Annotated in this window: 32 protein-coding genes (1 of these 32 running past the window's edge); 10 read left to right on the forward strand and 22 right to left on the reverse strand. The window is 65.0% G+C overall.

Annotated features, from left to right (window positions below; all coding sequences use genetic code 11):
• The first annotated feature begins 931 nt into the window (after positions 1-931).
• Genes nrfD through C2L80_RS02955 form a run of 3 tightly spaced genes read left to right on the forward strand, consistent with a single transcriptional unit; the run spans position 932 to position 3417 of the window.
• Positions 932-1888 (forward strand): NrfD/PsrC family molybdoenzyme membrane anchor subunit, encoded by a 957-nt coding sequence (nrfD, locus tag C2L80_RS02945; RefSeq protein ID WP_087196665.1) that lies wholly within the window; start codon positions 932-934, stop codon positions 1886-1888.
• A gap of 19 nt (positions 1889-1907) precedes the next feature.
• The gene (locus tag C2L80_RS02950; protein WP_087196667.1) at positions 1908-2453 is read left to right on the forward strand and encodes a GntR family transcriptional regulator; all 546 of its coding nucleotides are present in this window, start codon (positions 1908-1910) and stop codon (positions 2451-2453) included.
• Entirely contained in the window at positions 2440-3417 is a 978-nt protein-coding gene (locus C2L80_RS02955; RefSeq protein WP_087196669.1) for a slipin family protein, read from the forward strand. Before C2L80_RS02950 ends, C2L80_RS02955 begins: the two co-directional genes overlap by 14 nt.
• A gap of 71 nt (positions 3418-3488) precedes the next feature.
• Here C2L80_RS02955 and tet(W) read toward each other — a convergent pair whose 3' ends face one another.
• The 14 genes from tet(W) to C2L80_RS03025 form a co-directional block, all read right to left on the reverse strand.
• Entirely contained in the window at positions 3489-5408 is a 1920-nt protein-coding gene (tet(W), locus tag C2L80_RS02960; protein ID WP_033523205.1) for a tetracycline resistance ribosomal protection protein Tet(W), read from the reverse strand.
• Positions 5409-6302: 894 nt separating this feature from the next.
• Entirely contained in the window at positions 6303-7733 is a 1431-nt protein-coding gene (locus C2L80_RS02970) for a DHA2 family efflux MFS transporter permease subunit (protein ID WP_087196672.1), read from the reverse strand.
• 112 nt (positions 7734-7845) lie between these two features.
• Complete coding sequence (locus C2L80_RS02975; protein WP_087196674.1) at positions 7846-8397, reverse strand: M48 family metallopeptidase; 552 nt, start codon at positions 8395-8397, stop codon at positions 7846-7848.
• A 308-nt stretch (positions 8398-8705) separates the two neighbouring features.
• Positions 8706-9572 (reverse strand): 16S rRNA (cytidine(1402)-2'-O)-methyltransferase, encoded by an 867-nt coding sequence (rsmI, locus tag C2L80_RS02980; protein WP_224759247.1) that lies wholly within the window; start codon positions 9570-9572, stop codon positions 8706-8708.
• Positions 9573-9581: 9 nt separating this feature from the next.
• Complete coding sequence (locus C2L80_RS13675; protein WP_129589875.1) at positions 9582-9707, reverse strand: LPXTG cell wall anchor domain-containing protein; 126 nt, start codon at positions 9705-9707, stop codon at positions 9582-9584.
• A gap of 1433 nt (positions 9708-11140) precedes the next feature.
• The gene (locus tag C2L80_RS02985; RefSeq protein WP_087196675.1) at positions 11141-11746 is read right to left on the reverse strand and encodes a putative ABC transporter permease; all 606 of its coding nucleotides are present in this window, start codon (positions 11744-11746) and stop codon (positions 11141-11143) included.
• A gap of 15 nt (positions 11747-11761) precedes the next feature.
• A complete protein-coding gene (locus tag C2L80_RS02990; RefSeq protein ID WP_087196676.1) occupies positions 11762-13165 on the reverse strand; it encodes a putative ABC transporter permease in 1404 nt (467 codons plus the stop codon).
• Positions 13166-13213: 48 nt separating this feature from the next.
• The gene (locus tag C2L80_RS02995; RefSeq protein ID WP_169998965.1) at positions 13214-17239 is read right to left on the reverse strand and encodes a S8 family serine peptidase; all 4026 of its coding nucleotides are present in this window, start codon (positions 17237-17239) and stop codon (positions 13214-13216) included.
• Between the two features lie 29 nt (positions 17240-17268).
• A complete protein-coding gene (locus C2L80_RS03000) occupies positions 17269-21000 on the reverse strand; it encodes a lectin like domain-containing protein (protein ID WP_103262608.1) in 3732 nt (1243 codons plus the stop codon).
• A gap of 35 nt (positions 21001-21035) precedes the next feature.
• Positions 21036-21332: a hypothetical protein gene (locus tag C2L80_RS03005; protein ID WP_103262609.1), complete on the reverse strand. Its 297-nt coding sequence runs from the start codon at positions 21330-21332 to the stop codon at positions 21036-21038.
• Between the two features lie 113 nt (positions 21333-21445).
• Positions 21446-23845, reverse strand: coding sequence for a C1 family peptidase (locus tag C2L80_RS03010; RefSeq protein WP_103262610.1), 2400 nt, complete (start codon positions 23843-23845; stop codon positions 21446-21448).
• A gap of 195 nt (positions 23846-24040) precedes the next feature.
• Positions 24041-27739, reverse strand: a complete 3699-nt coding sequence (locus C2L80_RS03015) for a S8 family serine peptidase (protein WP_103262611.1) — start codon at positions 27737-27739, stop codon at positions 24041-24043.
• 12 nt (positions 27740-27751) lie between these two features.
• Complete coding sequence (locus C2L80_RS03020) at positions 27752-31738, reverse strand: S8 family serine peptidase (protein ID WP_103262612.1); 3987 nt, start codon at positions 31736-31738, stop codon at positions 27752-27754.
• Positions 31739-31750: 12 nt separating this feature from the next.
• Positions 31751-35668 carry a S8 family serine peptidase gene (locus C2L80_RS03025; RefSeq protein ID WP_103262613.1) on the reverse strand — a complete coding sequence of 1306 codons (3918 nt, stop codon included), beginning with the start codon at positions 35666-35668 and terminating at the stop codon, positions 31751-31753.
• Between the two features lie 245 nt (positions 35669-35913).
• Here C2L80_RS03025 and C2L80_RS03030 point away from each other — a divergent pair, with 245 nt between their 5' ends.
• The 6 genes from C2L80_RS03030 (at position 35914) to C2L80_RS03055 (ending at position 42451) form a co-directional block, all read left to right on the forward strand.
• Positions 35914-36630, forward strand: coding sequence for a type IV toxin-antitoxin system AbiEi family antitoxin domain-containing protein (locus C2L80_RS03030; RefSeq protein WP_239938677.1), 717 nt, complete (start codon positions 35914-35916; stop codon positions 36628-36630).
• On the forward strand, positions 36630-37520 hold the full coding sequence (locus tag C2L80_RS03035) for a nucleotidyl transferase AbiEii/AbiGii toxin family protein (protein WP_087196687.1): 891 nt from the start codon (positions 36630-36632) through the stop codon (positions 37518-37520). The genes C2L80_RS03030 and C2L80_RS03035 overlap by 1 nt, the downstream gene beginning before the upstream one ends.
• Before the next feature lie 156 nt (positions 37521-37676).
• Positions 37677-38972 (forward strand): ATP-binding protein, encoded by a 1296-nt coding sequence (locus C2L80_RS03040; RefSeq protein WP_087196689.1) that lies wholly within the window; start codon positions 37677-37679, stop codon positions 38970-38972.
• A 119-nt stretch (positions 38973-39091) separates the two neighbouring features.
• On the forward strand, positions 39092-40384 hold the full coding sequence (locus C2L80_RS03045) for an ATP-binding protein (RefSeq protein ID WP_092199130.1): 1293 nt from the start codon (positions 39092-39094) through the stop codon (positions 40382-40384).
• A 341-nt stretch (positions 40385-40725) separates the two neighbouring features.
• The gene (locus tag C2L80_RS03050; protein ID WP_087196693.1) at positions 40726-42003 is read left to right on the forward strand and encodes an ATP-binding protein; all 1278 of its coding nucleotides are present in this window, start codon (positions 40726-40728) and stop codon (positions 42001-42003) included.
• Positions 42004-42022: 19 nt separating this feature from the next.
• A complete protein-coding gene (locus C2L80_RS03055; RefSeq protein WP_275668724.1) occupies positions 42023-42451 on the forward strand; it encodes a DUF4143 domain-containing protein in 429 nt (142 codons plus the stop codon).
• 172 nt (positions 42452-42623) lie between these two features.
• On the opposite strand, the gene C2L80_RS03060 is transcribed toward C2L80_RS03055, so the two are convergent.
• The 8 genes from C2L80_RS03060 to C2L80_RS03095 all read right to left on the reverse strand — a co-directional run bounded on the left by C2L80_RS03060 (position 42624) and on the right by C2L80_RS03095 (position 57379).
• Positions 42624-43421 carry a response regulator gene (locus C2L80_RS03060; protein ID WP_103262616.1) on the reverse strand — a complete coding sequence of 266 codons (798 nt, stop codon included), beginning with the start codon at positions 43419-43421 and terminating at the stop codon, positions 42624-42626.
• The gene (locus tag C2L80_RS03065) at positions 43418-43642 is read right to left on the reverse strand and encodes a hypothetical protein (RefSeq protein WP_129589877.1); all 225 of its coding nucleotides are present in this window, start codon (positions 43640-43642) and stop codon (positions 43418-43420) included. Before C2L80_RS03065 ends, C2L80_RS03060 begins: the two co-directional genes overlap by 4 nt.
• Positions 43643-43724: 82 nt before the next feature.
• Positions 43725-45089, reverse strand: a complete 1365-nt coding sequence (locus tag C2L80_RS03070) for a sensor histidine kinase (protein ID WP_103262618.1) — start codon at positions 45087-45089, stop codon at positions 43725-43727.
• A 71-nt stretch (positions 45090-45160) separates the two neighbouring features.
• On the reverse strand, positions 45161-46441 hold the full coding sequence (locus C2L80_RS03075) for an ATP-binding protein (RefSeq protein ID WP_087198751.1): 1281 nt from the start codon (positions 46439-46441) through the stop codon (positions 45161-45163).
• Positions 46442-47422: 981 nt separating this feature from the next.
• Positions 47423-47935 carry a LytR C-terminal domain-containing protein gene (locus C2L80_RS03080; RefSeq protein WP_087198752.1) on the reverse strand — a complete coding sequence of 171 codons (513 nt, stop codon included), beginning with the start codon at positions 47933-47935 and terminating at the stop codon, positions 47423-47425.
• A 431-nt stretch (positions 47936-48366) separates the two neighbouring features.
• Positions 48367-50619, reverse strand: coding sequence for a lectin like domain-containing protein (locus tag C2L80_RS03085; RefSeq protein WP_169998969.1), 2253 nt, complete (start codon positions 50617-50619; stop codon positions 48367-48369).
• 1272 nt (positions 50620-51891) lie between these two features.
• On the reverse strand, positions 51892-56763 hold the full coding sequence (locus tag C2L80_RS03090) for an acyl-CoA dehydratase activase-related protein (RefSeq protein WP_103262619.1): 4872 nt from the start codon (positions 56761-56763) through the stop codon (positions 51892-51894).
• A gap of 79 nt (positions 56764-56842) precedes the next feature.
• Positions 56843-57379 carry a TetR/AcrR family transcriptional regulator gene (locus C2L80_RS03095; protein ID WP_087195457.1) on the reverse strand — a complete coding sequence of 179 codons (537 nt, stop codon included), beginning with the start codon at positions 57377-57379 and terminating at the stop codon, positions 56843-56845.
• Between the two features lie 127 nt (positions 57380-57506).
• On the opposite strand from C2L80_RS03095, the gene C2L80_RS03100 reads away from it, so the two are divergent.
• Positions 57507-57671, forward strand: the start of a protein-coding gene (locus tag C2L80_RS03100) for a hypothetical protein (protein ID WP_129589879.1). Its footprint extends 201 nt past the window's final position; 165 of the gene's 366 nt are visible here — the first part of the coding sequence; it begins with the start codon at positions 57507-57509; its stop codon lies off the right edge, out of view.

A 57671-nucleotide genomic window follows, 5' to 3' on the forward strand; every position in this document is an offset into this window, starting at 1 on the left:
ACCGGGAGGGGAGGCTGAAGGCGTTCGACGAGGGAGGGCGCAAGGTGTACGATACGATAGCCGGCCGCAGGAGGCGGCTGGGGCTGGCCGCCTAGGCCGTCCGGAAAAACGTCCGCACCCCCAAATCCCAAAAAACGCAGTCTTTCGATAAGCCCAGCCAGAAAAAAGAGGGTAAAGCGCGAAGCCCATGAGAGCATCCCCCAACACGAACAACGGCACCGTAGCCCACGAAACCCATGCAGGCGTACCCAGATTGGCCAGATAGGCCATGCCCATAACAACCGTAAGGCCAACAGCCGCAACCGCACATGCCAAGGATAATATCCGTGAGCTCTTCTTGCCTCGCAGCACAACGATACATTCAACCAACAACAACACGCCATACGCAATGGACAGATACGCCTCTTGAGCGATACCAGCCCGCGGATTCACCAACGCATTCAAAAACAAGGCAGGGCGAGCCAAATGTCCCAAACATCCCACCAGCCCCAAGCCCAGCAGCGCCAAGCACACCAGCGGGAACAGCCACGGGCGCGCGCCGCGCGCATCGGCCCCGACCGCCCCTGCGGCTCCGACCCCATCAGGCCCGCCGAGGCCGCCCGCCTTGCCAGCGAGCGCGACGCCCGCATTCTCGCGCCCACCCACGGGAAACGCCGCGCTTGCAACGTAAGCCCCGGCAGACAGGCCGGCGAGCGTCGTGAAAACGAACAACGGAAACTCCGAAATCACGTTTCTCCCCCTTTCTCTGCGTATCTCGTCCCTGAATGGGAAGCGGCGCGGGCGGTTGCCTAGGATACGCCGAGCGAATTCCCCTTCTCATTCGTCGGTGTCATACTAATATGATTCACTAGTTCAGTCAAGAGGTATTCCACCTTGCCCGGTTTTGTAGGATAATGAAGCCGAGGAGAAAACCGCGGGCAAGCGAGGATGCGTGTACGGAGCCTTGGTCATAGCGTACCTGTTCTTGGGAGGCGTCGCAGCCGGCGGCTTTTTCGCCATGGCTGCATGGAGCCTCGCGTTTGAACGCTCGACGTGCACGAACGCCTGGACGCGCGCGAATGCGGGCGGCCTCGGCAGACGGACGGGCAACGCCGTCGCCGCCCCCGCGCGCACCGCCAACGGCGCCCTGCTGCGCCGCGCCCAGGCGTTCTCCTCCCTCCAAGCGCGCATGTACACGCTCTGCCTCGCGCTGCTCGCCCTGGCCGTCGCGTTGCTGCTGTGGGACCTTGGTCGCCCCGAGCGCGCGTTGCTCGTGCTTTTGCACCCGCACGCCACCGTCATCACGTTCGGCGCGTTCTGCCTCGTCACCGAGCTGGCGCTCGGCTCCCTGCTCGTGCTGGGCAGCCTCTTTCGCCTCCCCTTCGCGCAGGGCCGCCTGAAGCGCGCAGCCGAGGTCCTCTGCTGCGCGTTCTCCCTCGCCACGATGGCGTACACCGGCGTGTTCCTCGTAGGAAACCTCGCGGTGCCGCTGTGGAACACCTGGACGATCGCAGCCGTGTTCACCTGCTCGTCGCTGTCGGGCGGCGTGTCGCTGCTGCTGCTCGCGGACTACTTCATCAAAGACCAGACGCTGCTTCTGCGCGCAGTGCGCCCGCTGCAGAAGTGTCACCTCGTCTGCCTTGCCGCAGAAGCGGCGTCGATCGCCCTGTTCATGGGCGTCGCCTTTGGAAACCCCGCCGCGCAAAGCTCGCTCGACCTCTTGCTCTCCCCCGACATGCTGGCCACCGCGGTGGTGGGCGCGCTCGGCTGCGGGCTTGTCGCGCCCGCCCTTTTGGAAACGTATTCGCTCACGCGCAAGGAGTGCCGGACCATCCCCGTGTCCGACGTCCTGTGCCTGTTCGGCGGGCTGTGCCTGCGCTACTGCGTGATTGCATGCGGGGGAATCTGACGGCAACAGGAAAGGCACCATGCAGAATTTCAACGACATACCCGGCAGCGATAACGGCAGCGGTAACGGCTCCAGCAGCGGCGAAGGCATCCGGCACGACGGAAGCGAGCGCGGCGGCAACGGCAGCGCAGGCAGCGACGACGCCATCGTGTTCCGCGTGGACGAGACGTCCGACCTGCCCATCTGGGCGCAGCTGCGCAACCGCATCGCGTACCTCATCCGCACGGGGCGCTTCAAGGCGGGCGACCAGCTGCCCAGCGTGCGCAGCCTGGCCGCCGAGGCGAGGATCAACTACAACACCGTGGCGAAGGCGTACCGCGACCTGGAGCTTTCCGGCTTCATCGTGTCGGTGCGCGGACGCGGCATGTTCGTGCAGAAAAACGTGGCGGCAAGCAGCGCCGAGGAGGAGGCCATCGACGCGCTCGTGGAAAGCTGCATCAAGCAGTACCGGGCCAGGGGCATGGCCTATCGCGAGGTGCGCGAGCGCATGACCGGAATCGTGGACGAGCTCGAGCGCAAAGCGCGCGAAGCCGAGGAGGAGAAGAGGGATTATGCGACCGTTTAGCGGAAGAGACACAGGATACGGCACCGCGACAGGCGCGGGCGCGGCAGGCGGCGCGGGAGGCCGGCGCTTCACCGACGCGAACGACCCCTCCGCGCGCAGCCCGGAGATCGAGGCGCTCAACTCGCCGCGCACCCGGCACGTGGACGACAACGCCTCCAACGTGTTCTCGGCGTTCGTGTTCGTGCTGGCGTTCCTCGTCGCCACGGCGCTGGGGTTCCTCATCGCGGGCGACATGAACATCTGGGTGCTGTGCATCGGGTTCGCCGTGGCCGTGATCGCCATCTTCACCGTCCGCATCGCCGCGCAGTGGGAGCGCATCATCATCCTGCGCTTCGGCTCCTTCAACCGCGTGGCGGGGCCGGGCCTGTATTTCACCATCCCGTTCGTCGAGCACATCGCCCTGCGCGCCGACCAGCGCGTCATGCTCACCGGCTTCAACGCCGAGGAAACGCTCACGAGCGACCTCGTGCCCGTGAACGTGGACGCCGCCGTGTTCTGGATGGTGTGGGACGCCGAGAAGGCGTGCATGGAGGTGGAGAACTACTACGACGCCGTGAGCATGGCCGCTCAGACGGCGCTGCGCGACGCCATCGGCCGCAAGAGCATCTCGGACGTGACCGTGCACCGCGACAAGCTCGACCAAGAGCTGCGCGACAAGATCGAGGAGAAGGCCAGCACCTGGGGCGTGTCGGTGATCTCGGTGGAGATCCGCGATATCGTGATCCCCAAGGAGCTGCAGCGCGACATGGCCGCCGCCGCGAAGGCCGAGCGCGAGAAGGACGCGCGCATCGTGCTGGCCGAGGTGGAGAAGGACGTGGCAGCCATGCTGCTGGAGGCCACCGAGGTGTACCGCCGAGACGAGATGGCCTTCGAGCTGCGCTCGATGCACCTTTTGAGCGAGGGCGTGAAGGAGTCGAACGGCACGCTCGTGATCCCCAGCGCCTTGCTTTTTTGCTTCCATTAAATCTTCCTTACTATATTCCATTGTTACCCTCCATAACTTCTGATTGTTGCCGTCTTGACGATTATGTATCTTTACATTACCTTCTGAAACATATGGCGCACCTTGTCCAGGCGGCTGTTTGGACGGCGGGGCTGGATGACCGGCTGACCGACAGCGGCCTGATACCCTTTCAGTTCTGTAAGGCATACGCTCTGCCCGTTGGTGTAAAAGGCCAGATCAGTACGGTATGCCTGTATACAGCGGGCGGGAATCTCGCCAGTAAAGACAACTTCATCCTTTTTTACCTGGACCGTTTCGATGGTGGCACAGTATTTCGGTGCATCATGATAAGCCCTGGAAAGATATTCCCGGGGCGCATAGAGGGTGAAGGAGAGATAAGGTTCCAGCAGTTGCGTCCCTGATTCCTTCAATGCCTGTTCCAATACAATCGGGGCCAATGAGCGGAAGTCCGCCGGCGTGCTGACCGGACTGTAATAAAGCCCGTATTCAAAGCAAATCTTACAGTCCGTTACGTTCCAGCCGAACAAGCCCTGCTCCAGCCCGTAACGGATACCATCCCTGACAGCGTTTTGAAAACTCTGGTTCAAGTATCCCAGCGAAACCCGGCTCTCGTATTGTACACCGGAGCCAAGCGGGAGTGGTGTAACAGACAGTCCGATGGATGCCCAAAACGGGTTGGGCGGCACCTCGATATGGATGGTGTGGCTGGCTGCTTTGAGCGGCCGCTCCATATAAATGACGGTGGGTTCCTTTACCACTGTTTCAAGCTTGTATTTTTCCGACAGCAAAGCGGAAACAACCTCCAACTGCACCCGGCCCAAAAAAGAAAGAATGATCTCATGGGTGATGGAATCCACCTCGCAGCGCAAAAGCGGGTCAGTATCCGCAAGTTGCGTAAGAGCGTCCAGCAGCCGTTCTCTTTGCGCTGCCGTTTTCGGCGCAATCGACGTCCGCAGCATGGGGAGGGGGTCCTCACGCCACCTTTTACGAGGGAGCCGGGTTGGGTCCCCTAATACATCGTTTAACCTCACGCTGTCGCTGGGAAGGATAACAATTTCACCCGGATAAGCGGTGTCTGTCCGAACAATTTCCCCTTTGGATGGAATACGCATCTCTGTGATTTTCAGCTTTTCTCTCCCGGCCAGGGCCACCGTATCCCGCAGGCGCAGCGTTCCGCTGTATAGCCGTAGATAGACACGCCGCTGGCCGCAATCTGTATACTCCACCTTGAAAACGCTGCCGCATAGGGCGGCGCTCCCCTGTTCCCCAATCGGTTGGAACAGCCCTGTCACCGCATCCATCAACGGTTGAATGCCAAGGCCCTTTTTGGCGCTGCCATAATAGACCGGGAACAGGGAGGCGTCTTGAACCCGCCGCTGTTCCTCCCGCACAAGTTTTTCCCGGCTGATTGGTTCTCCTGCGATATACTTTTCCAATAATTTATCGTTATTTTCGATGACCGCATCCCATGCTTCTATGTCGGTATTTTCCTCCAGGACTATTTCCGGGGACAGCGACACCGTCTGCTTGATGATAATATCGGCGGAGAGCTTATCCCGAACAGACTGAACCACGCTCTGCAAATCAACGCCAGCCTGGTCGATCTTGTTGATAAAGATAACGGTGGGAATGTTCATTTTCCGCAGGGCATGGAACAGAATACGGGTCTGGGCCTGCACGCCATCTTTAGCGGAGATCACCAAGATGGCCCCATCTAAAACAGCCAAAGAGCGGTACACCTCCGCCAAAAAATCCATGTGGCCGGGCGTATCCACAATGTTGACTTTACATCTGTGCCACTGGAAGGAAGTGACTGCCGCTTGAATGGTAATCCCACGCTGCCGCTCCAAAAACATGGTGTCCGTCCTCGTTGTCCCTTTTTCGACGCTCCCCGGTTCTGAAATGGCTCCGCTGGCATATAGCAGGCTCTCCGTCAAGGTCGTCTTTCCAGCGTCTACATGGGCAAGAATTCCAATATTGATTATTTTCATGTGATTGTCCTCCCTTTACTGCCCCGAAGGGCATAAAAATCCCCAGCAGTAAAATACTTTTACCACTGGGGATGATAATTTGCGGACATACACATATACAGCATACACCTGTTTGTGAGTGCTGTTTTTGGGGATATGTCAAAATTGATAAGGCAAAAGTATTCTTAAATTGGGTACAAAAAACTAAGCTCCTACAAAAGGGACTATCATAATCCTTTGTTCCCACTATTTGATTATAGTTTTATTTAAGAATACCTTGCCGCATATTTTTTACTCCTTTTCTGGATTAAATCATTGTATCACATCAGTTTTAGGAAAGCAAGTACCTAAAAGAAATTTTTCTTCCCCTTATATGTAACAATCATACCGGCTTCCTAGCGTTCAGAATGTTTTCTGCTGTCTGCTGTGGTGTTTGGTTGGAATTGTCCAACCAAAAGCCGATCCGTGGTGTTGTCTGCATTTTACTAAATACAAATTCAATGTATACAGAAAGATATAAGGAGTGGGAGGGATTCCGCCGTAGTTGGCATTGTAGGAAAATCCAAAAGTTTAGATTTTCCCACAATGCTTATCTTTTGGTCTTTGGTTCGGAATAGTGTAGTGCTGGCGGTCTATCTCTTGTTTTCGGTTGCTTGCTTCCTTACCGTACATGAGCATACTCCGAGGGCTTCAAGCGCGAGAAGCCGGGGAAGGAATAGCGCGCGACGCGGGAGCCTCGGAGGACAGACAAGCCGCGATCGGGGCCGATGCGGCGAGAGGTGCGCACGGGCATGGCAGGGCGCTCGCGCAGGAATTCATAGAGGAGAGGGTGGACGCGAGCGCAAAGCGTCGCGACGCGAGGTCCGCGCGCAAGCGCGTGCGCGAGAACGCGCCGCAGCGCGAAAGACGCCGCCCCTACCCCTTCGACGCGCTCGCCGCTCGCGGCAGAAACACCATGCCGACGACGAAGCCGATCGCAATGAGGGCGGCTTGGACCGCGAAACTCACGCCGAAGCCGAACGCATCGATGCCGAGGGCGTTGCCGGAAGCGCTCGCCATAACGGCGATGAGCGCCGACGAGGCGATGGAGCCGAATATCTGGCGAAGCGACGTGATGATGGCCGTGCCCTGGGCGATGTCCGCGGTGGACAGCGTGGTGCACGCATGGGCGGTCAGCGGCATCATGAGGCACGCCACGCCCACCGTGCGCACGCCGTACAGGACCGTCACCACCCACTCAGGCGTGTCGGCGTCGAGCAGACAGAACGCAAGCGTCCCCGTCACCAGCACCGTGCAGCCGACCGCGATGAGCGGGCGCGGCCCGTGGCGGTCGAGCATCCGTCCGGTCACGGGATTGAGCAACCCCAAAAGCACGGCTCCCGGCAGGATGGTGAGGCCGGACACGGCGGCGCTCGCGCCCTGCACGTCCTGCACGAACAGCGGCACCATGATGGATCCGGCCATGAACGCCATGTTCGCCATCAGCACGAGCATCGTGGACACCGTGAACGTGCGACTGCGAAAGCACGCCAGCTTGAGCAGCGGGTTCTCGATGCGCAGCTGGCGCCGCGCGAACACCGCGAGCGCCGCAGCCCCCGCCGCGAACGCAAAGATGGCCGACAGCGCAAGCCCGCCTCCCGACTCGGCCAGCGTCACGCCCGCCATGATGGCGCAGGATCCCAGCGTGTACAGCAGCCCGGACGGAACATCGAAGCGCTCGGGCGCGCTCGGGCGCTTCACCACATCGGCGAGCAGGGGGAACGCAAGCGCGATCACCACCACGGTAACGGAACCCAGCACCACGAACACCGACCGCCATCCCCAGAAGTCGATGAGAAAGCCGGAGATGGTGGGTCCGATGGCCGGCGCGAAGCCGATGATGAGGCCCACAAGGCCCATCGCGCGTCCGTACTCGCTTTTGGGGTACACCGACAGCGCCACCACCTGGATGAGCGGCAGCGCAATGCCCGCACCGCCCGCTTGCAGCAGACGGGCGGCCAGCAAAAGCGGATAGTTCGGCGCGAACAGCGCGGCCGCGCATCCTAAGACGAAGCACAGCATCGATGCGATGAACAGGGTCTTCGAGTTCACGCGATGGACGAGAAACGCGGTCATGGCCGAGATGAGGCCGAGTGTGAAAATGTAGGACGTGGTGAGCAACTGGCCAAGCGAAGCGCCCACGCCGTATTCGTGCATGATGGTGGGCAGCGCCGAGATCATCATGCTTTGCGAGATGCACGCGGCGGTAGTGCCGGACATCATGATGGCGAGCACGACGAAGCGCTGCCGCTTCGGCAGGCCGTCGGGTTTCTGCTCTGTCTCGCCCTTGCGCTCCATGCCCTCCATAGTAGCACCATGATCGTCCCGTGCGCGGTTTTGCGGCAAACGAGCATGTTACGGCTGGCGAACGCGCAAGCGAAGGGACGAGGGAGGGGGCAAGGAGGCGTGCGGAAAACGTCTACCGCAGCTTCGCGCGGCGGTCGCGCCAGTCGGGCATGAAGGTGTCCATGAGGCGTTGGAAGCGGGGGCCGTGGCCGCGTTCGAGCAGGTGGCACAGCTCGTGGACCACCACGTATTCCAAGCACTCCGGCGGGTAGAGCGCGAGGCGCACGTTGATGCAGATGCGGCCCGTGGCCGGCTGGCAGCTGCCCCAGCGGCTCGTCATATTGCGGTAGGCCACCTTGCCCGCCTTCACGCCCATGATGGGCTCCCACGCCTCGATGAGCGCGGGCACGCACGCCTCCACCACCGCGCGCCATTCCCTCACCTCGTCAGGCGCAGCCGCTGCGGCCCGACCGCGCGGGGAGGCCGCCAGCGCGCGGCGCGTGCGCTCGATCCACGCGCGGCGGTCGCGCACGAACGCCGCGACGACCTCGCGGCTCGCATGGGGCGGCGCGGACACGGCCACGCTGCCGTCCGCGTCCCTCACCCGCAGGTTGAGGTTCTTCACGCGCTTGCGCGTGAGCGTGACGGGAATGCTGTCCACCTCGAACTCCTCGGGCGGGGCCACCGCCGCTCCGCGCCCGCGCCGGGCACCGCCGCTCCGCGAACCGTAGCGCGAGCTGCCGGCCTCGCCGTTGCGACCCCGGCTTGCGATGCCGCCGCGACCCCCGACGCGACCAGCACCGCCGTTGCCACCGCCCGCAGCGCCACCACCACAGCTTTGGCTTGAACCCCCGACGCGACCCGCGGCGGCACTATTGCCAGCACCTCCGTGTCGCAAACCGCCGCCGCTCACGCTGCCGCCCGGGCCGCTGCTGCGACCCCGCCTTACGCCGCCGCTGCCGTCCGAGCCGCCAGCGCCCATTCGCGGCAGCCTCACGGCCTCTCCCCCATCGCCAGGTCGTACGCCTCGTTGCGGGCAAGGCCGAACTCATCCATCAACCGACGCGCCACTTCCTTGGTGCGCAAACCCTCGGCCCGCAGTTCTGCGGCACGCACGGCAGCCCCGGCGGCGGCAGCGGCCCCGGCGGCGGCGACTTCGGCCTCGCTCGGGCCGTCGATCACGATGACGATCTCGCCCTTCACGCCGCCCGCCGCCTCGCGCGCGGCCAGTTCGTCGCGCAACTGCGGCAAAGGCGCGCGTAGCACCTCCTCGTGCAGCTTCGTGAGCTCACGGCACACGGCCGCCTCGCGCAGCGGGAACGCCTCGGCGATACACGCGAGCGCCGCCGCCACGCGGTTCGGGCTCTCGTAGAACACGAGCGCGGCATCGAGCGCGCGCAATCCCTCCAAAAGCGCGCGGCGCTCGGCTTCCTTGCGTGGGAAGAAGCCGCCGAAATAAAAGCGCGAGTTGCAGCAACCGCTCGCCACGTAGGCCGTCGCGGCCGCCGTCGGCCCCGGCAGCACTTCCACGGGCGCGTCGGCGTCGCGACAGGCACGCACGAGACGCAGCCCCGGATCGGACACGCCGGGCATGCCCGCGTCGGAGCAGTAGGCCACCACCTCGCCGGCCTTCACACGCGCGACGATGGCCGCTGCGCGCTCGCCGATCAAGCCCTCGTCCAACCTCTCAAGCCGCTTCTCTATTCCGCATGCCGCCAAAAGCCGCCCCGTCACGCGCGTGTCCTCGGCGCACACGACATCCGCCGCGCGCAGCGCTTCCAAGGCGCGCGCGGTCATGTCGCCCAGATTCCCCAGCGGCGTGGGGCAGATGATGAGCCTCCCGGCATCGCTTTCGTCCACGGCCAAGCCTTACCGCCGACGCATCAGCACGAACGCCACCACCAGCACGATAAGCGCCACCACCACGATGCCGCCCACGATGAACGGAAGAGGATTGTCCCCCGTGTTCGCCAACGCGCTTTGAGCAAGCTCCATAGCCGCTCCTTCCCTCGAGTCTCCGTTTTGCGTTTCGTCACATTGTCCGTCATCCGAGCCTCGCTGGCAAACGCCTTGTAGCAGCAGCCCGCTCGCGCCCGCAAACGCGTTTTCAGCGATGACGGGGCGCAGCCGTCTGGATGGCGGTGCGAGCCCTTTGGATGGCGACACGCAGTCGTTTGCCGCCCACGCACGCGCCTCGGATGGCAAAAAATCACCGAAGTCGGAAGATTTCGCACCTTGTCCGGCCTCGGTCTGGATGCGGCACTTCCAGCGATCAGGGCTTTCTTGAAAAGCCGCGGGAGAGATGCGCCTAGATTTTCCGATTTCGGTAAATTCCTGCCATTCGAACGCAAACGGGGGGGCTACCACTTGGGCGACATCCTGCGCGCCGACGCCCACTGCCCACCGCGCGCGGAAAGGGTCGGCTCGTGGCGAGTTTTGACGGAAAGCCGCAGTCACCTTGTGGCCGCTTTGCCGGATGGGGATCGTGTTGCTTCTCCGAGCAGGAGAGATGCGGAGGCTCGGGAAGCGTCGATGTCAAAAGGGCCGCGATTCGCCGTCCCTCGAGGCAACTTTCCGCAAAACCCGTCAAAGCAACGAGGCTGCGGCGTCCGGCGTTCGCAAGCGCGACGTTTTGACAGGCGCGCGCTCGCAGGGAAGAAGCGCGGTGGAGCGCGTAACGGAAGCCGTGGCAGGGGCGGGGATAATGTTTCGTCCCTTTAAATCTTTGGGAGTCGTTGATTTTCCAGGAATGAGACATCATCCCATCCCCTGCCACGCGGCGTCTTCCCGTTGCCGCAGTCCCCCCGGACGACCGCTCGGGTATGGGGGGGGAGCGGGCGCACGGGGCGGCGAGGCTTGGTCGGCGCGGACGCGACCGTCTCGCAGGGCTGCCACTGTCGGAGCGACACGCCGACTGCCGTTGGGGTGGCGAGCCGAGCGTTGTCGGGGCAGCATGCCGGTCACTGTCGGAGCAGTCACTGCCAGGGCGGCGTGCCAGCCGCGGTCGGAGCGACGCGCCGACCGCAAAACGGTAAGGAAATGGAGAAAAAATGGCGATATTGTACCGAACGCGGGCGAGAGAGGTGCTTCGGAGGCCCTTGCCGGGTTGTTTCGGTAAACCTTGGCTAGTTTTTCGATCATATTTTACCGTATTGGCCCTTTTCAAGCTCCCGGTCAGCCCCAGCCGGAGCATTTCGGTAAAATATCAGGAAGAAAGTCGGGATCTCTTACCGCAAGGAATCGCACTCGCCACTCGCCCGTCACCGATCCCCGCAGCGGGGGCGCGGGAATGCCGAGAGCGCAGGGACGGTGGAGGCGAAGGAGCGGCGACGAGACGCGCGAAACGCACGCAGCCTCAGACAACATCGGGGTGTTCGCCGAAGGCTGCTGAATAGCGGCTCACGCGAAACGCACGCAGTCCCGGCGCGCTACGAGAACTTCACCGCGCACAGCGCCACGAAGCCCACGACCACCACCAGCGCCAACACGTTCATCACACGCAGCGGCACCTTCGCCAAAAGCTTCTGGCACAGCGGGTACACCACCCACGTGTACAGCATGGCCACGGCGGCCAGCGCCACGTCGTTCACAAGCCATGCCTGTCCCAACACGTTGAACGGAAGCTCGGAGTTATCCCACAGCGGGTACTCGCCCAAAGCGTCCGGGCGGTTCAGCATGAAGCCCATGCCCAACTCCATGACCAAGCACACCGCAACGGCGATCAGGAAGAACTGCGCGCCCGCGCCCGCCAGCGTGCGCCGCTTGGCAACAAGGCGCTCCCGCAGCGGCACGAGCGCGACGACGCACACCACCACGCCCACGCCGTACGCGAGAAACGGATACAGCGGGTCATCCCATACGAGCGAATCGTCGTCCACGATGCCGAAGCACACGTCCATGAACAGGCAGTAGGCGATCTCCATCCAGTGGCCCACCACGCTGAACACGCAGAAGTACACAGCGAGGTTGCGCCAGAACGCGAACGCGTCGGGCGCATAGCCGTGCAGCTCATCCTCACGCGTGAGCAAAGGCATGGCAGCCACCTGCGCCTATGCCACGCAAGACAAGTCGAAGGAGGGCGGCGCAAACGCTCCCCGCTCCGAAAGGTCCGCGAGCGCGCCCGCGACCCGCCCCGCGAAGCCCGCACCCACAACCGCGTCCCGCCCCGCGAGGCTGGAGCTCGCACCCTCGCCCGCGAACGCGCCCTGCCCTGCAAACTCCGCGCTCGAAAGCGCAACCTCATCCCGCCCCGCAAGGCCCGCACCCGCACTCGCGCCTTCCGCAGGGGCCGCTGCCGTCGAGCCCTCTGCAACACACACGCCACCTGCGGATTCGGCGACAGCTGACCCGCCCCCCTCGGCGGCAGCCGACCCATCCTCCGCGCCGCCCATCATCTCGCCGACATCGATCTCGATCGTCGTATCCGCGCCGTCGGAGGTCACCGACACGCCCGGTAGCGCCACGTTGATGAAATACAGGAACACGAGGATGGCGAACCCCACGCACACGCCCGCGAACGCCGTGTTCACCACATCCTTGGACAGTTTGCGCAGCCCCGACTCAGCCGCGGGGTAGATGACCCACGTCATAAGCGTGGCCGCGATGCCGAACGCGACGGCGTTCTGCAGGCACACCTGCCCCATGAAGTTGCCGAACATGTCACGGTAGTCCCACAGCGCGTAATCCATGTTGAGCGCAAGGCCCATCGCCAGCTCGATGAGCGTGCACACGAGCGCGTTCACCACGAAGCTGATGAGCAGCGGCACCACGCGGCTGCCGATGTGCTTCTCCAGGAAGTTCTTGATGGGATAGAGCAAAAGCACGCACGCCACCGCGCCCACGCCGTACACGGGGAACGGATAGAGCCAGTCCGACCAGATCTGCGAGTTCGGGTCGTAGATGCCGGGCAGGAGGCCGAAGCGGATGAGCGTGCAGTACGCGGCCTCCATCCAGTGCCCCACCACGCTGAACACGCAGAAGTACATGATGAGGTTGCGCCAGAACGCCCACGTGCGCGGCTGGTAGTAGCTGATCTCGCGTGCAAGCTCCTCGCGCTTCACCTCAGCCGTGAACGGCTCGGTGAGGACGGCTTTCACGCGGCGCGACGTGAGGAAGTACAGGAACAGGATGATGTCGAACCACGAGTCGAGCAGCTGATCGAGGGGACTGAAATCACCCTGCCCCAAGTTATAGCCCACGCCGATGACGATATTGAACAGGCTGAACGCCATGATGAGCGAGCGAGCCGCCCGTTTGCGCTGCCAGATGAGCCAGAAGCTCATGGCCTCGAAGATGAGGTTGAGGTAGTCGAGCACATCCACGAAGTCGAGCGTGTAATGCTCCTTGATGAGAAACACCGACAAGGCCAGCGTGAGCAGGATGTTGATGGAGAATATCACCTGCAGAAAACGCATGAAGCCCAGCTTCTTGGGGTTGCTGAAATCCCGTGCCATACCTTTTGATCGCCCTTTCCTCTACCGTCATCTTCCTATCGCTCGGCCCTACCGGCGCGGCGACGTGCACCTGCGACGGCGCGCAACCGCACCGGCAACCGTCGCGCACGCCGCCGCGGCCAACGCGCAAAGCGCCGCCGCACACGCCGCAGCCGGATCGCCCGTGCGCGCAAGCGCCCTTGCCTCGCCCGATGCCCCGTCGGCTGCACCCGGATCATCCCCCGACGGAGGCGCAGGATCGGGTTCAGGCGCAGGATCGGGTTCAGGCGCGGGCTCGGGTTCGGGCGCAACCTCTTCCGCCGCATCGCCCGGCTGCGGCGCCGTCGCCACCGCCGTGGCAGAGAACACGCGGTACGGCTCGTTCTGCGTGGCCGCCAGCACGTACAGGTTGCCGTCGTAGGCAAGCGCCGAGGGCTCCAGCAGCCACTGCTGCGATGCGCGCTTCCCATAGGTGGACAGCCCGCCGTCTGCGGAAAGCGTGTAGGTGTCCGCCCGCCCGTCGTCGCTCTCGGGGCCGGCCAGCATGAACCCGTCTGCCGTCGCGGCAGACGCCCAAGCCAGCGCACCCGTCTCCCCCACCTGCTCCGAAATGTCAACCGGCGTGCAGGCAAGCTTGCCGTCGTCCTGCATGGCAAGCATATCGACGCCCTCCGCGCCGCGCCATTGCCCGCCCAAATTCACGCCGCCCGCCACGACGAACGTCCCGTTTCCGTATGCAACCTGCGGATACGCGCGCCCTGTCGACAGCGTGCCGCACGCCTCCAGCCGCTTGCCGGCAAAGTCCACGCGGTAGGCGTCCGCGCTGCTGTAGTCGCCCTCTTCCTCGGGCACGCACACTCCACCGAACAGGTACACCTGCTCGCCATCGCTTGCCAGCGTGCCGTGCAGGGGATGCTCCTCGTCGCCCGCAAACGAGAACCCCATCGGCTCCCACTCACCCTGCGCTGTGTAGCGCGCGAAACCCACCGTGTCGCCGTCGGATATCTGTAGCACCAGCGCGCCGTCCAGCGTGGCGCCCGATATGTCCACCACCGCGTCCTGCACGCCCAAGGCGCGCGCGACCTCGCCGGGCACCGGCACCTGCTCCCACGCCCGCACATCGGGACGGTAGCGCAGGAAGTGATCGTCCGCTCCGCTGTCCATCTGCTCCAAAGCGCGCGGCAGACAGTATACATCACCAGCGAAGCCCACCAGCTGCCACGCGCCCCAGTTGGAAAGCTCATCCGGCACGGGCAGGTTCGTCTGGTCGAAGTAGGCGGCATCGATGCGCTGGCCCAAGTCGGCCCGGTAGCAGGAATGCTTGCCGCCCGCCTCCGCGCGCACCACCACCTGCCCGCCCTTAAAGTCCGCAGGCTTCTCAACCGTCAGGCGCACGTTCGCGGGGTCGGCCCCCACCGGCTCGCATGCGGTCACCCGCGCCTCGGCATCGCCGAGCGTCACCTGCGTGCCCGCATCCATGAACCAGCCCTCCACCGCAACCGCACCGTCGCCGTCTTCCACCTTCGCAATCACCGGGCCGGGAGTTTCCGCGCCGTCCACCGATGCGTAGCCGCCCGTGGAGCACAAATCCTCGTAGCGCGCATCGGGCACCGCCGTGCCCTGCGTCAGCGCCGTTAGCTTCTCTGCCGCTTTCGCCGGCTCATCTGCCTCCGCCAGCCCCTTGCCGGCGATCACCGCCGCCGCACCCGCCACGGCCGGCGTGGCCATCGACGTGCCCTGATTGTAGGCGTAAGGCATCAAATCGCTGCCCAGGCCGATGCTGTCAAGGTAGATGGTGCCAGGCACCGCGCCCGCCGATGCGTCGGGCCCTTGGTTCACCAGCGCGAGCCCGATGCTGAATTGCTGCCAGTCGGTGTTCTTCGGGAGGGCGAAGAAGCAGCCCTCCCAGCCGCTGCCGCCGGCGCCGAACTGCTCGCGCGCGGCCAGCTGTCCATAGTTCCCGTCGGTCGTTTTCACCGCCAAGACGACGAGCGCGGGCGACATGCCGGTAGAAGTGCCGTCAACGCCCCTGCTCGTATAGCGGAGGCTGAGGTACTGCGGCTTCTCCTGCACGGCGGAAAGGTCGATGGGCTCGCTTTTGATCTGCACGAACGGCTGCTCAGGGTCGAGCTCGGCAGGGTCGTAGCCCACCGCGAGCGCCGCGTCGCCGTCGAAGCGGGCGGCCCCTTCCGCAACGGACACCCGCGCGTCGGCGAACCGCAGGTACTCCCCGCCAGCGACCGCCCCTTCCGCACGGGCATCCACACCACCGGCATCTACATCGCCGCCGTTCACACCGCTATCTCCCGTGCCGACGCTCGCACCGCCGCCACTCGCACCGCTAGCATCCGCATCGCCCGCGCTCACGTCGCCGGCATCCTCATCACTGGCATCCTCATCACTGGCATCCTCATCACTGGCATCCTCGCCACTGGCATCCTCGCCACCGCTCGCACCACTGGTACCAGCGCCGCCGGCATCCTCACCGCCGGCATCCTCACCGCCGGCATCCGCGTCGCTGCTCGCACCGCTGCCTCCCGCGCCGACGCTCACACCGTCCACCGCATGGGAGGCATCGTCGAAGCTCTCGTACAGCACGGCGTCGGCATCACCCTCGGCCAGATAGTTCTGGCGCGCGGGATCGGTGGCCCAGGTGGACAGGATGGTGGAGCCGGGTGCCACCACGTCGGTGGTGGTGAGGCCGCTCTCCGAGAACACCGCCAGCTCGCCCGCGGGGTTTGCCGCGTTCACGACCACCGCGTAGGGGTTGTCCGCCAGCGTGGTAGTGGTAGCGCCGGCGGCATCGTTGTCGTAGGCGGAGTTGCCCGCGCAGAAGAAGCTGGCGACGCCCTTGCGCCCCACTTCGGTGACGGCGATATCCACCGAGCGCCACTGCCCCTGCCCCAGAAGCCACGAGTTGTTGGACACGCGCACGTCCACGCCCGCGGCGCACGCGCGGCTCAGGTAATCGAAGCACAAGATCATCCCCGAGAGCGTGTTGTTATGGCGCACCGACATGATGCGCGCGTTCGGCGCGAGGCCGCTCACGCCCTGCCCGTCCCACTTCGCGGCGATGGTGCCGGCCACGTGCGTGCCGTGGTAGCTGGTCATGCCGGTGTACGATGTGATGCCCGCTTCCTCATCGCCTCCAACCGCGAAGCCGTGCTTGTCGCCGCCGATCTTTTGCTGCAACTCCGGCGACGCCTCCCACATCACGGGCGCGAGATCGGGGTTGGCCGCGTCCACGCCTGTATCGACCACGGCCACGATGACCTCTTCCAAGTCACCCGCCGCATCGCTGCTGTTCCAGTTGGCGTAGTCCATATCGCGAGCCTCGCTTGCGGGGATGCCCGCCATGCCCCCGTCGTTATCGAAGCCCCACAGGAAGCGGGAGAGGTCGGCTGCCACGCCGTCGGCATCTTGCGCGCCCGCCGCCCCCGCATCGTCGGCATCTTGGTCGAACGCGCCCGCCGCCCCCGCACCGCTGCTACCTTGGTCGGGCGCGCCCGCTGCCGCCGCGTCGCTCGCGAGCGCCCCCTGCGCGGCCTCTTCGGCCTCGCCATCCGTCCGCACCAACGCGTTCGGTTCGGCGAACGCCACGCGCGGATCAGCCTCCAACTCGGCTATCAGCTCCGCTGCCGTCTTGCCCTCGTCGCGCACCAGCACGAGACGCCCTGCCGGATACGCGGAATCATCCGGCCCGTTCGCCTCGTCCGGCCCATTCGCCGCAGACGCGGGCGCGACGGCCAACGCCTCGGCCCCCAGCGCCTCCTCTGCCGCAGACCCATCGACATCCATCAGGGTCTCGGCGTTCGCCAGCACGTCGCCGCCACGGCTGTTTTCCTCGAAGGGCCGCGTGGCGGGCGTGCCGCCATCCATCACGTACGCGATGGCCTCATGCTCTACATAGGCACCGGGCTCCAGCTGCAGCGGCTCCACCGCGCCACCACCGTCCGCAGCGCTCACCGGCATGCTGGCAGCCGCGCCATCCACCTCGTCCGCAGCGCCCGTCGGCTCATCCGCGAACGCCGTACCGCCCGGCACCAGCGAGCACGCCAAAAGCGCCGCCAGCGCGATCTTCCCGAATCGGCCCATCGCTCCTCCTGTCATCGCTTCCTCCGACGTCATCGCAGCGGAAAGCGCCGCCGACCCGCCGCAACCGTCAGCACGACCGCAGCCAGCAAGCCCGTCAGCCCCATGGCCAGCAGGGCGGCTCCCAACGCGTCGCCCGTGGACGCGAGCGGTTTCGGGTCGCCCATCGCGCCGTCCACGCCACCCGCATCGCCCGTGCCGCCGGACGCATCCCGCGGCACGGTGAGCGCCTTCACGCACACGTTCGTCACGTACGAGCGCGAGGAGCCGCCGTCGGACGCAGCCTGCGCTTCTTCTCCAAGCGCCGCAGCCGCGCCAGTCGCGCCGGATCCCGCCGCCTCGCCGCCGGACGTCGTGCCGCGCGCGAGGTCGCGCCCGTAGCCCGCAGGGTCTTCCCACGTCACGCCGTCGGACGACACCCAGCTCACCTCGCGCGTGCCGTCCTCGCCGCGCCCCATGTATTCGGGTTCGGCCCCTGCCAGCTCGGGGTCGGGCGTGAACGTCTCCACGGCCAGCGGATATGCATAGCTTTCGTTCTGAAGCCGCACCACCACCGAGAATGTCTCGCCCGCAGACAGCGCCACCGGCTCGTCAAGCTCCGCGGTCACCCAGCCGGGAAGCTCCTGCACGCCCGAACACGCAGCCACCAGCTCGCCGCCGCGCGGGTCGGAGCCGTCTGCCGCCACACCGCGGCGCACCTCCACCGCATACGCGGTGCCGACGCCCGTCGTGCAGAACTGCACGCGGTCAAGCTGCTCGTCGCGCTCGGACGTGAACACGTTCGCCGCCCAGCCCGCGTTGCCGCCCACCGACAGCGAATCCGTCCAGCCCGCCTCGTCGTACTGGTAGACAGCCTCGTCCGCACGCTTCGTCTCGCCGAACAGAGCCGCCTGCACGTCAAGCGTCGCATCCTCGTACGAGATCCAGAAGTACCCCGCCTCGCCTTGGTCGGTGCCCCACGAGTTCTTGACAAGCCACGCGCCGTCGCTCTCGGGGCGCATCGCCTCGTTGAAGTGGGCGCGCGGGAAATCATCATCCCAGCCCACGACGGCCACGTAATGGTCGGCTGTGTAGCCCGTCTGGCCCGGTGCCGTGTAGTAGCACGAGTTCTCCCAGCTGAAGTTCAGCCCCTGTTGGCTGCAGAACTCGGCCACCACCGGCCCCTCCTCGGCGATGACGCGCTTCGCCGCTGCGCGCAGCGCGTCGCCCTCAAGCGTCTCCCAATAGCCGCCGCTCGCAAGACCCAGCGCCGCCGTACCCGTCAGGCGCACGTCGCTTGCGAAGCGCAGCGCCTCGTCCATCGGCTCGTAGGCCGCATCCGTCTGCCCCTCGCGCGCGATCACGGCGCCCTTGCCAGCCGCAAGGCTGTTCGCTATGGTGAAGGGCGAGGTGCCGCCGCCATAGGGGTTATCGGGCATGAACGCGTTCAGGCCACCGGCCTCGCGCTCCTCGTCGCCCATCGTGGCGAAGTACACGGCATGGAAGGGCGAAAGCCCCGCTTCCACCAACTCATCCGATGCCGCGCCGTCGTAGACGAGCGAGGTTTCCAAAGATGCCATCGAGGCGAACGGCCCGCACAGGTCGGTGGCACCCTGATCGCGCACCGGCGTGGCAAGCCCCTCCTCGCGCGGGTCGAGCGACGAGCGCAGGGCCGGGTCGTCCGGCTCCTCGGGGTCGGGACCGGGTTCGGGCTCCGCCCCGTCCGTCGTGAACGCCTTGATCATCACGTTGCCCACGCCGTCTTCCGCGTTCACCTGAGGATAGCCGCCAAACCGCGAGGGAGAGATGCGCTCCTGCACCTCGGCAGCGGAAAGCGTTGTCACATCGCTCCACGTGGCGCCCCCATCGTCGCTGTAGAAGCTCTCGCCCGCGTTCGCCACGGCCCGCTGCGCCTTTACGTAGCCTCCCTGGGCCTCGTCGGGGTCGTTGGCATCGTAGGCCGCCACCTCAAGCGGCAGGTACGCGCCCTCGCGCCCTTCGATGCGCTCCACCACCGAGAACCGCTGCTCCGCGCCAAGGGCCACCGGCTCGTCCAGCACGATGGTGTGGTAGCCGCCGTACTCCACCTCTTCGGTCTGGCGCGTCGCCGGCGTGCCGTCGGTGGGGCCGGTCGCGTCGCTGTCGAGCAGGTACACCTCCACCTGCACGGTGGAGCCAGGGTTCGCCGTGGTCGCAGACACAGCCTCCAGCACCTCGTCGTCCTCGGCCGTGAACACATTGGCCGCCGCAACGGCCTCCCCGAACGCGCCCGGCTCGATCTTGCCCACGCTCGCAGCGCTCAGGTAATCATACTGGTAGTTCGAATCGTAGCTGAACGAGCCGTCCGCATCGGGCAGATCGACCAAGAAGGACGTGGGCTCGCAAATGCTCATGTCGTAGTACGACAGGTAGAAACAGCCGTCCAAGCCCCAGTCGGCGCTCCAGCTGTTCTTGATGATCCACGCACCAGCGGCGGGCGGCTGCTTGGCAGGATCGCTGGAAAATGTCTCCGGAGAGATCGTGCCGTCCCAGCCCACGATGGCGACGGCGTGGTTGGCCGTCGTGCGCTCGTCCACTTCGGGCGTGACCGGATCATCCTCGGTGATGTAGGCGCGCACGTACTGCGCCCACGTCGCATAGTTGAAATACTCGCTTTCTTTGCGGCCGGGATCGTCCGGATCGGTGATCGGGCGCGACTGATCGGCATGGTAGCTCACGGACACCGCGCCGTTATCCATGAGCGCGCGCTTGATGGCCGCCGTGGCATCAGGATCGTAGGTATAGTTCTCCGTGGAAGGATTCTCCGGATCGGAGAACACGGCGGGGCTGGGAAGCGAGATCACGTCCTGCACATGCACGGACGCGACGGTGCGGTCGCTTTCGGGCAGCGACCAGTTGCCGGAGGTGTCATAGGGATCCCAAATCCCATCCACATCCGTGTACGGGATATCGGCCTCGTCGGCCGCGCCGAACCACGCGGACAGCACGGCGGTGGAAATGCCGTAGTCGCCGCCGGCGTTGAAGGTGAGCTGGGTGTCGGTTGAGGTCGCGCCCTCCGTGCGTTTGGCGAACGCGCCCTCTCCCGCCTGATCCGCGTCCGTCTCGGCCCCCACCGCCGTGCGGCCGAACCACGCCAGCTGGCGCTCGGAGAAATCGGGGGTCGAGCCGTTGGCGAGGCCGCCCTGCACCAGCGTATTGCTCTCAAGCGAGGCCAGCGTGCCGAACGTCCAGCACGAACCCCACGGGTTCTGGAACTTCACCGGTGTGGAAACGCCCGTCTCGCGCAGGTCGAAGCGCGCGGGCAAATCGCTCTCGTCCTCGTAGGCCGCGCGGACGCCCGCCGCCGCATCCGGGTAGTTGTAGCGCGACAGGGCGGCAACGCTCGGCGCGGAGAACGCACCGGGCCGCACGTCGGCAACCGCCCAATCGCCCCCGCCCGCATCCGTAGAGCCGTCCTCCGCAAGCACCTCCCGGCCGTCGGCGACGCCCACAAGCGAGCCGTCGGCAACACCCGACGCCGCGCCGTCCTCCGCAAGCGAGCCATCGGCAGAGGCCGCACCACCCGGGTTGCCCTCTGTCGTCGAGTTGTCGTCCGACGCCAAGCCACCACCCGACGGCGACCCGTTGTCCGACACCGCCCCACCCGCCGCCATCGAGCCATCGGCGGCACCCACCACCTCATCCGACGCACCGGCCGACTGCTCAGGCTGCGCGAACGCCGCCGCGGGCACCAGCCCGCACGCCAAAACCGCGCTGAGCGCCAGCGCGAACAGCCGCTTCGCCATAGATGCCCCTTCCTGCCGCACGACGCAACGCCTCCTTAGCGGTACAAAACCGTCACCAGCTGGCTCATGACGGTGTCGCCCGACCCGCAGGGGTTCACTTTCACATCCACGATCTCGCGCCCGTTTTGCTGCAGGAAGCCGATGACGCCCTCCATGGTGAGCGACAGGTTCTTGTACGAGGTCAGCCCCGACGATCCCTGGAAGCAGCCCACATGCAGAGCGCCGTCCTTCTCGGCCACCGACTCCACAGTGACGCCCATCTCGTCAAGCGCCTTCGCCACGCGCTCCTGCAGTTTCTCCTCGTCGGACTTCCCCGAACCGAACAAACCCATGATGGTTCTCCTTTCGCACTCCCTCCGCCGCAACGCGGAAGGACCTGTATCGAATCAAGCGGCCGGAAGGCACCCCTCCGGCCGCCACCTGCACCTACATACGCGCCCGCGCGCTACTCCTTGCCGATGAACCGACGCATCGCCACCGCCGCACCAGCGGCAAGCGCCGACAGGCCGCCAACGCACGCAACCGCGATACCGAGCGTCGCGTCATCGCCGGTCCGCACCAAGGCGCCGTCGCCCTTCCCATCGGATCCGGCGTCGGGCTTCTCCTCGGAGCCGCCGCCCGAGCCGCCCGAGCCGCCCGCCTCCTTCAAGCCGTCAGCCTTCGCGGCATCGAATGCCTCGCGCGCGGCGGCAAGATCCGCAGCGGCGCGCTCGATGTCGCCCGTAAGCGGACGCTCTGCGCCCACGGCTGTCTCGGCAGAGGCGATGGCCGCTTCGAACGCGTCATGGGCGGCCTGCGTCACCCACGGCGTGCCCTTCGCCACATCGGAGCCGTCCGCGCTCACGACGGTTTGCGCCAGATCGTTGCGCGCATCCTTGATGGCGTCCTCAAGCTGTCCGATGTCCTGCTCGGTGGCAGGATCGTCGCCGCCTTCTTCAACCGGATAGCCGTACGCCTTGATGGGCGGGTTGTCCGCCTCGTAGCCCGACTCTTGGAGCACTGCGGAAACCTCAGAGAAGTCCATCCACTCGGAGTTCTCCCCGCCGTCGGCGAACCCATAGAGGAAACTCTCGCCCTCGTTCACCACACCCTCGGAATAATAGCTGGGAAGCACCACCTGAGCGGCCTCTTCGGATCCTTGGACTTGCTCCAAGGTATCTTTGCCAACCCCGATATCCCAGCTAATGTAGGTCTTGCCGTCGTCCAAGCACCGCTGCGTCACCACCACCGAGAAGCGATCGCCCGCATCAAGGGTGAACGCCTGATCATCGGTCAATTCCACCGTATGGAAACCGCCCCAGTCGAACGTCCGCTCCACCGCAACCAGCTTCTGGCCCTCGGTGGGCAGGGTCGCGCCCTCGTCAAGCAGGTACGCCTCGAAGGTCACCTGCGTGTTGGGGCACGTCGTCTCGCAGGTGAGCTTGCGAATCTCTTCCGTCTCGCCAGCCTCGAAGACGTTCGCCATGCTGCTTGGATACGAAGAACCCGAACTGAAAACGCTTGATGAGGGCATATAGTCGTACTGGTGCGCAAGGTAGTACTCGGCCTCGCTTTGCACGGACTCCACGGAGAAGTCGAACGCCTCGGGGTTGCTGATGGTCTTGTCCCAGTACGAGAGGTAGAAGTAGCCGTCTCCGTGGCCGTCGCCGTTCTCGTCGGTGCCCCAGCCTTCGGGGTGCCCGTTGGGGAACTCCCCGTGCGAACCCCAGCTGTTCTTGACGATCCACGCGCCGTCGGCGTGCGGCCGTGTGGCGGGGTCGACCTTGCCCGTTTTCGGGTCGGGGTTGCCGAAGTTCTCCTTGGCGTAATTGTCGTCCCAGCCGACGATGGTCACGGCGTGGGTGATGGGAACCTTGTCATGGGTGTAGTGCGCCCACGATTTGTCCTCGTTGTTGCCGGGATTCATATAGCCCGCCTCGGTGACCTGCTCGGGCTTCGATTTATCTGCGCAGAACGAGATGGCCACGCCGCGCCCCTCGTACAGCTGCTGCTTGATGGCATCGTTGGCGCGCTCGGCGTTCTCGTAGCTCTTCGCGGCGCTCTCGTGCTCCCCCGCAGCCATTTCGTCGCCCGCCGTGGCATTGTAGTCACCCGGCGAGGGCAGCTGCACGGATTCCTCGAACTCCACCATCTGCTGGAAGCGATACTCCTCGTCCACCGACCAGTCGTCGTCGGCGCTGTAGTGGTAGGGGTATTCGTTGCCCTGGTCGTCTTTCTTCGTTTCGATCTTCCCTGCTTTGCCCCGATAGGGCACCTCCGATTCCGGAACGGGGCCGATGCCCGACGAGAACAGGGAGGTTCCAAACACCGATGTTCCGCCGCTGTCCAAGCGCGCGCTGCCTTCTTTGAGGCTTACCATGCCCTCGCCGCCTTGGCCGGAATCGTCGTCGGGCAGAAGCGGCGTGTAGGTGAACCACGCCAGATGGCGCTCCGAGAGGTCCTTGGCCTCGTCGGGCAAGGCGATGCGCTTCTGCGCGGCCTCGGAAAGGATGCTCGTCTCGGAGGCCGCCACAACGCCGAACGACCAGCAGGTGCCCCACGGGTTCTGGAACTTCACCGGCGTGACGACGTTGCCGAATTTATCATTATTGCGCAGGTCGAACGTTTCAGGCAGAACATCCGCCGAAAGCGCGTTCGCCGCCGGTGCGGGCGAGGCCCAACCGAACACATCCTCGCCAATGCTGGTGGAATCGGCCGAAGGCAGAAACTGCTCTATGCCTCCCCCTGCGACCTCCTCCGCAGATGCCGCAGAGGGCGCGCCCATGAGCCCGGCCGCAAGCATCGCCGACACGGCCACCTGGGCCGCATGCCGGCCAAAGGGCCGTGGGCGCTTTTCATCTTCCATGCTGCACCTCCAGTTCCTCTTCACGCCTTGCGCGCTGCGCGCCGCACCCCCCATAGCCTTCGCGGACAAACCGCTCAAGGGAATCGGAGCGCGCATCTGGCCGCATGCGATCTCAAGGGGCGCGTTCTATGCGCTTCGCGCGCTGCCGCACCTGCATGCGGGCTTACGGCGACCGCATCGCCGCAAGCCCGCTCCCTACTCTCCGCGCGCGCTGCGGCGCCGAACCGCCGCAGCTGTCAGTGCCAACGTCGCCAGCGCGCCCGCGCCCACGGCAGCCAGCACCGCCGTCGGCGCGCCCAGCGCATCGCCGGTGGAGGCCAGCGGCCGCAGCGTCTCGCCCGAGCCCTCGGCGTCCGTGGGCGCGGGGTCGGGTGCCGGACCGGGTTCAGGCGTCGGCTCAGGCTCGGGGCCTGGCTCCGGATCGGGGCCGGGCTCCGGTTCGGGCGCCACGTAGTCGCCCGGCTGCTCCACCGTCTCCACCGCCGTGGCGCTGAAGATGCGGTTCGGCGCGTTCTCCGTAGCCGCCAGCACATAGAAGTTCCCCCGGTAGGCCGTGGCCGCCGGAGCCAGCAGCACCTGATGGGATGCACGCTTTTCGTACGCCGTCGGCGTGACCGACCGCCCGATGCCCAGTTCATAGGTATCGGCCGTGCCGTCGGCGCTCTCGGCGCCCGCCAGCAAGAAGCCGCCCGCCACCGCACCCGCGGCGTACGACGTTCCCCCGGTGCTTTCCACGAGGGACGAGAAGTCCACCGCCGTGCCCGCAAGGAGGCCATCCTCGCCCGCCGTCAGCACTTCGGCATCCGACACGCCACTGAACATGCCCGCCGAGGACACGCCGGCCGACACCACGAACGCACCGTCGCCGTACGCCACCTGCGGGCGCACGCGCGCCCTGGCTAGCTGGCCCGCCATCTCGAACGGTTCCTCGTCGGCAGATTCCCGCTCGAGGTTCATCCGGCACACCGTCACGTTGTCGGCCCCGCCCACAACGCCGCCGAACAGATACAGATCTTCGCCGTCGCTCGCCATCGTGCAGAGGATCGGCCCTTCCGCATTCCCCGCATAGCCGCAGTCCAAAGGCTCCCACGTCCCATCGGCGGCAAGGCGAACGAGCGCCACCCTGTCGGTTCGGTCGGTCAACAGCAGCACCAGCGCACCGTCCAGCGTGGCACCCGTCGCGTCCACGACATCGACCAGCCCCGCCTTGGAGATGAGGTCGGAGGGAAACGCCACACGCTCCCACGCCTGACCGTTAGGGTCATAGCGCAACAGGCCCTCGATAGCGGTCGTCTCGTACACCGTATCGCGACGCGGCAGGCAGTACACCGAGCCGTTGTAGCCCACGAGCTGCCACGCGCCCCACTCGTCCAATTCCTCGGGGACGGGCAGCCCCGTCCGGTCGTAGTAGGCCACGTCCGCGCGCTCGCCCAGGTCGGCCAGCTGTTCGCTGCGCTTGCCGTTCGCCTCCGCGCGCACGACCACCTGCCCGCCCGCGAAGCCCGCAGGCTTCCGCACGGTCAGCTCGGCCTTGCCGTCGCCCAGATCGCGCCGCCCGGTCACCTCGGCGGGCGCGCCGTCCAGCGAGACGACCGTGCCCTCCGGCATGAAGTAGCCCTGCACCTTCACCGTGTCGCCTTCATCGGCCACCGCCGTGATGGCCGGCCCGAGGTCGTCCTCGAGCGCGTTGTCCACCGACACGCTGCCGCCCGTGGAGCACAGCCCCCCGTAGGCTTCGCCCGGCTCGGCGGCGGCGCGCAGCAGGGCCGCCAGCCTCTCCGCCGACTTCGCGGGGTCGCCGCCCTCGGCGTCGGCCAGCCCCGCGCCCGCCAGCACAGCCGCTGCGCCCGTCGCCACCGGCGCAGCCATCGATGTGCCCTGCATGTAGGCATAGGGCACCACATTGCTGCCAAGGCCGATGCTATCCACAGAGATGGTGCCCGGCGTGTAGCCCGCCTGCACAAACACGCCGTCCGAGAAAAAGACCTTCTGCAGATAGCAATACACCTGCAGCGAGAAATGCTCCCAATCCGTGTTCTCGGGCAGCGCGGCATAGAAGCCCGCCCACGAATCGCCACCAGCCCCAAACGACGAAAGCGGCGTCAATTGAGCGATGGAAACGCCCCCACCGACAACAGGCACGATCAAAGCCGCGCCAGGAAACACGCTGTCCGCAGCTCCTTCGAGAGGCGCACCCGAAAGGCGCACGCTCACATACTTCGGCTTCTCGGTCAAGCCGGAAAGATCCACCGTCTGACCCGCAAGCATGGCGAAGGGAACCCCCGATGCCGCCACCTCGGCGGAGTACTCCACCTGAAGCGCGCGGTCGCCGTCGAAACTCCGCTCCCCCGCCTCGCCCACATGCGCTTCCGCATTGGCGCTCGTAAAAACAAGGCCGGGGAAGCCGTCGCCCAGGGCCTCGTCCGCGCGGCTTTTCCCATCGAAGCTCTCGTAGATCACCGCATCGGGATCCGCTTCGCCCAGGTACCCCGCCACAGCCGTGCCCCACGTGGAGAGGATGCCGGAACCCGGCGCCATCACGTCGGTGGTGGTTTCGCCATACTGGGTGAACAGCGAGGGCGCGCCCGTGGGGTCGACAGAACCCACCGTCACCACGTAGGGGTTCTCCACCAACGTGCTGTTCGTGGAGCCCGCCGCATCGGTGTCGTACGCGCAGTTGCCCACGGCCACCACGCTCGTAACGCCCGCTTGGCCCAGCTCCGCCATCGCGCAGTTCACCGCGCGCGACTGATTCTGGCTCCACCCCCAGGAGTTGTTCGCCACCCGCACGTTCACGCCGGCCTCGCGCGCTTGCCGCACGAAATCGAGGGCCGCCAGTGCATCGACGTTCGTGCTGCCGGTGGTGACGGACATGATGCGCACGTTCGGGGCGAGGCCGCTCACGCCCTGCCCGTCCCATGCCGCGCCGATGATGCCAGCCACGTGCGTGCCGTGATAGTTGGTGATGCCCGTGGTGGAGGTGAGGCCGGGTGCGGTGGCATGGTTGGAGACGAACCCGTGCTCGTCGGCGCCGGGAATAGCCTCCAGCCGCGCCCGCACATCGGCAGGCTCGTCATTCCACGACCACATCACCGAGGCCAAATCGGGGTTAGTCGCATCCACGCCCGTGTCCACGACGGCCACCACCACGTCCTCCAAGTTCAACTGCGAGGCATCTTGAGTCGCCCATGCCGCGAAATCCACATCGACAGCCCCTGCGGCATCGATGCCGCCCATGCGGCCATCGTTGTCGAACGCCCACAGAAATTCATTCAAATCGGGGGTTTCCCCGTCCGTCTCACCTGCGGCGGGCGCGCTCACCGTATCCGCAGCAGGTGCGTCGGCGGGTTCTGCGGAAAGGAAAGCGGAAGAAGCGAGAGCGTCCAAAGCATCTGAAGAAACGGCAGAACCGGAAGGATCCGAAACCTCCTCGATGCTCACCACGGCGTTCGGCTCGGCGAATGCCACACGCGGATCGGCTTCAAGCTCGGCGATCAGCTCAGCTGTGGTCTTGCCCTCGTCGCGCACCAGCACAAGGCGGCCCGCAGATGGCTCCTCCGCAGATGTCCCCGTGCCCAGCGCCTCCTCCGCCGCAGCGGCACCCACCTCCATCAAGTCCTCGGCTCCCGCCAGCGCATCATCGCCGGAAGCGTTCGCCGCGAGAAGCTGCGCGCCACCCGAAGCATCATCCAGCACGTACGCAACGGCCTCATGCTCCACATACGTGCCGGGCTCCAGCTGAAGCGGCTCCGCTGCGGACGGCGCACCGTCCGCAGCCGCCGCACCATCCACCTCGTCCGCGAGCGCGAACCCTGCGGGCAGCGGCACCAAAGAGCATGCCAACGTCGCGGCCAAAACGCCGGAAAGCCATCTCGCCCCACGCCTCTTCTCCATGCAAATCTCCTTCTACCGCTCGCGCACGCTGCGCCGACGCAGTGCCGCAGCCGCCAGCGCCAGCGTCGCCAGCGCGCCCACGCCAACGGCGGCCAGCGCCGCAGTCGGCGCACCCAGCACATCGCCGGTGGAGGCCAGCGGTTGCAACGCTTCGCCGGAGCCCTCGGCGTCCGTGGGCGCAGGGTTGGGCATCGGACCGGGTTCAGGCTCCGGCTCGGGGTCGGGCTTCGGCTCGGGGGCAACGTAATCGCCCGGCTGCTCCACCGTCTCCACCGCCGTGGCGCTGAACGCGCGGTACGGCTCGTTCTGCACGCCCGCCAGCACGTAGAGCTGGCCGCGATAGGCCGTAGCCGCCGGGGCAAGCAGCTTCTGCCACGAAGCGCGCTTGCCGTACTGCTCGGGGTCGGAAAAGCCGTCGTCCGCCAACAGGTAGGTGTCGGTTGCACCGTCGTCGCTTTCGGGGCCGACGAGCGCAAAACCGTCCGCGAGCGCGCCTGACGCCCAAGCCAGCTGCCCCGTCTCGGTCACGAGTGCCGTCGTGTCCACCGACATGCCCACAAGCCACCCGGCGGGAAGCGGCTCGTTCGCATCCTCATCCCAACCGCCGCTTTGCGGCATCACCAAATCGATACCCGAAACACCGCCCGCCTGATAACTCGCGGAAATGCCACCCGAAACCACGAACGAGCCGTTGCCGTACGAAACCTGAGGGCGAATGCGCCCCACAGAAAGCTCGCCGCATGTTTCAAGCGCCTGTGCATCGAAATTCACGCGATACACAGCCTTGCCGTCTGTCGTCTTGCCGTTCGCGAAACCCAAGCCCCCGAACACATACGCGGACTCGCCGTCGCTCGCCAGCGTTCCGAACGCCGGCGTGGCGGGCCCAAGCGAGAACATGCAGCCGGTGGGCTCCCACGTTCCGCTCGCCGTGTAGCGGACGAACGTGATGGAACCCGGTGCATCGGCCAGCTGCAACACCAGCGCGCCATCCACCGTGGCACCCGACACGTCGATGATGCCTTGCAAGCCTGCCGCCTGCGCAAGATCCGTCGGCAGCGGCACGCGCTCCCACTCCTGCGCATCGGGACGATAGCGCAGGATGAAGTCGTGTGCGTTCGGCTCCACGTCGAAGTTGGTCGTGCGCGGCAGACAGTAGATGTCGCCGTTGAAGCCCACCAGCTGCCACGAGCCCCAATCGTCAAGCTCCTCGGGGACGGGCAGGTTCGTCTGGTCGTAATAAGTCGCGTCCACACGCTCGCCCAAGTCGGCGCGGTGGCTGGCCAGTTTGCCGCTCGCCTCCACGCGCACGACCGTCTGGCCGCCCGCGAAGTCCTCGGGCTTCTGCACCGTCAGGCGCGCCTTGCCGTCGCCGAGGTTGCGCCATTCGGCCACCTCGGCGCCCACGTCGCCCAGCGTGACAGCCGTCGCGCCCTCGGGCATGAAGTAGCCCTCCACCTCCACAGTGTCGCCCGCATCGCGCACCGCCGTGATGGCCGGTCCGGGGTTCTCCGCGCCGTCCACCGTAGCGTAGCCACTCGTGGAGCACAGGCCCTCGTAGCGCTCGTCGTACACGGCCGCACCCTTCACGAGCGCCGCCAGCTTTTCAGCCGACTTCGCCTTGTCGCCTTGGACGTTCGCTTCGCCCATGCCGGCCAGCACCGCCGCCGCGCCGGCCACTGCGGGAGACGCCATCGACGTGCCCTGCTGGTACCCATAGGGCACCAAATCGCTGCCCAAGCCGATGCTGTCAATCGTCAGCGTTGCAGGAACGGGGCTGCCCGTCTGATGAGCGCCGCCCTGCATAGACATCTCGATCACCTTATAGTCGATCTGTATCTGGAACTGCTCCCAGTCAACATCTTCGGGAAGTTTCGCCGTAAAGCCAGACCACGAATCGCCACCGATGCCGAACGAAGAGCCCGCCACGGGAGTAAGTTTCGCCGCACGAGGCTCACTCATTTCGGGGTCGTTAGTCTGCTTCACCAAAACGATAGCTTGACCGAGCACAAACGAGTCCGTTGCGTCGGAGGTCGCCGTGGTGCGGATGCTGAGATAGCGAGGCTTCTCGGCCGCACCGGAAAGATCGATGGGATCGCTCGCCACCACGTTGAACGAGTCGTTGTCGGAAATAGGATCGTAGCTCAATTCAAGCGCAGCGTTTCCGTCGAAGCGCTTGCCGTCCTCGCGCACCTCGATCGAAGAAGCTCCGGCTTTCGAGGAGAACGAAAGGTAGGTGCCGCGCACGGCATGAGCATCGTCGCCATCGGAATTCGCCACCCCCGTCTGCCCTTCCCCAAGGGGAGCGCTCGCATGGCTTTCATCGTCGAAACTCTCATACAGCACGGCTTCTTCGTCTTCCTCGCCAAGGTAGTTCGGGCCATTGGCCCCACCCGCCTCGTCGGTGGCCCACGTGGATAGGATGGTGGAGCCGGGGGCCATCACGTCGGTGGTCGTCTCGCCGTATTGGGTGAATGTGGCGGGCTCGCCCGTGGGATCAAACGCGTCCACCACCACGACATAGGGGTTGTCGGCCAGCGTGGTGGCCGTGGTGGCCGCCGCATCGTTGTCGAACGCGGAGTTGCCGGACGCGAATACGCTCGTGACTCCCTGTTGCCCAATCTCGGTCACCGCGAGGTCGACGGAGCGCCACATGCCCTGCCCGAAGCCCCACGAGTTGTTGGACACCCGCACGTCCACGCCCGCGTCGCACGCGCGGCTCACGTAATCGAAGCACTGCAGCACGCCGGCGAGCGTATCGCCGTGGCGCACCGCCATGATGCACGCGTTCGGTGCGAGGCCGCTCACGCCCTGCCCGTCCCACGCCGCGCCGACGGTGCCCGCCACGTGCGTGCCGTGGTAGCTAGTTATGCCGGTGGTGGAGGTGATGCCCGCCGCCGGGTCGGCATCTGCGGCGAAGCCGTGCTTGTCGCCGCCGATCTTTTGCTGCAACTCCGACGACGCCTCCCACATGACCGGCGCGAGATCGGGGTTCGAGGCGTCCACGCCCGAGTCGATGACGGCCACAACCACCTCTTCAAGGCTGCCCGCCGCCTTGTCGGCCCATGCGCCGTAGCCCATATCCACCGCATCGCTCTCCGAGATGCCGCCCATGCGGCCATCGTTGCTAAAGCCCCACACGAAGTCGTCGAGGTCGGACGCCGGACCGTTATCATCTTCGCCCCACACGAACTCGGTGGGTGTGTCATCGTTCGGCTCGGTCGCGTCGGAGCCGGAGGCGTCGTCGCCGTTTGCGCCCGCGCCCTCTGCGCCGTTCGATCCGTCGGCACCCTTGAGCGCGTCGCCCACGCTCTCGGCACCGCCCTGCGACACGCTGCCGTCCGCGCCCTCGGTCGCGCCGTTCGTGGCCGATTCGGTCGCACCGGTCGTATCAGCCGCATCCGACTCGCCAGCTGCATCCGGCTCGCCATCCGCATCAGCCTCGGCCACCCACTCCCCGACGAGCGCTTCGTCCGAAAGCGCGGCCTGCGCCGCCTCTTCGTCGGCATCGATCGTCTCCACCACGGCGTTCGGCTCGGCGAACACCACGCGCGGATCGGCTTCGAGCTCGGCGATAAGCTGCTCGGTCGTCTTGGCCTCGTCGCGCACGAGCACGAGGCGGCCGGCCGCAACCTCGGCCTCCCCATCTGCCGAGAGCGAGCGCGCGAAGGCCGCGGCCTCGGACGCGTCGGCGTCGCCGCCAAGCGCCTCGGCGGCCGCGCCCGCCACGATATCCATCAGTTCCTGAGCGCCGTCGAGCACCCCGTCGTCGGACGAGAACGCCCGCGCCCCGCCGTCCATCACGTACGCAACGGCCTCATGCTCCACATAGGTGCCGGGTTCCAACTGAAGCGGCTCCGCTGCGGACGGCGCACCGCCCGCAGCCGCCGCGCCATCTGCCTCGTCTGCGAACGCGAACCCTGCGGGCAACGGCGTCAAAGAACACGCCAATGTCGCGGCCAAAACGCCGGAAAGCCATTTTCTCCCGTGTCTCTTCTCCATGAGAGCCCCCTTCTACCGCTCGTTCACGCTGCGCCGACGCAGCACCGCAGCCGCCAGCGCCAGCGTCGCCAGCGCGCCCACGCCAACGGCGGCCAGCGCCGCAGTCGGCGCACCCAGCACATCGCCGGTGGAGGCCAGCGGCTGCAGCGTCGCGCCCGATCCGTCGGCGTCTGTGGGCGCGGGATCGGGCTCGGGCAGCGGGGTCGGCGTCGGCTCGGGCTCGGGGCCGGGCTCCGGACCGGGCGCCACGTAATCGCCCGGCTGCGCCACCGTTTCCACCGCCGTGGCGCTGAAGATGCGGTACGGTGCGTTTTCCGTAGCGGCCAGCACGTAGAAGTTCCCGTTGTAAGCCGTGGCCACCGGCGTGAGCAGCTTCTGGTGCGACGCGCGCTTGCCGTAGTCCGCCACGCTGCCATCTGCGGCGTCCAGCGTGAAGGTGTCGGTGGCGCCGGATACGCCCTCGATGCCTGCCAGCATGAAACCGTCCGCCACCGCGCCCGATGCCAACTGCTGCGAGCTACCCTCCGGGAACACGCCCGCTCCGTCTACTTTCTCACTCACAGCGGTGCCGTCCTGCGCCATCGTCACGCGATCGACGCCCGATATACCACCGCCTTGATTCAGGGAACCGACACCCGACGACACCAGAAACGCCCCGTTGCCATACGATACTTGCGGAGCGCTGCGCGGCCTGCTCAACTGGCCGACGGCCTCAAACAAGCCGCCATTCGGATCCACGCGATAGATACTATTCTCCGCTTTCGTTTCCAGATTATAGCCGCCGAACAAATACACGTTCTTTCCGTCGCTGCCCAAGGTGGCCAGCATAAGAGCCCCGTCGGCCTCGTCTTGCACGCCCGCACAACGTTCCCATGAACCGTTGGAATCCATCGTCAACCACACCACGCCGTCGCTCGCCGATTCGGTGCTTGCTTTCATGGTGAGGCGCAGCAGCAGCTTCCCGTCAACCGTGGTTCCGGTGGCATCCACCAACGCGCTGCCGCCCTCCGGCATGCTGGGTTCTATTAACTCCGAAGGAAGCGCCACCTCGCTCCAGAGCTGCCGGTCGGGGTCGTAGGCCCAGATGCAGCTGAGCGGCACCGACGGGTCGCTCGCCATCTCAAACACCGTCGAACGCGGCAGGCAGTACACCAAGCCGTTGTAGCCCACCAGCTGCCAGGCGCCCCGCTCGTCCAGCCCCTCGGGAACGGGCAACCCCGTCTGGTCGTAATAGACCGTGTCTGTGCGCTCGCCGAAATCGGCCAGCTGCTTGCTGTGCTTGCCGTTCGCCTCCGCGCGCACGACCACCTGCCCGCCTGCGAAGCCCGCGGGCTTTTGCACGGTCAGCTCGGCCTTGCCGTCGCCCAGTTCGAGCCGCCCGGTCACCTCGGCGGGCGCGCCGTCCAGCGAGACGGCCGTGCCCTCCGGCATGAAGTAGCCCTGCACCTTGACCTCGTCGCCCGCGTCGGCCACCGCCGTGATGGCCGGGCCGAGGTCGTCTTCGACCAGCGCGTTGTCCACCGACACGCTGCCGCCCGTGGAGCACAGCCCCTCGTAAGCCGCATTCGGCTCGGCGGCGGCGCGCAGCAGGGCCGCCAGCTTCTCCGCCGACTTCGCGGGGTCATCCTCCACCTCTGCCAGCCCCGCGCCCGCCAGCACGGCCGCCGCGCCTGCTGCCGCCGGCGTGGCCATCGACGTGCCGTCGAGATAGGTATAGGGCACCGTATCGCTGCCGAGGCCGATGCTGTCTATCACCAGCGTGCCCGGCACCAAAGTAGGCGCCTCGGGACCGCCCGGCTGCCCGTATTGCAATCCATCCACATAGGAGAACTTCGAGAGCATGCATAATATCTGTATCTGGAAGTGCTCCCAATCAATAGAGTCGAACTCGGGCGCTTTGGAAAGATCAAGGGAGAACCCGCCCCACGAGCCGCCGCCCAAACCAAATGCTTGGGGGATCAGTGAGGCCGCCGGTATCCAGTCGCCATTTTTCATTTTCACCTGAACAAGCGCGCCCGCAACGGCAGCTTCGTCAGCTTTTGGCATGTAGCGGATGCTCATATGCGTGGGAGGTTGCTCCACCCCCGAAAGATCGATCACGCTGCTTTCCAGTATCGCCACGCCAGTGGGCATTGTCACTTCCAACGCGGCATCGCCATCGAAGCGGCGCTGATCGCCCACCTCCTCTATCGAGCAATCAGAACTTCCTCTCGGATGAAAGGTAAACGCCTTCGCTTCCGCCTCATCCACTCCTGCGGCCGCATGGCTGCTCCCGTCGAAGCTCTGGTACAGCACCGCTTCGGCATCCCCTTCGGCCAAATACTGCTGCATGGCCGTGCCATAGGTTGACAAGATGCCGCCACCTGGCGCCATCACATCGGCGGTGGTTTCCCCATATTGGGAAAACGGCGACATCTCGCCCGTGACATCAAGGGAAGACACCGCCACCACATACGGATTGTCCGCCAGAAGCGTAGGCGTGGCGGGTGCCTCATCGTTGTTGCGCGCTGAATTTCCCACGCCGAACACGCTCGTTATGCCCCGCTTTCCTATCGCGGTGATTGCAAGGTCGATGGAGCGCCACTGAGGCTGGCCCATCGTCCACGAATTGTTCACCACCTCCACCGGCACGCCCGCATACCGCGCCGCAGCCAAGTAATCGAGGCAGCGCAAAATGCCGGACAGCGTGTCGTCGTGTCGCACGGACAGGATGCTCGCATTCGGCGCGATGCCGGAAGTGCCCATGCCGTTCCACTCCGCGCCGATGATGCCGGCCACGTGCGTGCCGTGATAATTGGCGATGCCCGTGGTGGAAGTGGTGCCGGGCGCGCCAGCAGAGAAACCGTGCTCATCGGCACCGGGAATGTCCTGCAGCTGGGCCTTCGTCGCATCGGAGCAGTCATTCCACGACCACATGACCGGGGCCAAATCGGGGTTGGAGGCGTCCACGCCGTTGTCCAGGACGGCCACCACCACCTCATCAAGGCTCGTGGCGGCTTCGGGGTTGTTCCAATCCCCGTAATCCACATCGGCGGCTTCCTCTGCGGAAACGCCGGCCATGCGCCCGTCGTTATCGGCGTACCACTGGAACTCGGTAAGGTCGGGAATGGAAGCGGCTGACGCATCGCCGTTCGCGGCGGGCGCGGGCTCGGTCGCATCAGTCTCGCCGGCCGCATCGGAATCGTCGCCCGCGCCTGCGGCACCGCCCTGCGACGCGCCGTCCTCCGCACCCTCGGACGTGGCGGTCATGTCAGTCTCGCCAGCCACGCTGGCCGCGCCAGTCTCGTCGACCTCGCCGGCCGCACCAGCCGCGTCGGGCCCACCGGGTCCGTCGGCCGCACCAGCTTCACCGGATCCACCATCCGCGTCGGCCGTCGCGGCCTCGGCCACCCACTCCCCGACGAGCGCTTCGTCCGAAAGCGCGATCTGCGCCGCCTCTTCGTCGGCGTCGATCGTCTCCACCACGGCGTTCGGCTCGGCGAACACCACGCGCGGGTCGGCCTCCAGCTCGGCGATGAGCTGCTCGGTCGTCTTGCCCTCGTCGCGCACGAGCACGAGGCGGCCAGCTGGAGCCTCGGCCTCCCCGTTCGCCGAGAGCGAGCGCGCGAAGGCCGCGGCCTCGGACGCGTCGGCATCGCCGCCAAGCGCCTCGGCGGCCGCGCCCGCCGCGATATCCATCAGATCCTGGGCGCCGTCGAGCGCCCCGCCGCCAGACGAGAGCGTCCGCGCCCCGCCGTCCATCACGTACGCGATGGCCTCGTGCTCCACGTAGGTGCCGGGCTCAAGCGCCAGCTGCCCTGCCTCGGCACCGGCCGCATTGCCCGATCCAGCGCCCGCAGCCGGCTCGTCGGCCCATGCCGCGCCCACCGGCACCGGCACAAGCGAGCACGCCAACAGCGCCCCGAGCGCTATGTTTCCCAATCGTTTCATTATCTCCTCCGACATCGCGCGCATGCAAAAAATCGGACTTATGATAAAGAAGGCTGTGCAACAAAACGGCAACAAAACAACGAGGATTCCCGCGAACGGCCCACCATCCTCACACAACGAACGGCAGCAACCGAGCCGAACCGAACCGTCCATCTGCGACCCAGAGACAACGCGTTCTGCCGCCCGCGATCCTCAGCCAAACAAAGCCAAACAAAACCCTCCAAATAGGTTACATGTTGCAATAGTTGTATTATTTGCTACTATTGCAACATATGAAAAGACGAAGCAACATATCCGCTCTGGAAGAACTCGCAGCGTCCGAAGCCGGCGTGTTCACCGCCGCGCAAGCGCGACTACGCGGAATCCCACGTTACGCGCTGGCCTATGCTGAAAAAACGGGGAAGACCGAGCGCATCGCCCACGGCGCATACCGGCTCTCCTCCTCCATCGACGACGGCCTCGACGGGCTGCGCGCGGCGTACAAACTCACCGCTCCCGAAACATGGACCCACGAGCGTATTCGCTCCTTCGACGGATTCGCCGCCACCGGCGCTACGGCGGCGCACATTCATGGGATAGGCAACTTTCATCCCGACCCATACGAGATCGCCGCGCCCCGCCGGTTCAACAGCCGCATGGAAGGCGTACGATTCCCTATCAGGCTCCTTTCGGAGGCCGACATCGTTTGGAAATCGGGAATCCCCGTCACGCGCGTGGAAGCGACGATTGCCAGCCTCGTCGACTCCGACGAAGACGCCTCCCTCGTTGCCGATGCCTTCGTGGAAGCAATCAGGAAGTACGGTACTGTCGACATGGACATACGCGAGCTTCGCAAACAGCTTGGAGCGGACCGTTACGACAAGCTACTCCGCGCGGCGGGGATCGCGCCATTCGGCGAGGCCGAGCTCGTCGAGACGGACGGCATGGGACACGTCGCACTCATCGAGAAGAAGGAGGGCTGATGGCAGGGTATTCTTCGCCGAGGGCATTGGAGATGGCCGTCAAGGAAGCGGCGAAGCGCTCGGCTCTGGACACGAACCGAGCCATCGCGGGATTCTATTTCCACAGGCTGCTTTGCAGGGTGTTCTCCAATCCGTGCTCACCGTTCGTCCTCAAAGGGGGCCTCGGCGCGCTCGCCCGCACGACAGATGCGCGATATACGCGCGACATCGACCTTGCGACAAACTCGCTTGACATAGATGCCGCCGTGGACGAGTTGAGGGCTCTCGCCTCGAAAGATCTCGGCGATTTCGTTTCGTTCGGATACATCGGCTGCAACCCCATCAAAGCCGAAGACGAGTATCGCGAAGGCCGCACCATAACCTTCGATGTATTCCTCGGAGCAAAACGAGTTCAAACCGTTTCGATCGATCTCGTGGCCGACGAGATCGACTGCGGTAAGCCCGATCGGATTTCGCCCGCAGATCGCATCGAGCTTGCCGGAATCGAATCGTACGATTATCCGGTGTATCCTGCCGAACGAGCCGTGGCAGACAAAGCTTGCGGTATCGTGGAACGCCATAGCGGCAGACCCTCCTCCCGCGTGAAAGACCTCGTGGACATTGTCGTGTACGCCCGAAACGTCGCATTTGGCTTCGATACCCTGAGCGCCGCTTTGAAAACGGAATTCTCAGTACGCAAACTGGCATCGAGCCGAACATTCAGTACGCCACCAGAATGGGGCGATGCTCAGGCTCGCCAATACAGGAGATTGGCCGAACAGACGGGAACGCCCAACCATTTCCATGATATTCGCAACGCCGAAACGCTAGCCAAAAAGCTGATCGAACCGTGTTTATCGGATCGAACGGATTTGAGTGTTTGGAGCACGAAAACGTTGACTTGGGAGTGATTCACCCAAGCAAGACTAACGGAACACGAACACGAGAGAGCGGTGAACCTTGGATCAACCCTGGATTCAATTTGCCTCTAAAATCGGATTCATTTATACTCTGAAACCGGATTCAATTTGCCTCTAAAATCGGATCGCTTTACGAAAGGCCCGTTCATGAAGCAGGGAGCGCTCAAGCCGGAAGGATATCTGCCGAGGGTGTGCGACAGCGTGCTGTCCGAACTGCTGGACACGTTCGCGGCCGTCGAGGTGGCGGGCACCATGTGGTGCGGAAAGACGTGGACGTCCCTCTCGTTCGGGGAGAGCGTGACCCGGGTGGGGCGCGCCAACGTCAGGCAGGCGGTCGAGGCCGACCCTGCGGTCGCGCTTGTCGGCGCCAGGCCCCATGTGGTTGACGAATGGCAGGACGTGCCTCCCATCTGGGATGCCGTGCGCGATGCCGTTGACAGCTCGGAGGGCGGGGCCGGGAGCTTCATCCTCACGGGATCCTCGTCGCCCAGCAAGCACCTCGTGAGCCACAGCGGCGCGGGGCGGATAGCGAAGCTCCGCATGCGCACGATGTCGCTTGCCGAAACAGGAGAGTCTTCCGCGTCGGTTTCCCTTGCGGGGCTGTTCGACGGGCGGTTCGAGCCGGCGCTCGTGCAGCAGCGCCTCGCCCCGCTTGCGGAAACCATATGCCGAGGCGGCTGGCCCGCCTTGCGCAACGCGGACTTCAACAAGGCTTCGCGCTACCTCGACTCGTATTTCGACGCCGTTTTCGAGACCAGCGTTCCGCGACGGGGCCTTGACGGGGGCGAGTCGCGCAGGGTCGCGCAGTCGCTCGCACGCAACCTGGGGACGTCCGCGAAGCTGGCGACCATCGGCGCGGATGCTTTCTCCGACGAGCTGTCGAAGGCCACTATCGAGAAAAGGGCCGCGGAGCATATCGCCGCGCTCGAGGCGCTCTACGTGGTCGAGAGCGTCGCGGGGTGGGACGCGCCCATCCGGTCGAAGAGCCGGTTGCGCACCAAGCCGAAGCGCTACTTCGCCGATCCGTCGCTGGCGGCGAGCCTGCTGCACGTTGATCCGCAGAGGCTGGTGTCGGACGGGCAGCTTTTCGGCATGCTGTTCGAGGCGCTTTGCATGCACGATCTGGCGGTGTACGCCTCGGCCCTGCCGCACGCTCCCGCAGACCCGCTGCGCTATTACCGCGATTCCGACGGGCTGGAAGTGGACGCCATCATCGAGCTGCGCGACGGAAGATGGGCCGGCTTCGAGGTGAAGCTGGGCGACAGCAAGGTTGAGGAAGGCGCGGCGGCGCTCAACCGCCTGCGGGCGAAGGTGGCCGCGAATCCCGCCGCCCGCAACCCTCGGCCCGAGTTCATGGCGGTGATCGTGGGCGCGGGCGAATTCGCTCGCTACGATGCGGCGTCCGACGTGTACGTCATTCCGCTCACCGCGCTGGGAGCCTAAGCGACGAGGTCTTCGCAGGGTGTAAAACACCGAACAGGAAGAGTGTATTTTCCCGAACGGAAAGGGTGTAAAATACCGAACGAAGCGATTTCGAACCATCATGCGCGACAGGAGGCCACATGCCCGCCGAAACCTTGACCCCGAAGAACTATCGCCCCCGCCTGATCGAGGGACGCCTCGACACCCTCATGAAGGCGTTCGGCTGCGTTGAGATCACCGGGGCGAGATGGTGCGGCAAAACCTGGACGGCGCTTTCCCGCTCCGCGAGCGTCACCAAACTCGACGAGCCGGCCGAACGCGAGGCGGCGACCGTCGACCCCAAGCTCGCCCTGCTTGGGGAAAGGCCCCACCTCGTGGACGAATGGCAGGAGGTGCCGACCGTCTGGGACGCCGCGCGGCGCTACGTCGACGACTCGGGGAACGCCCGCGGGTCGCTCCTCCTGACCGGATCGACCAGCCTCCCTGCGGACAAACGCAAAGACGTGCGCCATTCGGGAACCGGGCGCATCGCCCGCTTGACCATGCGTCCCATGGCCCTCTGCGAATCGGGAGACTCCACGGCCGAAGTGTCCCTCCGCTCTCTGCTCGAAGGGGAAGAGCTTGCTCCCGCACGATGCTCCACAGACGTCGAGGACATCGCCCGCCTTTGCTGCCGAGGAGGATGGCCCGCCAACATAGGGATGCCCGACGAAGTCGCCTTGGAGACGGCGGGCCAGTACGTGCGGTCGGCGCTCGACGTCAACGTCACAGAGCAGCGGCGCTCGCCCGAAATCGCCGAAGCGCTCATGCGCGCGCTCGCCGTCAACGAGGGTCAAGCGGCCACATACAAGACGCTTGCGAAAGATATGGCGGGCGAGGGCCGAGGGGTCGACGACGACACCATCGCGTCGTACCTCGATCTGTTCGGGCGCATCCACCTGATCGAGCAATTGCACGGGTGGGAGCCTCCCATGAGGTCGAAATCCCGCGTGCGCGTCAAGCCGAAGCGCTCGTTCGTCGACCCTTCCCTCGCCGCCGCGCTCCTGCACGCCACGCCCTCACGTCTTCTGCGCGACACGCAAACGCTCGGTCTGCTGTTTGAAAGCCTCGTCCTGCGCGACCTGCGGGTGTTCCTCTCAACCTATCCGGGGCTTGGCAACGGCGTGTGCTACTACCGAGACGACAAGGGGCTGGAGGTGGACGCGATCATCGAGTACGAGGGCAGGTGGGCCGGCATCGAGGTCAAGCTCAGCGATGCAAAGATCGATGAAGGGGCTCGAAGCCTCAACCGTCTGCGTGACAGGATGTCCGCGAACGGGGCCGCCCGAAACGCCGAACCGGTATTCCTCGCCGTCGTCGTCGGCAAAGGAAGCCTTGCTTACACGCGCGACGACGGGGTGATGGTGATCCCCGCGACGCTGCTCGGAGCTTAAGGGCGGCGAGCCGGACGCCCCCAAGGGCAAGCTGCGACGTAACCCTGCCGAGGTCGCCTTGGGGAGGGCTGCTGAAGTGGCCAGCGCGAGCCGATTTTCGCCCTTTTCGGAAAATGTCGTGCGGATCGCGATCGCGCCAATCGCGGCCCTCGCGTCGAATCACCCCCACCCTGCCTATGACTAAGTGCCCGGTTTTGCACCTCGGATGGCAATCAACCTGCTCAGCCAGTTGTTTGCTTTTTGATCAGTAGATCATTTGCTTTTTGATCAGTTTCCTGTTTGCTTTTTGCTCAATGGATACTATAATGCCTGATAAATAATGCGCAAAAAGGAGACGCACTATGCACTATCTCCCTCGATTAATAGATGCAAAACTCGCCCAATACATCCGAGCGTTCGGTGCGGTTTCGCTTCGCGGCCCCAAATGGTGCGGCAAAACCACCACATGCCTGCAGCAGGCAGGAAGCGCCTACTACCTTACCGAGCGCAACACGCAAGAACTCGCCCGCATAAACCCCGAAAACTTATTTTCCGGCAATCCTCCCATTCTGCTTGACGAGTGGCAGCGCGTTCCGGAGCTTTGGGATGCCGTGCGCAGCGACGTAGACCGCGTCCAAGAAAAGGGGCGGTTTCTGCTCACGGGATCGACAACGCCGAAGCATGTGCATCACAGCGGCACCGGGCGTATCGCGCGCCTGAAAATGAAAAGCATGACCCTCAGCGAATCGGGAGAATCCTCTGCCCAAATAAGCCTTAGTTCGCTTTTCTCCGAATCGGACATATCGGGCGCGCAGGAAGAGCCGTCCCTCGAAAGCCTCATCAATCTCATATGCCGCGGCGGATGGCCCGCATCCATCGGAAGCCCTCTTGAAGCCACTCTTCTGGTTCCCCGCGAATACGTGGCCGCAGTGTGTGACCCCGATGCGGCAGATATGGAAGGCGAAGATGCGATAAGGTTCAATGCCCAGAAAATGCGCGCCCTTTTGCATGCGTTCGGCCGCACGACCGCGCAGCTGGTGAACAAGTCGACGCTCTTAAAGGATTTCAGCAGAGGCGGCGAGCATGCAGACGGCAAAGCCGAAACCATCCGTTCGCGCAACACGCTGGATGCCTATATAGATTACCTAGAGCGCTCCTACGTCATAGAAGAGCAGCCCGCGTGGAATCCTGCACTGCGCTCCCCCTTGCGCCTGCGCATTTCTCCCAAATGGCACTTGATAGACCCGTCGCTTGCGGTGGCCGCGATGGGAGCCACCCCCGAAATGCTGAAAAAGGATGTCAAAACGCTCGGCTTTTTGTTTGAATCCCTTTGCTACCGGGATTTGTCCGTGTATGCGGCCTGCATGGACGCGCAGGTATATCACTATCGGGACAATTCCGACCTTGAGGTTGATGCCATCGTGGAGCGGACGGATCAATCGTGGGGTGCGTTCGAGGTGAAACTGGGAGCCGCCCAAGTTGACGATGCCGCCGCAACGCTCAATCGTCTTGAGCGGAAAATGGCGCTGGCCGGTCAGACCGCGCCATCGTGCAAATGCGTGATTGTGGGGCAGGGACGCTTCGCCTATCGCCGCCCCGATGGCGTGGCCGTTGTCCCCATAACCATGCTGGGAGCTTAAGATCGCTCCGACGGTTTCAATTCGCGCCGATCCGTCCCTCGCCGCAGCCCAGCTGGGCAGGGGACCCGAAGCGCTCGTGCGCGACTGGCAGGCTTTCGGCACGATGTTCGAGAACCTGTGCATCCGCGACCTTCTCGTGTACGCCCAAGCCCTCCCCGACATCGGATTCGAGCCGATCAGGTACTATCGCGACGATTCCGGCCTAGAGGCAGACGCGATCATCGAGCTGGCAGATGGAAGATGGGCGGCTTTCGAAGTCAAGGTCGGCGAGGAGGGCGTGCCCGCCGCGGCCTCGAACCTCAAGCGGCTCCGCGGGAAGCTTCGCGGCAACCCGAAGGCGCGCGTGAGGGAGCCCGAGTTCATGGCCGTCATCACCGGCCTTTCCCACTATGCCCGCGAAGTAGGCGAGGGCATCTACTCCATTCCCATCCGCGCCCTCGCGCCCTGAGGGCATGCCGAGCAAGGAGCCGAGCCGCTTGCATCCGGCCGCCCGCAGCGTCTGTGAGCCGCGCTGCCCGCATCCCGCGCCCCGCCCGAGGCCCGCACCCAGCCGCCCAAGACGCCGCCCCATCTCCCGAGACGCCGCCCACACCGGCCTCTCGGGCGGCAAATCTCAAACCTCAGCCCATGCGCGAGAACGGGCCCGTGGAGTACTCGGCCCACGAATAGGCGGGCAGGTAGTCGCCGCGATACGAGTTCACCGCGACAGGATCGCCTTCGAGGAAGCGATAGCTGTCGCTGTCGACGAGCGCCGGGTCGATAGCCAGGCTGTTGCGCGAGCGCACAAGCACCGCCTCCGCGCCCGCGGCAGTGAGCGCGGCGCGCAGATCGGCCACGACGTTTTGGAAGTAGCTGCGCTTCGAGGCGTTGTAAGACGCATCCTCCCACAGCACCGCGCACGCCTCGCGCGTGGTCACGCCGCAACCGCGCCTATCCACCAAAAGCGCGAACAACTCTTTGGACTTCGAGCGCTTGAACGACAGCGGCACGCCGTCCACCTCGGCCTCGAACCCTCCGAACGTCCGCACGCGCACGATTCCCGGTTGTCGCACGCGCTCGCGGCGCTCGTCGTAGATGAAGGTGAGCTCGCGGCGCACGTCCTCAAGGCGCGCCGGCTTCAGCAGATAGCCCGTCGCGCGCACGGCGAACGCGTCCACGGCGTACTGCTCGTAGCTGGTCACGAACACGATGCGCGTGTCGGGATTCTCGTCCTTGAGCGCTTTCGCCAGCTCAAGGCCGCTCATACCGGGCATCTCGATGTCGAGGAACGCCGCGTCCACGCGATGCTCGCGCGCAAAGGCGAGCGCCGTGCGCGGCAGCGAGAACTCCTGCACCTCGTCCGCCCCACCGGCCTCCCGAACAAGGCGCGCGGTACCACGCAACGCCAGCGGCTCGTCATCCACCACGATGATGTTCATTCGCCACCCCTTCCGCAACCGGAACCGCGCGCACCACCGTCGGATGCGACCTCCGCACTACCGCCAGCCACAGCCTCCATGCCGTCGCCGAGCGCGCCGACCGTCCCCGAGGCGTCCCCGGCCGCACCGCCAGATTCAGCCCCCTCGCTTCCGGCCGCGTCGCCAGCCGCCACACCCGCGCATCCGGCCGCCGCACTCGCGTCGCCGACCGCCACTTCCACACCGTCACCATCAGGCGCGCCGACCGTCCCCGCAACGCTCCCAGCCGCACCGCCAGCCATGCCGCCAGTCGTAGCGCCCGTCTCACCAGGGGCACCCACTGCCCCCCCCCGCACCGCCTTCCGCGCTCCCAACCGCACCGCCGTCCGCGCCCTCCCCCTTCGGGATGCGCAGCGTCGCGCGCGTACCCGCGCCCGGCGTGCTGTCCACCACCAGCGTGCCGCCGCACAGCGCCTTCACGCGCGCGCTCACGTTCGCGATGCCCACGTGCAGCCGACCGTCGAGCCGCGCCGCATCCGGCTCGAAGCCCACGCCGTCGTCGGCGACCGTCACCACGAACGCGTCCGGCTCCTCCGCAGAGGCCACGCGCACCCGGCCTCCCTCCTCGCGCTTCGTCACGCCGTGGCGCACCGCGTTCTCCGCAAGCGCTTGCAGCGACAAAGGCGGCAGCGAGAACGCCGTAGCCCGCACGTCGAACTCCACGCGCAGCCGGTTCCCGAACCGCTTCTGCTCAAGCGCCAAATACGTGCGCGCATGCCGCAGCTCGCGCTCGAACGGAATGGGCACGCGACTGGTGAGCGAGGCCATGTTCTCGCGCAGATACGCCGAGAAGTCCGTGACCATGCGCGCCGCCTCGGCTGGATCGCTCAGACACATCTCGCGGATGGCCGTGAGCGTGTTGTACAGGAAGTGCGGCTGTATCTGGCTGAGCATGATGTCGGCGCGCGCCTCGGCCAGCTCCTGCTCACGCCGCGCCAGAAGCGCCTTGCGCTCGGATTGGATGCTGATGAAGATGATGAGCAGCGCCAACGTGATGGCCGCGTTCAGAAGCGCCACGCCGAACAACGCCACCTGCACCGCGTTGGCCACCATCGGCAGCAGGAGGTAGCTTGCGAAGCCCAGGCGCTCCGCTGCGGTCAAACAACCGAAATGGCGCAGAATGATAACGGCGTTGAACAGGTGCAGCGCAATGACGGACGCTTGCGATATCCAAAACAGATCGCCGCGCTCATAACCCGCCTCAGGGGTCACGACGAACAGCATCCCGTTCCACAGCGAGGCGACGCAGCAGATCGAATACGCCACGAACAGCGCTCCCAAAAGCGGCGGGGCCACGCGACGCACCGTCGGCGCAAGCTGCGTGCGACGCTCCAAGTACGACACGATGTAGCCCGTGAAGAACAGGTAGATGGGCATCACGGCCACGTAGTAGGCGAAGGAGCCCGCCATCACGAGCGCGTACTGGCCTTGATCCAGCGGCGGCGCGGGCGCCCAAGACGTGATATCCCCCAAAGCCATGACGGCGTTCGCCAGGCAGATGCCCGCGAAGCAGCGGCTCACCTCGTCTCGGCGCCCGCGCGCGGCAATGAGCGCGTGGACACCCATCATCGCGCACAAAAGCGCGCTGTACCCGTCAAGCGCTATGTTGAAGAGATCGAACGAATCCATGGCCGTATTCTATCCCTTTTGTGCGCGGCCAGCCGCAAAGAAGATCGGGCAATGCGTCCGCGACGAAAGCGTCAATCCCGAAGGCACCCAAGGGGAACGACGTACACCCCATCGTCACGCCGGTAGGCGTACTCCGTCGCCGTGAGCACCATGAGAAAACTCGGCGGCTTCATCTTGTCGGTATCGATATCGTCAGCCAAAGCGCGCAGATGCCGAGCGGCATCCTCTATAGATTCCTGGCTGGCAAGTTTAACCTCAACGGCCGCCCAGCGCCCATCCCTCAAATGCACTACGGCATCCACCTCGCGGCCTCTACCGTCCCGGTAATGGTACACGCGGCCTTTGAGCTTTTCCGAGAACACCCTCAAATCGCGAACGCACATCGATTCGAAGAGGAGCCCGAACGTGCGGAGGTCGCCCAGAAGGTCGCGAGGACCCACCCCCAGCGCGGCGCACGCAATCGACGGATCCACGTAATGGCGCGTGTTGGAAGTGCGCACGGCAGTCTTGGAGCGCAAATTGGGATTCCAAGCCGAAAGCTCTTCCACGACGTACAACCGCTCGAGAGCGGTCACGTACAACGCTATCGTCTCCTCGTCGAACGCCGTTCCCTCGTTCGCCTCCATGTCCCTCTTCATCTGGCTCAACGAGGTTTCCGAGGAGACGGCTCGCGCATACGAGCGCATGAACCGTTTGATCCTCTCGGGATTTTTGCTTTTCCTGAACACCCGGTTGATATCTTCACCCACAAGACCGTCGTAGAACACGTACGCCTGCTCCAACGCCTCATCCCCATCGAGGCTCACGACCCTCGGCCAACCCCCACGGCACACAAGGTAGGCATAGTCTTGCAGCGACAGCTCGCACCGCGCAGGGGCGACCTGCCCACCCTCGAACAAATCCGATAGGGAAACCGCACCCGTCCCGTCCTTCGATTCGAACAGGCTCATCGGACGCATCACCAAAGAGGCTATTCGCCCGATGCCGCTATGCTCGTAGGGCCTCCCGCCTTCATCATCGAGGGGAGTGGCCGATCCGGTGAGGATGAACTGCCCGTTTTCTCCCCTTCGGTCGACCTCGAAACGCACTTGATCCCAAATGAAGGGAATGTCCTGCCATTCGTCGATGAGGCGGGGAACATCACCTTCCAAAAAGAGGTCGGGAGCGTTTTTCGCTAGCGCGATATCCTGATCCCTCGTTGCGAGGTTCTGCAGATAGACCGCGCTCTTCGCAACTTGGATGGCCGTGGTGGATTTACCGCACCACTTGGGTCCCTGTATCAAAACAGCGCCGGTGCTCCTCAGTTTGAAGTCAAGCACCGCATCGGCAACGCGAGGGTAATATTCTTTCATGGCGGCTCCTCACCGATCCGTTTGATCTACCAGTATAAAGAAACTTCGGCTATTTAACAAACAGAACTTCGGTGATTTAAAAGAAGAAACTTCGGCTATTTGTCGGAAGAAACTTCGGCTATTTGTCGGAAGAAACTTCGGTGATTTGCAAATGTCTCTGTTGAATGGTTGAATAGAATCGGTGCAACCTATATTCGCTCGTCCTCGAGTTGAACTTCCCCTGATCGGATGTCTCGGAAGCCCCCTCTTTCATTCAGCGGGCGGGGCCTTCCGAAACGCCAGTAGGACCTCGCTCGGCGGGTCAGACTGGCCCAAGCCAACCCCGGTTCGACAGAGAAAACGCCTCGAAGTGGCACGGATCGCGTCTTGTGCATAGATTTCCTCTCGAAAAAGCGCGCCGAGAGGCCAGTGGCGGCTCCAGCGAAAATCCCGACCTGGAGAAACGCTCTCGCCAGAACGAAAAGACACTTGGCGACCTATGCACAAGACGCAGTCTCTGCCGCTTCGGCGCGACGTCCGTGTCAAACCGGAATCGACATAGAGTTGCAAATTTGCTGCAAACAGGACGCTGGGACGCGAACGAGCGCGAAGGAGCGTGGGCTCTACGATGCGCAAACGAACTGCGAGCGAAGAAGCACCCGACGAGAATGTCAAGACGCGTTCGCAATCCTACTATCCCTGGTCACTTACGCGCACCGCGTTCTCACCCTCAGCATGCTGGCAGACGTACTCCGCGCATCGGCCCCACCGCGTGACAGCACCCCCGTCCTTTTGTCACCCTTTTGCGCGCCGTAACCTGGGCCTTGGGGAGGTTTGCGCCCCGCAACCCAAATCCCGGACCCGAAGCTGCGAGCGAGCGGACAGGTTTATATCCTACGTCCCGCACGGACGAGCGGCCCGAGCCCTTCGAGCCTTCAACCCTCCGAGGATCCCGCCGATCCCAGCTCGATGCGGCATCGACGCCGCAAAGCCGAAGCGGTTTCAGAAGGCGTCGGGAGAGCCAACCATGACGAGGATATCGTATTCCTCGCCCCAATCCTTCGCGTCGCCGTAATTGTACACGCCGCCCACGTCGGGAACGTCCAGCGCCTCCGCGATCTCATCGACTTCCGGACGATGCTCCTCATGACGGTACGAGACGCGCGTGAAAACCCGGTTGAAATACGTCGCGTTGTCCGTCTCGACCCGCTGAAAACCGAGGGCCCTGATGGCATCGGCCGCCTCCTCGGCCGCGCCCTCGATGCCGCAGCCGTTCAGCACCAGCACATTGATCTGGTCTTTCCCTTCGCGAAGCGGGGAATCGGGCGCGCTCGAAATCGCATCGGCCTCCGCAGCCGCATCGATGACGCCGGTCGAAACCCCGTCGACGTCGCGCGCGGTTGAGCCGCAGCCCGCGAGCATCGCGCACGAGAAGACGCACGCCGCCGCAACGGCGATCAATCTCGAAAAGAGCCGTCCAACAGCGCCGACAACCCTTCTGCTTTCGACCCCCATGGCAAACCTCCTCGACCGCCTTCTCCTTTGCACCGCCAAATGCGGCTCGAGCCCGTGCCGCAAGGCCCCTGTCGGCCCTTCCGGCGCAACCAGAAAGGAGGCCCTTGCGCGCCATTCTCTTCTGACAAACCTCGGAAACGGAACAAACAACCGAGAGGAAGAGAGAAGAGAGTACAAAACGCGCCCTCTTGGCTGAGCGATGATCGTAACCTCCCCGCATCCGCAGGCTTCGCCACGTTCGCCACCTACTCGACAAGCGAAAGGAAAAGGCCGTGTTTCGGCACCTGCCGCTGCATTCGTGCAGCAACTCCACCGCGTGACATTATCCCCGTCCTTTTGTCACACACCGCGTAACAGCATCCCCGTCCTTTTGTCACAGAGCGCTTCTCCATTGCGCGCCTTATTGCCATAAGCGAAGCAACGCTTTGGGGTCAGCGGCGCAGGCGAGCGGCACCGACGGCGCATGCAACCACGCTGAGCGTTGCAACGCAGGCTAACGTGCCGGCTGCGCTCGCCAGCGGGTCGTTCGTTCGCGCGAGGGACGTGCGGGAAGCGGCCGCAGCGGCATCGGCACGCGAGTTGGACTGCGCTTCGGGAGAGGGCGCTTTGGAATCATCGGGCATGTCGGGAGCTTCCGGATCCTCAGGAGCGACAGGATCCTCGGGGCTCTCAGGATCCTCCGGTTCAGTGGGCTCTTCTGGATCCTCCGGCTCCTCCGGATCCACAGGCCGCTCCGTTGCAAACGCTTTCACGCATACGTTGCCCAGCTCCATGCCCATGTCCTGACAATCGACCCACCCCTCCTCGTCAACCGAAGAGCCGGTGGCCTTCAGGAAGCTCTCGCCAGACGCAGCATACACCCGCATTGAGGGAAATCCGGGGTCGTCATTTAAAGAAAGCGCCGCCTCCACCGGAACGGATCGATCACCGTCGCCATCAAGCAGCGACACGACCACGCTGAACGTCTGGCCTGCGTCCACCGCTACCGTTTGAGGCAAGTCGATGGTGTACCAGCCCCAGCACTCCACCGACTGGTGGAAAGAACAGGCCGGTTCCGCGCTCTCAGGATTGGTCGGATCGGTCAGCCCAACGCGCACGTCGATGAACACTTCTATGTCGTCATCAGGTACCCATACGCCCACTGCGTCCAGTGTCTGATTGTCGGATGCGGTGAACACGTTCGCACCAGAAAACTGCACGTCAGGCTGCCAAAGCTGCTGGGACATTATGGCATCGTACTGGTATGTTTCGTCGTAGGAAGGCTGATCGTTCGGCGCCTCGTCGGGAACCATCACCGCAGGCTGGGCGAGCGTCTTTTCGCAGTAGGAGAAGCGGAACAGGCCGCCGTCGCCCATCGCCATCGTTTCGCCACTACTACTCTCAACTGTTTCGCCCCACGAGTTCTTGATAATCCACGCGCCGTCGATACGGGGGACTATCCACGAGACACCGTCATCATCTCGCGCGACCTGGGCAATCTCGGAGTCATAGAAACGCTCGTCACCGTCTTCGTCATAAAGCTCTATCGCGAAGTTCCAGCGGGAATACGTGTCGTCCCAGCCGATGATCGTCACCACATGATTGGTGGTGAAGCCCTGTTCGTCCGAGTCGTGAATCCAATAGTTTTGAGGAAGGACCGCTTGCGGAGCATCGGGATCGGAGGCGTCGGCAGACGCGTAGGGATCGGCAGACACATCAAGAGCGCTGATCTCACTGGACGTATCGGAGTCGAGACTGGCAGAAACGCCAGAATCAAGGGCGACGGCTCCGCTGAGCGCATTTGGGCTGGCGAGCGCATCGGAATCGGCAGTCTCATTGAGGTCAACCGCCTCCCCTTCGCCGCTCTCCGAATCCGCATTCTCCAGACCCGCGTGGTAGTATGGACTGCCCGGATCGTCAGCATAGTAGAGCACCGACACCGCACCGGTGTCGAAGATGGCCTGCTTCGTTGCGTCGAGCGCCTCCTCCTTCCAGTCGCGATCGACCGTACCGTCCGCATTAACGCGAACGAAGGGCGCGATCTCGGGGAGTCCCTTGCTGTAATCAAGGCGCACACGCGACAGATTGTAGTTCGCTGCTGCGGCTGCCGCCATGGCGTCACGGTCATCAGCATTGAAAGGCACGTCAGTCTCGTTCGACAGGCCGCGACCCGCCGCAAGGGCTGCTGAGGCCGCCATCCAATTGCCTCCCTGATCAAAGCCGTATCTGTCTTCATCCGAAATCATATGATCGTTGTCGGAGGTGGTCAATTCACACCCTTCGAGCGTACCGTCATTCGTCTGCCCATTGAACGCTCCGTACGCCAGCTGAGCCTCCGACCAGTCCAGTTCGTTACCACCCGCCGACGAGATGCCCTGCTGCACCATCCGAGCCGATTCAAGCGACGCCACCGCCCCGAACGCCCAGCACGACCCCGTGCTCCCCTGATCTTTGACCGACGTGTACGGCGCCGTGTAGGCTGAAGGCAGAAGCGCGTTCGCCGCAATTCCCGGATCGGCGGCTTCGTCTTCCAAAAAGAGCACTGCGCCGTTTTCCGACAGGAAGGTGCGCTGAGCGTTGAGCGCTAGGGCGTCGGCCACGAGAGGACGGAGGTCTTCCACGGCCGCATCGTAAGCTGCGTCTTGCTGCGGCGCAGCAAGCGCTACCGTTGGCAGTAACGACGCAACCAGCAGCCCCGCCAGCACCGCGCGGCAACCTGCCGACAACGCCGTGCGACATCCCGCCGCCGCACGGCGTCGCGCTGTTGCACGACAACTCGCCGCCGTGTGGCAATCTGCCGCTGCACGACAGTTCGCCGTCGCATGGCCACACATCGCCGTGCGAACACGCCCCGTCGCACAGCAACTCACCGCCGCGCGCTTTTTCCGATTCGCCATCTTGCAGCCCTCCGGTCGAAGCGAACTCATCTGAAATAGCGCCACTATACCCCGCTATCGGCAACAAAAGAGCAACACTGCACTTGCGTAGGCGCATTCCCCTTGCCGACACCCGCCAATGGAGCCACGGCAAGGGGTGCGGGGTACGCAGAGTTCGGAGACGGGTGCGGAGGACTAGGGGTGCGGAGGCGGGCGAAGGGTCAGAGATGCGAGGGTGAAGCAGAGACAAGGGTGCGGGAGTCAAAAACAGGGCAGAACAGTGACGTCCAACCTTTTGCGGTAATGGATTCGACAAAAAATCTGCCATTTTTACCGTTGTGCGAGCCAGATAACTTAAAAATGACCTAAATAGGCTTTTTGGAGCTTCAGACAGCGTGTATATGCTCGCCTACGGTAATATTTCACCAAAAATTTGCAAATTCGTTACCGTTTGAAATGTGATAAAAATAGCCACGATAAAATATTGCTGAAAATATGGAAATCTATTACCAATTGCGCTGAAGTAGGGGCTCACGAGACAGGTGAGACGGTGCTGACGATGCGAGGAAGAGCGACGCGAGTAGAACGTGGTGCGAGCGATGTGGCGCAGTGTGGGCGACGGGATGCGAAACTGACGTGTGAGTGTTGGCGCAAGCGCGCGGAGTGCGGACATGCGGGACGCGACGTTCCGGGGCACGGGCGCATGGAGCGCGACCGCACGGACACGCGACGTGAGGGGCGCAGGCGCATGGGGGCGCGACCGTACGGACGTGCAAACGCATGAGACGCAACCGTGTGGGCGTGCGGACGCATGAGACGCAACCGCATAGAATATGGGGGGTCGGCGGTGGGTGACCGCCGACCCCCAGTGCATACTGTCACGCGGTGGAGCCGCTGCGCCGCGTGCGGCGGTGGATGCGCTGGTGCCGAAGAGTCTGCATCCGCGGCGCAGTTCACCGCGGATGCAACCCCACGTAACGTATCCCCGTCCTTTTGTCACACGAAAGAGAAGAGCGCGTGTGGCAGTATCCCCGTCCTTTTGTCACAGGGAACGCCTCGGCGCGTGCGACCCCGCCGCCGGGGCCGCACGCGCCCGGCCGCTTACGCGCGCTCGGTCTCCACCTCCAGCGCGCCGGCGTCCTCTTGCTCGGCATGCGGGCCGTTGGCCCGCACGAACGCATCGCGCGCCTGCTTGGCCTCGGCCTCCTTGTCGGCGAGGTTCGCCTTCGCCACGGAAATCATGAGCTTGATGCGGTTGAGCTGGTTCACCTCTGACGCGCCGGGATCGTAGTCCACGGCCACGATGTTGCTCTCGGGGTAGCGCCGGCGCAGCTCCTTGATGACGGCCTTGCCCACCACGTGGTTCGGAAGGCACGCGAACGGCTGCGTGCACACCACGTTGGGCGCGCCCGTTTTGATGAGCTCCACCATCTCGGCCGTGAGCAGCCACCCCTCGCCCATCGAGTTGCACAGCGACAGGATCTCGCTCGCATACTCGGCCAACTCGTAGATGTTCGCCGGCGGCTCGAAGCGGCTCGAAGCGCGCAGCGCGCGCGTGACCGGCGCGCGGAACCTGTCGATCACCCAAAGGGCGATGCGGCTGCCCACCTCGCTCTTCTTCGTCTTGCCCAGCTGGCGCTGGAAGATGCCGCCCGCGATGCCGAACAGGAAGAACTCGATGAGCCCCGGCACCACGGCCTCGCAGCCCTCGCGCTCGATCACGTCAACGATCTGGTTGTTCGCCGTGGGATGGAACTTCACCAAAATCTCGCCCACCACGCCCACGCGCGGCTTCGCGCCCTCGCCCGCAAGCGGCAGCGTGTCGAAGTCCTCCACGATGGCGCGCACCGTGCGCTTGAACTCCGCGCGCTTCACGCCGCGATGCAGCTGTTCCTTGCAGGTGCCCATCCACTGGTCGAACAGCGCGTTCGCGCTGCCGGGCTCCACCTCGTAGGGGCGCGTGCGGTACAGGCACATCATCAGCAAATCGCCGTACATGAGCGCGTACACGGCCTGCAGGAGCATCTTCGGCGTGATCTTGAAGCCGGGGTTGTCCTCGCCGAGGTCCTTGAACGACAGCGCGATCACCGGCACGTGCGACAGGCCCACGCTCGCCAGCGCCTTGCGGATGAGCGAGATGTAGTTCGTGGCGCGGCAGCCACCGCCCGTCTGCGTGATGATGACGGCCAGCTTGTTGGTGTCGTAACGGCCGCTCATCACGGCTTCCATGATCTGCCCGGTCACGAGGATGGACGGATAGCAGATGTCGTTGTTCACGTACTTCAGGCCCGCGTCCACCGCGCCGTGGTCCACACTGGGCAGCAGTTCCAGGTTGTAGCCGAAGCGGTGGAAGATGTCGATGAGCAGGTCGAAGTGGATGGGCGCCATCTGCGGGCACAGGATGGTGTAGCCCGCCTCCTTCATCTCCTCGGTGAACACCGCGCGCGGGAACTCGGTGGTGGCGCCCTCGCACTGACGGAAGCGCTCGCGCACCTCGGGCGCGGCCTTCTCGGCGAACGTGGCGGGGGCGCTCGCGGCGGGCGAAGCGGACGCAGCGCCCGAAACCGCGCCGCCGACCTCGCCGCCGTCATCCGCAGACGCGGCTGCGCTGCCGGCCTCGCCCGCTGCGGGGACGCCCGGCGCACCTCCAACGCTCGCGGCAGCATGCTCGCCCTCTGCGGAAACGCCGCCTGCCGCATCCACGCTCGCGGCAGCCAGTTCGGCGGCGATGCGGCCTTCCGCAGCCCCCGTCTTGGCATCGATACGCGCGTTCGCGTCGGCCACCAGCGCGTCGACGTCGAGCGACGCGACCGGGCACCCGCACGGCGTGCGCTCGGCCTCGGCCTCCTCGTCGGCCTGATCCTTGAGCGCGGCCAGAAGCGAGCGCACGCGGATGCGCGCCGCGCCGAGGTTCGACACCTCGTCGATCTTGAGCACGGTGTACACCTTGCCCGCCGCTTCCAATATCTCCTGCACCTGGTCGGTGGTGAGCGCGTCAAGGCCGCAGCCGAACGAATTCAGCTGGATGAGGTCGAGGTCGCGCCGCTCGGTGGCCACCTTCGCCGCCGCGTACAGGCGCGTGTGGTACATCCATTGGTCCACCAGGCGGATGGGGCGCTCGAGCGTGCCCAAGTGCGCGATGGAGTCCTCGGTGAGCACGGCCAGCCCGAAGCTCGTCAAAAGCTCGGGGATGGCGTGGTTGATCTCGGGGTCGTTGTGGTAAGGACGGCCAGCCAGCACGATGCCGTGCGTGCCGGTGCGCTCCATCCACGCAAGCGTCTCGGCGCCCTTCGCGCGGATGTCGCGCTTGAACGCCTCGTCCTCGGCCCACGCGGCCTCCACAGCGGCGTCCACCTCGGCGCGCGTCGGCGCAGAAACGCCTTCGCCCATCAGCTCCGGATGCGCTTCCACCAGCTCGACGAACAGGCGCTCTTTAAGGTTCTCCTTGCGGTCGTAGGGCAGCCAGGGATTCAGGAACTGCGTGCTCGATTCGCGCAGCTCGTCGATGTTGAGGCGCAGCGCCTCGGCGTAGCTGGCCACGATAGGGCAGTTGAAGTGGTTGCCCGCGCCCTCATCCTCCTGCCGCTCCCACTTGCTGCACGGGAACCAGATGAAGTCGGGGCGCTTGTCCAGCAGGTTCATGATGTGGCCGTGCGAGAGCTTCGCCGGGTAGCACACGCTCTCCGACGGCATGGACTCGATGCCCGCCTCGTAGGTCTTCTTCGTGGACGGGTCGGACAGCACCACGCGGAAGCCCAGCTTCGTGAAGAACGTGAACCAGAACGGGTAGTTCTCGTACATGTTGAGCGCGCGCGGAATGCCCACGTTGCCGCGCGTGGCGACCTCGGGCGAAAGGGGCTCGTAGCCGAACAGACGCTGGCTCTTGTACTCGTAGAGGTTCGGCACGTCCTTGGCGGCATCGAGCGCGCCCGCGCCCTTCTCGCAGCGGTTGCCCGTGATGAAGCGGCGGTGCTTGCCCGTGGCCTCGTCGATGCCGAAGTCGTTCACCGTGAGCAGGCAGTGGTTGCTGCACGCCTTGCAGCGCACGGTCCTGTGCGTGGGGGCCAGCGCCTCGATCTGCTCCAGGGTGAGCAGGGTGGAACGCACCGGAGCGGCAGAGGGGGCGGCATCCAGCTCGGCGGTGCTCCACGCCGCGGCCGCCTCGGAGGTGCGGGCGGCGTGCGCAGCCGCCTCGCGGTAGCGGTCGCGCGCCAGAAGCGCCGCGCCGTAGGCGCCCATGTTGCCGGCGATGTCGGGCCGCACGGCGTTCACCTCGGAAAGCTGCTCGAACGCGCGCAGCACGGCGTCGTTTAGAAACGTGCCGCCCTGCACGATCACCTTCGTGCCCACGTCGTGCGGGTCGCGGATCTTGATGACCTTGAACAGGGCGTTCTTGATGACCGACAGCGCCAGCCCCGCGGCGATGTCGCCCACGGTGGCGCCTTCCTTCTGCGCTTGCTTCACGCGGCTGTTCATGAACACGGTGCAGCGGCTGCCCAGATCAACCGGGGCCTTCGCGCGGATGGCCGTCTGCGCGAAGGCGGCCACGTCGAGGTTCAGGCCGCTCGCGAAGCTCTCGATGAAGCTGCCGCAGCCCGAGGAGCACGCCTCGTTCAGCATGATGTGATCGATCACGCCGTCCTTCACGCGCAGGCACTTCATGTCCTGCCCGCCGATGTCCAGGATGAACTCCACGCCCGGCAGCATTTCCTGCGCGCCGCGCAGATGCGCCACCGTCTCAATCTCGCCCGAGTCCACGCGCAGGGCCTCCAGCAGAAGCCCCTCGCCGTAGCCGGTCACCGTGGCGTGACCGATCGTCACGAGCGGCTCGCCCGTGTCGGCGTCCACCGGCATGTCGTTGTACAGGTTGGAGAGCGCGGCGCGGGCGCAGCCCAGCACGTCGCCCTTGTTGCTGGCGTAGTGGCTCCACAGAAGCGCACCGTCCTCGCCGATGAGCGCCGCCTTGAACGTGGTGGAGCCCGCGTCGATGCCCAGGTAGGCCATCCCCGTGTAGTCCATGAGGCTGCCGCGGCGCACGCATTCGGCGTCGTGGCGGCGCTTGAACTCCGCGTAGTCCTCCTCATCGGCGAACAGCGGGGGCAGCCGCACCACCTCGGAGCCCTGGATGTCGCCCAAGCCCTTCAAGCGTTCCAGCACGTCGGCTAGCTGCTCGGCTTTCACCGTATCGGACGCCGCGCCCGCGATGGCGCAGCCGCTGGCCACGAACAGGTGCGCGTTGTCGGGCACGATGATGTGCTCGTCGTCCAGCTCAAGCGTTTCGTAGAAGCGCTTGCGCAGCTCCGGCAGGTACTGCAAGGGGCCGCCCAAAAACGCCACGTGGCCGCGGATGGGGCGGCCGCACGCAAGGCCACTGATGGTCTGCGTGACGACGGACTGGAAGATGGACGCGGCGATGTCCTCCTTGCGCGCGCCCTCGTTCAGCAGCGGCTGCACGTCGGTTTTGGCGAACACGCCACAGCGGCTGGCGATGGGGTACAGCGTGGCGTGCTCGCGCGCCAGCTCGTTCAGGCCGCCCGCGTCGGTGTTCAGAAGCGCGGCCATCTGGTCGATGAACGCGCCGGTGCCGCCGGCGCACGTGCCGTTCATGCGCTGCTCGATGCCCTGGTCGAAGTAGATGATCTTCGCGTCCTCGCCGCCCAGCTCGATGGCCACGTCCGTTTTGGGGATGAACGTCTCAACCGCCGTCTTGGAGGCGATGACCTCCTGCACGAACTCAATGCCCAGCCACTGCGCCAGCAGAAGCCCGCCCGAGCCCGTGATGGCAATCGTCATGCGCTCGTCGCCGAAGTCGGCCGCGGCCGCCTCCAGCACCTCCACGATGGTGGCGCGCACGTCGGCGTGGTGGCGCTGGTACACCGCATAGCGCACCTCGTGTGCGTCGTCGAGGATGGCCAGCTTCACCGTGGTCGATCCCACGTCGATGCCGATATGGAGGTTCGTGTTCCCGTCCATGGTTCCTCCGTCGCTCTCGCGGATCCCTTCGATCCCGCTTCCGTTGCCCTTGTCCCGCTTCGCTTCCATCCGCGCCCCTCTACAACGTGATCGATTCGCCCGGTTTGATGAAGAACAGCCGCATGGCGATGAGCGCCATCTCCTCCGAGCTTTCCCGCATGCCCGTCTCGATCCACCGCTGGATGACTCCGAGGTACGCGGACGCGAAGAACGCCACGTAGTACTGCACGAACGGCTCGGGGTTGTTCCGGTAGCGCTCGTGCAGGATGGATTGGATGAGGTTCGTGCACACGGCGTCGCGCAGCCGCGGGCCGAAGCGCACGTCGCCGCCGGGGCCGAGCACCGCGTGCAGGAAGTCGCCTTGCTCGCGCAGGTAGTCGAAGAGGTCCACGAGCAGCGGCAGCGGCTTTCTGCGCGCGCGGTAGCCGAGCAGCTTGCGCACGGTAAGGTCCTGCATGCGTCCCTGGAGGCGGTCGAGATCGTCCATGACCTCGTCCTCAAGCGTGGCGAGCAGGGCGTCTTTGTCGCGGAAATGGTTGTAGAACGTGCCGCGGTTGAGGTCGGCCCGCGCGCACAAGTCGTTCACCGAAAAGCCGTCAAATCCGCGCTCCTCCATGAGCGCGATGAGCGCGTTGCGCAGCGCGCGCTTCGATTTGGTGATGCGTCGATCCTCGCCGCAGGCAGGCGACGGGGACGCCGCAGCGGATGGCCGAGCGGCGTCCGACGCGGAAGCGGAGCGGCACGTGGAAGCGGATGCGTCTGCGAAGGAAGATGCGGAACGGGAAGCCGGAGACGGAGTCACCGAGCGGGACGCCGCGACCGACCGAGATGCCGGAGCCGGAGCCACAGCCGAGCGGGGCGCCGAGGCCGCAACCAACGTCGAAGCAACGGTCGAGCGGGGCACCGCA

The sequence above is a fragment of the Rubneribacter badeniensis genome (genome assembly GCF_002899695.1).
GTDB lineage: Bacteria > Actinomycetota > Coriobacteriia > Coriobacteriales > Eggerthellaceae > Rubneribacter > Rubneribacter badeniensis.

What these genes read in the sequence shown, in the direction of transcription:
- C2L80_RS03020 (WP_103262612.1), bottom strand. Translation starts at nt 31,738, where the DNA reads ATGGAGAAGAGACACGGGAGAAAATGGCTTTCCGGCGTTTTGGCCGCG.
- C2L80_RS03095 (WP_087195457.1), bottom strand. Translation starts at nt 57,379, where the DNA reads ATGGAGGAGCGCGGATTTGACGGCTTTTCGGTGAACGACTTGTGCGCG.
- C2L80_RS03090 (WP_103262619.1), bottom strand. Translation starts at nt 56,763, where the DNA reads ATGGACGGGAACACGAACCTCCATATCGGCATCGACGTGGGATCGACC.
- C2L80_RS03035 (WP_087196687.1), top strand. Translation starts at nt 36,630, where the DNA reads ATGGCAGGGTATTCTTCGCCGAGGGCATTGGAGATGGCCGTCAAGGAA.
- C2L80_RS03045 (WP_092199130.1), top strand. Translation starts at nt 39,092, where the DNA reads ATGCCCGCCGAAACCTTGACCCCGAAGAACTATCGCCCCCGCCTGATC.
- C2L80_RS03040 (WP_087196689.1), top strand. Translation starts at nt 37,677, where the DNA reads ATGAAGCAGGGAGCGCTCAAGCCGGAAGGATATCTGCCGAGGGTGTGC.
- C2L80_RS02995 (WP_169998965.1), bottom strand. Translation starts at nt 17,239, where the DNA reads ATGGGCCGATTCGGGAAGATCGCGCTGGCGGCGCTTTTGGCGTGCTCG.
- C2L80_RS03080 (WP_087198752.1), bottom strand. Translation starts at nt 47,935, where the DNA reads ATGGGGGTCGAAAGCAGAAGGGTTGTCGGCGCTGTTGGACGGCTCTTT.
- C2L80_RS03025 (WP_103262613.1), bottom strand. Translation starts at nt 35,668, where the DNA reads ATGAAACGATTGGGAAACATAGCGCTCGGGGCGCTGTTGGCGTGCTCG.
- C2L80_RS03000 (WP_103262608.1), bottom strand. Translation starts at nt 21,000, where the DNA reads ATGGCGAAGCGGCTGTTCGCGCTGGCGCTCAGCGCGGTTTTGGCGTGC.
- C2L80_RS02950 (WP_087196667.1), top strand. Translation starts at nt 1,908, where the DNA reads ATGCAGAATTTCAACGACATACCCGGCAGCGATAACGGCAGCGGTAAC.
- C2L80_RS03005 (WP_103262609.1), bottom strand. Translation starts at nt 21,332, where the DNA reads ATGGGTTTGTTCGGTTCGGGGAAGTCCGACGAGGAGAAACTGCAGGAG.
- C2L80_RS02970 (WP_087196672.1), bottom strand. Translation starts at nt 7,733, where the DNA reads ATGGAGGGCATGGAGCGCAAGGGCGAGACAGAGCAGAAACCCGACGGC.
- C2L80_RS03010 (WP_103262610.1), bottom strand. Translation starts at nt 23,845, where the DNA reads ATGGAAGATGAAAAGCGCCCACGGCCCTTTGGCCGGCATGCGGCCCAG.
- C2L80_RS03075 (WP_087198751.1), bottom strand. Translation starts at nt 46,441, where the DNA reads ATGAAAGAATATTACCCTCGCGTTGCCGATGCGGTGCTTGACTTCAAA.
- C2L80_RS02990 (WP_087196676.1), bottom strand. Translation starts at nt 13,165, where the DNA reads ATGGCACGGGATTTCAGCAACCCCAAGAAGCTGGGCTTCATGCGTTTT.
- C2L80_RS03060 (WP_103262616.1), bottom strand. Translation starts at nt 43,421, where the DNA reads ATGAACATCATCGTGGTGGATGACGAGCCGCTGGCGTTGCGTGGTACC.
- C2L80_RS13675 (WP_129589875.1), bottom strand. Translation starts at nt 9,707, where the DNA reads ATGGAGCTTGCTCAAAGCGCGTTGGCGAACACGGGGGACAATCCTCTT.
- C2L80_RS02985 (WP_087196675.1), bottom strand. Translation starts at nt 11,746, where the DNA reads ATGCCTTTGCTCACGCGTGAGGATGAGCTGCACGGCTATGCGCCCGAC.
- C2L80_RS03050 (WP_087196693.1), top strand. Translation starts at nt 40,726, where the DNA reads ATGCACTATCTCCCTCGATTAATAGATGCAAAACTCGCCCAATACATC.
- C2L80_RS03015 (WP_103262611.1), bottom strand. Translation starts at nt 27,739, where the DNA reads ATGGAGAAGAGGCGTGGGGCGAGATGGCTTTCCGGCGTTTTGGCCGCG.
- C2L80_RS02955 (WP_087196669.1), top strand. Translation starts at nt 2,440, where the DNA reads ATGCGACCGTTTAGCGGAAGAGACACAGGATACGGCACCGCGACAGGC.
- C2L80_RS03070 (WP_103262618.1), bottom strand. Translation starts at nt 45,089, where the DNA reads ATGGATTCGTTCGATCTCTTCAACATAGCGCTTGACGGGTACAGCGCG.